The sequence below is a fragment of the Aureimonas pseudogalii genome, from assembly GCF_014196835.1.
Lineage (GTDB): Bacteria > Pseudomonadota > Alphaproteobacteria > Rhizobiales > Rhizobiaceae > Aureimonas > Aureimonas pseudogalii.
Window position 1 is genome coordinate 108,157 of the sequence record NZ_JACIEK010000001.1, and the last position, 55,835, is coordinate 163,991.

At 68.6% G+C, this 55,835-nt stretch carries 52 protein-coding genes and 2 tRNA genes (2 of these 54 only partly in view); 28 read left to right on the top strand and 26 right to left on the bottom strand.

All coding sequences use genetic code 11. The annotated features are described in order from the left end of the window. Positions 1–80, top strand: the final stretch of a protein-coding gene (locus GGR04_RS00575) for an HNH endonuclease (RefSeq protein ID WP_183196805.1). Its footprint begins 481 nt before the window's first position; only the last 80 of its 561 coding nucleotides appear in the window; its start codon lies off the left edge, out of view; the stop codon is at positions 78–80. Positions 81–164: 84 nt separating this feature from the next. On the opposite strand, the gene GGR04_RS00580 is transcribed toward GGR04_RS00575, so the two are convergent. After that, a complete protein-coding gene (locus GGR04_RS00580) occupies positions 165–680 on the bottom strand; it encodes a disulfide bond formation protein B (protein WP_183196807.1) in 516 nt (171 codons plus the stop codon). Positions 681–871: 191 nt separating this feature from the next. Here GGR04_RS00580 and GGR04_RS00585 point away from each other — a divergent pair. Then, positions 872–956 (top strand) — tRNA-Leu (locus tag GGR04_RS00585). 214 nt (positions 957–1,170) lie between these two features. On the opposite strand, the gene GGR04_RS00590 is transcribed toward GGR04_RS00585, so the two are convergent. Beyond that, positions 1,171–1,929: a helix-turn-helix transcriptional regulator gene (locus GGR04_RS00590; RefSeq protein WP_183196809.1), complete on the bottom strand. Its 759-nt coding sequence runs from the start codon at positions 1,927–1,929 to the stop codon at positions 1,171–1,173. A gap of 163 nt (positions 1,930–2,092) precedes the next feature. Here GGR04_RS00590 and GGR04_RS00595 point away from each other — a divergent pair, with 163 nt between their 5' ends. The 6 genes from GGR04_RS00595 to GGR04_RS00620 are packed head-to-tail and all read left to right on the top strand — an operon-like array spanning position 2,093 to position 8,412. Next, positions 2,093–2,986, top strand: coding sequence for a proline iminopeptidase-family hydrolase (locus GGR04_RS00595; RefSeq protein ID WP_246392571.1), 894 nt, complete (start codon positions 2,093–2,095; stop codon positions 2,984–2,986). Positions 2,987–3,046: 60 nt separating this feature from the next. Next, positions 3,047–3,985, top strand: coding sequence for an ABC transporter permease (locus GGR04_RS00600; protein WP_183196811.1), 939 nt, complete (start codon positions 3,047–3,049; stop codon positions 3,983–3,985). After that, positions 3,982–4,851: an ABC transporter permease gene (locus GGR04_RS00605; RefSeq protein WP_183196813.1), complete on the top strand. Its 870-nt coding sequence runs from the start codon at positions 3,982–3,984 to the stop codon at positions 4,849–4,851. The genes GGR04_RS00600 and GGR04_RS00605 overlap by 4 nt, the downstream gene beginning before the upstream one ends. Beyond that, complete coding sequence (locus GGR04_RS00610; protein ID WP_183196815.1) at positions 4,848–5,843, top strand: ABC transporter ATP-binding protein; 996 nt, start codon at positions 4,848–4,850, stop codon at positions 5,841–5,843. The genes GGR04_RS00605 and GGR04_RS00610 overlap by 4 nt, the downstream gene beginning before the upstream one ends. After that, positions 5,840–6,901, top strand: coding sequence for an ABC transporter ATP-binding protein (locus GGR04_RS00615; RefSeq protein ID WP_183196823.1), 1,062 nt, complete (start codon positions 5,840–5,842; stop codon positions 6,899–6,901). Before GGR04_RS00610 ends, GGR04_RS00615 begins: the two co-directional genes overlap by 4 nt. Then, positions 6,898–8,412: an ABC transporter substrate-binding protein gene (locus tag GGR04_RS00620; RefSeq protein WP_376769809.1), complete on the top strand. Its 1,515-nt coding sequence runs from the start codon at positions 6,898–6,900 to the stop codon at positions 8,410–8,412. The genes GGR04_RS00615 and GGR04_RS00620 overlap by 4 nt, the downstream gene beginning before the upstream one ends. Before the next feature lie 58 nt (positions 8,413–8,470). Here GGR04_RS00620 and GGR04_RS00625 read toward each other — a convergent pair whose 3' ends face one another. Further along, a complete protein-coding gene (locus GGR04_RS00625) occupies positions 8,471–9,664 on the bottom strand; it encodes a L,D-transpeptidase family protein (RefSeq protein WP_246392573.1) in 1,194 nt (397 codons plus the stop codon). 135 nt (positions 9,665–9,799) lie between these two features. Then, positions 9,800–10,750, bottom strand: coding sequence for an aldo/keto reductase (locus GGR04_RS00630; protein ID WP_183196825.1), 951 nt, complete (start codon positions 10,748–10,750; stop codon positions 9,800–9,802). Between the two features lie 165 nt (positions 10,751–10,915). Between GGR04_RS00630 and GGR04_RS00635 the strand changes: the two genes are divergently transcribed. The 3 genes from GGR04_RS00635 to GGR04_RS00645 all read left to right on the top strand — a co-directional run bounded on the left by GGR04_RS00635 (position 10,916) and on the right by GGR04_RS00645 (position 14,584). Continuing rightward, positions 10,916–11,677, top strand: a complete 762-nt coding sequence (locus GGR04_RS00635) for an ABC transporter substrate-binding protein (RefSeq protein WP_183196827.1) — start codon at positions 10,916–10,918, stop codon at positions 11,675–11,677. Between the two features lie 55 nt (positions 11,678–11,732). After that, positions 11,733–12,989, top strand: coding sequence for an NAD(P)/FAD-dependent oxidoreductase (locus tag GGR04_RS00640; RefSeq protein WP_183196829.1), 1,257 nt, complete (start codon positions 11,733–11,735; stop codon positions 12,987–12,989). A gap of 95 nt (positions 12,990–13,084) precedes the next feature. Then, the gene (locus GGR04_RS00645) at positions 13,085–14,584 is read left to right on the top strand and encodes a DUF2252 domain-containing protein (protein ID WP_246392575.1); all 1,500 of its coding nucleotides are present in this window, start codon (positions 13,085–13,087) and stop codon (positions 14,582–14,584) included. A gap of 9 nt (positions 14,585–14,593) precedes the next feature. On the opposite strand, the gene GGR04_RS00650 is transcribed toward GGR04_RS00645, so the two are convergent. The 5 genes from GGR04_RS00650 to GGR04_RS00670 form a co-directional block, all read right to left on the bottom strand. Continuing rightward, positions 14,594–15,064: a hypothetical protein gene (locus GGR04_RS00650; protein WP_183196831.1), complete on the bottom strand. Its 471-nt coding sequence runs from the start codon at positions 15,062–15,064 to the stop codon at positions 14,594–14,596. A 78-nt stretch (positions 15,065–15,142) separates the two neighbouring features. Further along, positions 15,143–17,479, bottom strand: coding sequence for a DUF3772 domain-containing protein (locus tag GGR04_RS00655; protein ID WP_183196832.1), 2,337 nt, complete (start codon positions 17,477–17,479; stop codon positions 15,143–15,145). A gap of 162 nt (positions 17,480–17,641) precedes the next feature. After that, positions 17,642–18,403, bottom strand: a complete 762-nt coding sequence (locus GGR04_RS00660) for an ABC transporter permease (RefSeq protein WP_183196834.1) — start codon at positions 18,401–18,403, stop codon at positions 17,642–17,644. After that, positions 18,400–19,326, bottom strand: coding sequence for an ABC transporter ATP-binding protein (locus GGR04_RS00665; protein WP_183196836.1), 927 nt, complete (start codon positions 19,324–19,326; stop codon positions 18,400–18,402). The genes GGR04_RS00660 and GGR04_RS00665 overlap by 4 nt, the downstream gene beginning before the upstream one ends. A 120-nt stretch (positions 19,327–19,446) precedes the next feature. Further along, the gene (locus GGR04_RS00670) at positions 19,447–20,082 is read right to left on the bottom strand and encodes a hypothetical protein (protein ID WP_183196838.1); all 636 of its coding nucleotides are present in this window, start codon (positions 20,080–20,082) and stop codon (positions 19,447–19,449) included. A 204-nt stretch (positions 20,083–20,286) separates the two neighbouring features. Between GGR04_RS00670 and GGR04_RS00675 the strand changes: the two genes are divergently transcribed. From GGR04_RS00675 to GGR04_RS00685, 3 genes are all read left to right on the top strand, one after another. Next, entirely contained in the window at positions 20,287–20,478 is a 192-nt protein-coding gene (locus GGR04_RS00675) for a helix-turn-helix domain-containing protein (protein WP_183196840.1), read from the top strand. Between the two features lie 87 nt (positions 20,479–20,565). Next, positions 20,566–20,641: transfer RNA gene (locus GGR04_RS00680), tRNA-Ile, on the top strand. Between the two features lie 308 nt (positions 20,642–20,949). Next, complete coding sequence (locus tag GGR04_RS00685) at positions 20,950–21,681, top strand: SIMPL domain-containing protein (RefSeq protein WP_183196842.1); 732 nt, start codon at positions 20,950–20,952, stop codon at positions 21,679–21,681. A gap of 78 nt (positions 21,682–21,759) precedes the next feature. Here the strand turns inward: GGR04_RS00685 and GGR04_RS00690 are convergent, their stop codons facing one another. The 3 genes from GGR04_RS00690 to dnaG form a co-directional block, all read right to left on the bottom strand. Then, positions 21,760–22,140: a hypothetical protein gene (locus tag GGR04_RS00690; protein WP_183196844.1), complete on the bottom strand. Its 381-nt coding sequence runs from the start codon at positions 22,138–22,140 to the stop codon at positions 21,760–21,762. 186 nt (positions 22,141–22,326) lie between these two features. Next, positions 22,327–24,318 (bottom strand): RNA polymerase sigma factor RpoD, encoded by a 1,992-nt coding sequence (rpoD, locus tag GGR04_RS00695; protein ID WP_183196846.1) that lies wholly within the window; start codon positions 24,316–24,318, stop codon positions 22,327–22,329. A gap of 308 nt (positions 24,319–24,626) precedes the next feature. Further along, entirely contained in the window at positions 24,627–26,642 is a 2,016-nt protein-coding gene (gene dnaG / locus GGR04_RS00700) for a DNA primase (RefSeq protein WP_183196848.1), read from the bottom strand. A 174-nt stretch (positions 26,643–26,816) separates the two neighbouring features. Here dnaG and GGR04_RS00705 point away from each other — a divergent pair, with 174 nt between their 5' ends. Beyond that, positions 26,817–27,260, top strand: coding sequence for a cupin domain-containing protein (locus GGR04_RS00705; protein WP_183198953.1), 444 nt, complete (start codon positions 26,817–26,819; stop codon positions 27,258–27,260). Between the two features lie 76 nt (positions 27,261–27,336). Next, the gene (locus GGR04_RS00710) at positions 27,337–27,651 is read left to right on the top strand and encodes a chorismate mutase (RefSeq protein ID WP_183196850.1); all 315 of its coding nucleotides are present in this window, start codon (positions 27,337–27,339) and stop codon (positions 27,649–27,651) included. 28 nt (positions 27,652–27,679) lie between these two features. On the opposite strand, the gene GGR04_RS00715 is transcribed toward GGR04_RS00710, so the two are convergent. Further along, a complete protein-coding gene (locus GGR04_RS00715; protein ID WP_246392577.1) occupies positions 27,680–28,129 on the bottom strand; it encodes a GatB/YqeY domain-containing protein in 450 nt (149 codons plus the stop codon). 442 nt (positions 28,130–28,571) lie between these two features. On the opposite strand from GGR04_RS00715, the gene carA reads away from it, so the two are divergent. After that, a complete protein-coding gene (carA, locus tag GGR04_RS00720; RefSeq protein WP_183196862.1) occupies positions 28,572–29,756 on the top strand; it encodes a glutamine-hydrolyzing carbamoyl-phosphate synthase small subunit in 1,185 nt (394 codons plus the stop codon). 99 nt (positions 29,757–29,855) lie between these two features. On the opposite strand, the gene GGR04_RS00725 is transcribed toward carA, so the two are convergent. Next, positions 29,856–29,993: a hypothetical protein gene (locus GGR04_RS00725; protein ID WP_183196864.1), complete on the bottom strand. Its 138-nt coding sequence runs from the start codon at positions 29,991–29,993 to the stop codon at positions 29,856–29,858. A 248-nt stretch (positions 29,994–30,241) separates the two neighbouring features. On the opposite strand from GGR04_RS00725, the gene GGR04_RS00730 reads away from it, so the two are divergent. From GGR04_RS00730 to GGR04_RS00750, 5 genes are all read left to right on the top strand, one after another. Continuing rightward, the gene (locus GGR04_RS00730) at positions 30,242–30,523 is read left to right on the top strand and encodes a helix-turn-helix domain-containing protein (protein ID WP_246392579.1); all 282 of its coding nucleotides are present in this window, start codon (positions 30,242–30,244) and stop codon (positions 30,521–30,523) included. Positions 30,524–30,673: 150 nt separating this feature from the next. After that, on the top strand, positions 30,674–34,105 hold the full coding sequence (gene carB, locus GGR04_RS00735) for a carbamoyl-phosphate synthase large subunit (RefSeq protein WP_183196872.1): 3,432 nt from the start codon (positions 30,674–30,676) through the stop codon (positions 34,103–34,105). A 151-nt stretch (positions 34,106–34,256) separates the two neighbouring features. After that, complete coding sequence (gene greA, locus GGR04_RS00740) at positions 34,257–34,730, top strand: transcription elongation factor GreA (RefSeq protein ID WP_183196875.1); 474 nt, start codon at positions 34,257–34,259, stop codon at positions 34,728–34,730. Between the two features lie 10 nt (positions 34,731–34,740). Next, complete coding sequence (locus GGR04_RS00745; RefSeq protein WP_183196877.1) at positions 34,741–35,325, top strand: Uma2 family endonuclease; 585 nt, start codon at positions 34,741–34,743, stop codon at positions 35,323–35,325. Between the two features lie 8 nt (positions 35,326–35,333). Then, a complete protein-coding gene (locus GGR04_RS00750) occupies positions 35,334–36,392 on the top strand; it encodes a glycosyltransferase family 4 protein (RefSeq protein WP_183196879.1) in 1,059 nt (352 codons plus the stop codon). A gap of 6 nt (positions 36,393–36,398) precedes the next feature. Here the strand turns inward: GGR04_RS00750 and GGR04_RS00755 are convergent, their stop codons facing one another. The 4 genes from GGR04_RS00755 to GGR04_RS00770 all read right to left on the bottom strand — a co-directional run bounded on the left by GGR04_RS00755 (position 36,399) and on the right by GGR04_RS00770 (position 41,008). Beyond that, a complete protein-coding gene (locus GGR04_RS00755; protein ID WP_183196882.1) occupies positions 36,399–37,181 on the bottom strand; it encodes a glycosyltransferase family 25 protein in 783 nt (260 codons plus the stop codon). Next, a complete protein-coding gene (locus GGR04_RS00760) occupies positions 37,181–38,566 on the bottom strand; it encodes a TrkH family potassium uptake protein (RefSeq protein WP_183198955.1) in 1,386 nt (461 codons plus the stop codon). The genes GGR04_RS00755 and GGR04_RS00760 overlap by 1 nt, the downstream gene beginning before the upstream one ends. A gap of 200 nt (positions 38,567–38,766) precedes the next feature. After that, the gene (locus tag GGR04_RS00765) at positions 38,767–40,584 is read right to left on the bottom strand and encodes an ABC transporter ATP-binding protein (RefSeq protein WP_183196884.1); all 1,818 of its coding nucleotides are present in this window, start codon (positions 40,582–40,584) and stop codon (positions 38,767–38,769) included. A 49-nt stretch (positions 40,585–40,633) separates the two neighbouring features. Continuing rightward, the gene (locus GGR04_RS00770; RefSeq protein WP_183196885.1) at positions 40,634–41,008 is read right to left on the bottom strand and encodes a hypothetical protein; all 375 of its coding nucleotides are present in this window, start codon (positions 41,006–41,008) and stop codon (positions 40,634–40,636) included. Positions 41,009–41,040: 32 nt separating this feature from the next. Between GGR04_RS00770 and trxB the strand changes: the two genes are divergently transcribed. Both trxB and GGR04_RS00780 read left to right on the top strand, forming a co-directional pair. Then, positions 41,041–42,018, top strand: coding sequence for a thioredoxin-disulfide reductase (gene trxB / locus GGR04_RS00775; protein WP_183196888.1), 978 nt, complete (start codon positions 41,041–41,043; stop codon positions 42,016–42,018). A 43-nt stretch (positions 42,019–42,061) separates the two neighbouring features. Beyond that, positions 42,062–42,958 (top strand): LysR family transcriptional regulator, encoded by an 897-nt coding sequence (locus GGR04_RS00780; RefSeq protein WP_183196890.1) that lies wholly within the window; start codon positions 42,062–42,064, stop codon positions 42,956–42,958. Positions 42,959–42,967: 9 nt separating this feature from the next. On the opposite strand, the gene chrA is transcribed toward GGR04_RS00780, so the two are convergent. After that, a complete protein-coding gene (chrA, locus tag GGR04_RS00785; RefSeq protein ID WP_376769810.1) occupies positions 42,968–44,347 on the bottom strand; it encodes a chromate efflux transporter in 1,380 nt (459 codons plus the stop codon). 133 nt (positions 44,348–44,480) lie between these two features. Between chrA and GGR04_RS00790 the strand changes: the two genes are divergently transcribed. After that, positions 44,481–45,683 carry a DUF3095 domain-containing protein gene (locus GGR04_RS00790; RefSeq protein WP_183196894.1) on the top strand — a complete coding sequence of 401 codons (1,203 nt, stop codon included), beginning with the start codon at positions 44,481–44,483 and terminating at the stop codon, positions 45,681–45,683. Positions 45,684–45,693: 10 nt separating this feature from the next. Here GGR04_RS00790 and GGR04_RS00795 read toward each other — a convergent pair whose 3' ends face one another. Continuing rightward, the gene (locus GGR04_RS00795; RefSeq protein ID WP_183196895.1) at positions 45,694–46,899 is read right to left on the bottom strand and encodes a pyridoxal phosphate-dependent aminotransferase; all 1,206 of its coding nucleotides are present in this window, start codon (positions 46,897–46,899) and stop codon (positions 45,694–45,696) included. Positions 46,900–47,124: 225 nt separating this feature from the next. On the opposite strand from GGR04_RS00795, the gene GGR04_RS00800 reads away from it, so the two are divergent. Further along, the gene (locus GGR04_RS00800; RefSeq protein WP_183198956.1) at positions 47,125–47,745 is read left to right on the top strand and encodes a glutathione S-transferase family protein; all 621 of its coding nucleotides are present in this window, start codon (positions 47,125–47,127) and stop codon (positions 47,743–47,745) included. 70 nt (positions 47,746–47,815) lie between these two features. On the opposite strand, the gene GGR04_RS00805 is transcribed toward GGR04_RS00800, so the two are convergent. Both GGR04_RS00805 and GGR04_RS00810 read right to left on the bottom strand, forming a co-directional pair. Next, positions 47,816–48,271 carry a PRC-barrel domain-containing protein gene (locus GGR04_RS00805; protein WP_210291596.1) on the bottom strand — a complete coding sequence of 152 codons (456 nt, stop codon included), beginning with the start codon at positions 48,269–48,271 and terminating at the stop codon, positions 47,816–47,818. A 126-nt stretch (positions 48,272–48,397) separates the two neighbouring features. After that, positions 48,398–48,913: a superoxide dismutase family protein gene (locus GGR04_RS00810; RefSeq protein WP_183196897.1), complete on the bottom strand. Its 516-nt coding sequence runs from the start codon at positions 48,911–48,913 to the stop codon at positions 48,398–48,400. A gap of 163 nt (positions 48,914–49,076) precedes the next feature. Between GGR04_RS00810 and GGR04_RS00815 the strand changes: the two genes are divergently transcribed. Further along, complete coding sequence (locus GGR04_RS00815; protein ID WP_183196899.1) at positions 49,077–49,478, top strand: acyl-CoA thioesterase; 402 nt, start codon at positions 49,077–49,079, stop codon at positions 49,476–49,478. 116 nt (positions 49,479–49,594) lie between these two features. Here GGR04_RS00815 and GGR04_RS00820 read toward each other — a convergent pair whose 3' ends face one another. From GGR04_RS00820 to GGR04_RS00830, 3 genes are all read right to left on the bottom strand, one after another. After that, positions 49,595–50,185 (bottom strand): hypothetical protein, encoded by a 591-nt coding sequence (locus tag GGR04_RS00820; RefSeq protein WP_183196901.1) that lies wholly within the window; start codon positions 50,183–50,185, stop codon positions 49,595–49,597. A 114-nt stretch (positions 50,186–50,299) separates the two neighbouring features. Continuing rightward, positions 50,300–51,712 (bottom strand): extensin family protein, encoded by a 1,413-nt coding sequence (locus tag GGR04_RS23800; protein ID WP_246392589.1) that lies wholly within the window; start codon positions 51,710–51,712, stop codon positions 50,300–50,302. A 113-nt stretch (positions 51,713–51,825) separates the two neighbouring features. Beyond that, a complete protein-coding gene (locus GGR04_RS00830) occupies positions 51,826–52,227 on the bottom strand; it encodes a DUF805 domain-containing protein (protein ID WP_183196904.1) in 402 nt (133 codons plus the stop codon). 164 nt (positions 52,228–52,391) lie between these two features. Here GGR04_RS00830 and uvrB point away from each other — a divergent pair, with 164 nt between their 5' ends. Next, on the top strand, positions 52,392–55,445 hold the full coding sequence (gene uvrB, locus GGR04_RS00835) for an excinuclease ABC subunit UvrB (RefSeq protein WP_446680271.1): 3,054 nt from the start codon (positions 52,392–52,394) through the stop codon (positions 55,443–55,445). Positions 55,446–55,557: 112 nt separating this feature from the next. Here uvrB and GGR04_RS00840 read toward each other — a convergent pair whose 3' ends face one another. Beyond that, positions 55,558–55,835, bottom strand: the 3' end of a protein-coding gene (locus tag GGR04_RS00840) for an anti-phage dCTP deaminase (RefSeq protein WP_183196909.1). 1,318 nt of this gene lie beyond the right edge of the window; 278 of the gene's 1,596 nt are visible here — the last part of the coding sequence; its start codon lies beyond the right edge, outside the window — the gene reads right to left on this strand; the stop codon is at positions 55,558–55,560.

The window sequence follows — 55,835 nt, forward strand, 5'->3', positions numbered from 1 at the left end:
GCCGGCTGTTTCCGCCCAACTTCCTGCACGAGAGCTGGCTCGACTATCTCTACTGGGATTCCGAACTCGATCCCGAATAGGCCCTGCAAGACGCTGAAGAGCGCTCGCGGGGTTTTTTGTCGGGAACTTCGCCGAACGCCGGTGTCGGGACGGAGCGCTTCCGCTCAGGCGAACCGGTCGCCGCGCGTCAGCGCCGCGCGCAACGCAACGGCCGCGAAGAGCGCGGCGAGGATGGCGTTCCAACCGGCGAGCGACAGCCCGAGAATGCGCAGCGCAGCCTCGGAACACGACGGCGCATGGACCGAATCGAGCGTCGAGAGGAGATCGCCCGTGAGATCGACCGGCGCCGCCATCGCGCAGTCGGTCGGGCCGGCCCACAACGCCCATTCGACGCCGGCATGGTAGATGCCGAGGCCCATACCCCAGAGCATCAGCCCGCCTACCACCAGCAGCAGCCCGCGCACCACCGGCGCGGGCGCGCGCAGAAGACGCGCCAGGAGCGCCGCCAGCGCCAGGGGGATGGCGAGATAGTAGGGCGTGCGCTGCTCCAGGCAGAGCGCGCAGGGAATGTAGCCGCCGACATGCTGGAACAGGAGCGCACCGCCGACCGTCGCCGACATGCCCGCCACCAGCAGGAGGGACGCCAGCGTCTGGCGGAAGCCGCAGGGCTTGCGCAGCATCGAATGCTCCATCGTCTCGTCCCGGTCTGACACCAGCCTGCGCCCAACCGCTCATCGCCGCGGTCTTGCCGCCGGGCTCTAGCACAGGCGTCGGCGGGATTCACCGGTGCGATCGGCGACGATGCCTCCGGCGCTGGACGGCTCCCCGCATTCATGGCATGAAACGGCGTCCCGACCCCTATGTCGGGCATGCGGGCGTGGTGGAATTGGTAGACGCGCCGGACTCAAAATCCGGTTCCGCAAGGAGTGTCGGTTCGACCCCGACCGCCCGCACCAGCCTCGAATTCGCTCCCGTCCGTCAGGACGAATGCCGTAGCCCTCCCATCGCCACTCGAATATCTCGGGCAATCGACCCTCGGCGGTTTTTCTAGCTTTCGCGGCTCGTTCGCGTCGCGGTGCTTGCGAGGCATGCCTCTGGCAGAGTGGCGGGACGGCCGGTCTCGGGCAAACATCTGCGTCGGGCATGGTGGCAGCCGCCATGCTTGACGCCTCAAAGAAAACGGTAATGCGCGGCGCGGGCGACGAGTTGCGCCCGGTTGCGGGCGCCGAGCTTCCGGGCGGCCGAGTTCAGATGCATGGTGACGGTGGGCGCGGAGCGGTCGATCTTCAGCGAGATCTCCTTGGCCGACAGGCCGTCGGCCGAGAAGCGGACGCATTCGCGCTCGCGCGGCGTCAGGCGCACGGCGCGCGACTGCCGTTCGCTCTCGCCGAACAGCGGCTCGATCGCAGCGTGGACGGCGTGGGCGAGCAGCGCGAAGTCGGCCAGATGCTCCTGCGCCTCGCGGTCGAAATCGGCCGCCGCGTCGTGCCGGATGCCGGTGACAGTGGCGCAGTCGCCGCGCAGGAGATGGATCGGCACGGTCATGCCGCAGGTGATGCGCGCGTCGTGGACGTAGTCGACCACCGGCGTGTGCACGTCGCTGAGCGCGCGGTTGAGCACCGTGCGTCCGTCGCTGCGATAGCTCCAGACGAAGGGCTGCGGGCTGCGCAGCGCCAGATGCTGTACGGGGTCGATCTGGTAGAAGCCGCTGGACGACCAGAGCTCGGCCATGTCGGGCGGCACGTCGCGCATGCCGAAGAAGGACGGGGTGATCAGGTTCCCGTCGTGGCTGAAGGCGACGGGCGTGTAGTCGTAGATGAGAGCGGTGAGACCGAGATGGCTCATCGCCACGTGGGCTCGGTCGAGCTTGCCGTCGATCCCGGCGACCCCCTGCAGGCTCTCCTCGAACTCCGAAACGTGCCAAGCCATCAAGAGTTTGCCCAAGACTGCCAATCGATGCAGCATGTTCACATTTTGTGCGCTGCGCTTCAAGATGCTCCAGATACGACCTATCGATTCTGATAGCTTTCGCACAGCCGCCACCCGACCCTATGGTTCGCGGCAACGAAGGCAGCCGGGATGGAACCGCCGCATGTGGCGCGAGATCGAACCAGACGAGACGAAGCGGGTCGCGGTCGAGGGCGGCGAGGTCGTCACCTACTCGTTCGGGTCGGGCGACGACGTGGTGCTGCTGCTCAATGGCGGTCCGGGCCTGCCCTGCGACTACCTGCGCGACAGCCATTCCTGCCTGATCGACCACAGCTACCGCGTGGTCGCCTTCGATCAGCTCGGCACCGGGCGCTCCGACCGGCCGACCGACCCCGCGCTCTGGACGATCACCCGCTATGTCGGCGAGGTAGAGGCCGTCCGGCAGGCGCTGGGTCTCGGTAAGGTCCATTTGATCGGCCAGTCCTGGGGCGGCTGGCTCTCGGTGGAATACGCGCTGACGCACCCCGAGGCGCTGCGCACGCTGGTGCTAGAGAACACCGCGGCCGACATCCCCCATCTCGTCGGCGAGCTCGACCGATTGCGCGAGGCGCTGGGTTCGGAGACGGTGGCGATGATGCAGCGCCACGAGGCCGAGGGCACGCTCGACCATCCCGAATATCAGGCCGCTATCACCGTCCTCAACTACCGCCACGTCTGCCGTCTCGCCGAGTGGCCGGCGCCGGTGAGGCGCTCGCTGGACGACTGGAACATGGGTCCCTACGAGACGATCCAGGGGCCGAACGAGTTCACCTACACCGGCAATCTCAAGGACTGGAACCGGGTGCCCGACATGCACCGGATCAAAGTGCCGACGCTCATCACCGTCGGCCAGCACGACGAACTGACGCCGGCCTGCGCCCTGCGCATGAAGCAGGCGCTTCCCGATGCCGAGCTGAAGGTCTTTCCCAACTCCAGCCACATGCCCTTCTTCGAGGAGCCGGCGGCGTTCTTTCCGGTGCTCGTCGATTTCCTGGCGCGGCGCGGCGGCCGCGCATGAACACGCCGGCTGGGCTCACCGACGGCGGCGCGACGCCTTCCGGCTACACGGACTGACGCGATGCATCGCTACCGTTTCGTCCTCGCCCGGCCGTTCCAGCTTATCCCGGTGCTCCTCGGCATCAGCATCGTCACATTCGTGCTGGTCCGCTCGATTCCCGGCGACCCCGCCCGCCTCATCCTCGGCACGCGCGCGACGCCCGAGGCGCTGGCACGCGTACGCGCCCAGTTCGGCCTCGATGCCCCGCTCTGGACCCAGTATTTCTACTTCCTGAAGAACCTCGGCGCCGGCGAGATGGGTCGCTCCATCCTCTACAAGGTGGACGTTCTCGGCCTCATCGCCGCCCGCATCGAGCCGACGCTGGTGCTGGTGGCCGGGGCCGTCGTGCTCTCGCTCCTCATCTGCGTGCCGATGGCGGCGCTCGCCGCGCGTCGGCGCGGCGGCGCGGTCGATCAGGGCGTGCGCTTCGTCTCGACGATGGGTCTCGGCCTGCCGAACTTCTGGCTGGCGATCATGCTCATCATCCTGTTCTCGGTGACCCTCGGCTGGTTTCCCGTCTCGGGCTACGGCCAGACGCTCGGCGACAAGCTGCACCACATGGTGCTGCCCTGGGCGACGATCGCGCTCTCGCTCTCGGCGGTGCTGACGCGCAGCCTGCGCGCCACGCTGGTGGCCGAGATGCAGTCGGACGTCGCGCTGGCCGCCCGCGCCCGCGGCCTGCCCGAGGGCGTCATCTTCCGCCGCCACGTGCTGCCGAACTCGATCCTGCCGACGCTCAACCTCCTCGCCGTCAACATCGGCTGGCTGATCGGCGGCACGGTGGTGGTGGAGCAGGTCTTCGCCATTCCCGGCATGGGACAGCTCCTGGTGCGGGCGATCTTCTCGCGCGACTACATGGTGGTGCAGGGCGTCGCCATGGTTTTTGCGGTGGCCACCGTTCTCGTCAACTTCCTCGCCGACATCCTCACCGTCACCGCCGACCCGCGGGTGAAGCTATGAGCGCCGCGCTTCCCGTGCCGACGCTCGCGCCGCTGCTGCCGGCCAGCCGCTCGCGGCGCATCGCCGGCCTGCCCGCACCGCTGCTAGCGGGCGCCGCGATGCTGGCGCTGTTCCTGGCGCTGGCGCTGCTGGCGCCGGTCGTCGCGCCCTACGATCCGATCTATCAGGATGCCACAGCGCGCCTCGCGCCGCCCTCGCTCGCCCATCCGTTCGGCACCGACAATTACGGCCGCGACATCCTCTCGCGCGTCCTCTTCGCCATCCGCATCGACCTGCAGCTCGCCGTCTTCGGCGTCGCCTTTCCCTTCGTCATCGGCACCATGGTCGGCACGGTCGCCGGCTATTTCGGCGGGATCGTCGACACCGTCTTCATGCGCATCGTCGACGTCGTGCTCGCCTTTCCCTTCCTCGTGCTGATGCTCGCGGTGATCACCATTCTCGGCCCCGGCCTGCAGAGCTTCTTCATCGCCATGGCGCTGGTCGGCTGGGTGTCCTACGCGCGGCTGGTGCGCGCGCAGATCCTCGTCCTCAAGGGCAGCGACTTCGCGGTTGCGGCCCGCTCGCTCGGCTTTTCCCACGCCCGCATCATGTTCCGCCATCTCCTGCCCAACGCGCTGACGGCCTCGATCGTCTTCGCCATGTCCGACTGCGTGCTCGTGCTCCTGTCGGGTGCGGCGATCTCCTATCTCGGCCTCGGCGTGCAGCCGCCCGCCGCCGAGTGGGGCATCATGGTGGCCGAGGGCCAGGGGTTCATTTCGCGGGCCTGGTGGATCTCGGCCTTTCCGGGCCTCGCCATCGTGACCCTCGCCTTCGCCTTCAGCCTCGTCGCCGACGGTCTCGGCGAGTGGCTGGGACGACGCGCATGAGCGCCGCGCTCGAGATCGAGGGCCTCACCGTCGCCAGCCGCGACGCCGCCGGCGAGCGGCGTATCGTCGACGACCTGTCGTTCCGGCTGGAAGCCGGCGAGATCCTCGGGCTCGTCGGCGAGAGCGGCTCGGGCAAGACGGTCGCCTGCCGCGCCCTCATGCGCCTGCTGCCGGCTTCGCTCGCGATCTCCGCGCGCCGGATCGTGATCGACGGGCGCGAGGTCTGCAACCTCCCTGAATCCGAGTTCGCCAGACTGCGCGGGCGCGAGATCGGCATGATCTTCCAGAACCCGGCGAGCCATCTCGATCCGGTGATGCGCATCGGCGAGCAGATCGCCGAGACCGTCCGCCACGTGCGCGGCGTCTCGCGGCGCGAGGCGGCGCGCGAGAGCGTCGATCTCCTGCGCCAGGTCGGCATTCCCGATCCCGAACGCCGCGCGGCGAGCTTCACGCACGAATTTTCCGGTGGCATGCGCCAGCGCGCGATGATCGCCGTGGCGCTCGCCTCGAACCCGAAAATCTTGATCGCCGACGAGCCGACCACCGCGCTCGACGTCACCGTGCAAGCTCAGATCCTGCGGCTCCTTCTCGACCTGCGCGACCGGCGCGGCCTGTCGATCGTCTTCATTACGCATGATCTCGGCGTCGTCTCGCAGCTCTGCGACCGCATCGCGGTGCTCTATGCCGGCCGGCTCTGCGAGATCGGCCCCAAGCGCGATGTGCTGCTGGCGCCGCGCCACCCCTATGCCGCCGGGCTCGTCGCGTGCCAGCCGGCGGCCAGCACCGGCGCACGGCGCCTGCGCACGATCGAAGGCCAGCCGCCGTCCGCCGGCGCCATGCCGGAAGGCTGCCGCTTCCATCCGCGCTGCCCGCGGGCCGCGGACGACTGCCGCACCCGCCAGCCGCCGCTGGAAAGCATGGGTGCCGACCACGCCATCGCCTGCTTCCACCCGCTCGCCGCGCCGGCGCCCCGTGGGGAGATCGCCGCATGAGCGCCGTCTCCCCCGCGCCCGACACGATCCTCGAAGTCGACGACGTCGAGGTGCGCTTCGCCGCGCCCGGCGGCGGGCCGCTCGGCCTGCAGCGGCGCGAGGTGCGGGCCGTCAACGGCGTGTCGCTCACCGTTCGCCGCGGCGAAACGGTCGGCATCGTCGGCGAGAGCGGATCGGGCAAGTCGACGCTCGGGCGCGCCATTCTCGGGCTCGACCGCGTGGCGCAGGGCCATGTCGTCTTCGACGGCATCAAGGTGTCCGACGGGCGTCGCGACGCGCTTCGCACCCTGCGCTCGCGCGCGGCCATGGTGTTTCAGGACCCCGCCAACTCCCTGAACCCGCGCCTGACGGTCGGCGAGACGCTGGCGGAGGTCCTGCGCGTCCACCACAAGACGAAGCGCGGCGGGGAAGCGGCGCGCGTCGCCGAGCTGCTGCGCCTCGTCGGGCTTGATCCCGCGCTGGCATCGCGGCGCCCGGCCGCGCTGTCGGGCGGCCAGTGCCAGCGCGTCGGCATCGCGCGGGCGTTCGCGGTGGAGCCCTCGCTCGTCATCGCCGACGAATGCGTCGCCGCGCTCGACGTGTCGATTCAGGGCCAGATCATCAATCTCTTCCTCGACCTGAAGGACGAGATTGGCCTGACGCTGATCTTCATCGCACACGACCTCGCCATCGTGCGCCGGCTCTGCGACCGGGTGGCCGTGATGTATCTCGGGCGCATCGTCGAGGAAGGCCCGACCGAGGCGATCTTCCGCGCGCCGCGCCACCCCTACACGGCCGCGCTGATCGCCGCGATCCCCGAGATCGACCCCGATCTTGCCCTGCCCGAGGCGCCGATGGGCGGCGAGCCGCCGAGCCCGCTCGCCCTGCCGCCGGGCTGCGCCTTCCATCCGCGCTGCGCCTTTGCCGAAGACCGCTGCCGCGAGGGCCCGCCTCCGAGCCTTCGGCGCGCCGACGACCATGGCTGGGCCTGCATTCTCGAGCCCGGCACGCTCGCCGCCCCCGCGCGAAACGTCTCTCCCCTCCCCGCCTCCCAGCCCGAACACGAGGTTCACGCATGACCCGATCCCGCATGACGCGCCTTCTCGCCGCCACCGCGCTGGCAGCCCTCTCCCTCACCGCCTCGATCGCCGAAGCCGCGGGCGTCCTCACCATCGGCCGGCGCGAAGATTCCACGACGTTCGATCCCATCGCCTCGGCGCAGAACGTCGACAACTGGGTCTATTCCAACGTCTTCGACGTGCTGGTGCGCGTCGACAAGACCGGCACGAAGCTGGAGCCGGGCCTCGCCGAGAGCTGGACCGTCTCGGACGACAAGCTGACCTATACGTTCAAGCTGCGCGACGCGAAGTTCTCCGACGGCTCGCCCGTCACCGCCGAGGACGCGGCCTTCTCGCTGCTGCGCATCCGCGACGAGCCGACCTCGCTCTGGTCTGCCACCTATTCGATCGTCGACACCGCCACGACGAGCGACCCGAAGACGCTCGTCGTCAAGCTGAAGGAGCCCTCGGTGCCCTTCCTCGCCTCGCTAGCGCTGCCCAACGTCTCGGTGCTGCCGAAGGCGGTGGTCGAGGCGAAGGGCGAGGAGTTCGCCTCCGCGCCGGTCGGCTCGGGCGCCTTCTCGGTGAAGGAGTGGATCCGCGGCGATCGGGTGATCCTCGAGAAGAACCCGAACTACTGGGAGGCCGACAAGGTCAGCCTCGACGGCGTCGAGTGGATCTCGGTGCCCGACGACAACACGCGCATGCTCAACGTGCAGGCGGGCGAGCTCGACGCCGCGATCTTCGTGCCCTTCTCGCGCGTCGAGCAGCTGAAGCAGGACAAGGATCTCAAGGTCTCGCTCGACCCCTCCACCCGCGAGGACGCGTTGCTCATCAACCATACAAAGGGCAAGCTCGGCGAGATCCCGGTGCGCCAAGCGCTCGACATGGCCATCGACAAGCAGGCGATCGTCGACGCCGTGACCTTCGGCATCGGCACGGTGGCCAATTCCTACGTGCCGAAGGGCGCGCTCTACTATTACGCAAATAACCTGCGCCGTCCCTACGACCCCGAGAAGGCCAAGGCGATGCTGGCGGAAGCCGGCGCGAGCGATCTCGCGCTCGACTACAACGTGAAGGCCGGCGACGAGGTGGACGAGCAGATCGCCGTCCTCATCCAGCAGCAGCTTTCCAAGGCCGGCGTCACCGTCAACATCAACAAGGTGGACGCCGCCTCGCAGTGGGACATGTTCATCGCCGGCGACTTCGACGTCGCGGTGGGCTACTGGACGAACGACGTGCTCGACCCCGACCAGAAGACCACCTTCGTGCTCGGCGACGATTCGAACATGAACTACATGACCCGCTACAAGAACGAGACGGTCAAGGCGCTCGTCGCGCAGGCCCGCACCGAGGCCGACCCGGCCAAGCGTGAGGCCATGTATGTCGAGCTGCAGAAGACCGCCAAGGCCGAGGCCAACTGGATCGACCTCTACTACAGCCCCTACATCAACGTGACCCGCGCCAACATCGACGGCTTCTACCAGAACCCGCTCGGCCGCTTCTGGCTGGAGGACGTGAAGAAGAACTGACGCCCGAGGGCCGGCCGGCGCGTCATCCGCCGACCGCCATCGTCAATTCTCGCCGCCGTCACTCCTGAAACGTGACGGTGGTCACCTTCTTCTCCACCAGCTTCGACAGGGCCTCGGCGTCCCAGTTCGTCAGCCGGACGCAGCCATGGCTTTGCGTCTTGTCGATATGCGAGGGATCGGGCGTTCCGTGGATACCGTAGGTGGGCTTGGAGAGGTCGATCCAGACTGAGCCGACCGGCCCGTTCGGCCCCGGCGGCAGCGTCAGCACCTTCGTGTTCTTGCCCTGCTGGAAGTTTTCCTTCGGGTTGTAGGTGTAGCTCGGGCGTGACGCGACGGCCTCCACGATCACCTCGCCCGAAGGCGACGGCGTGTCCGTCGAGCCGATCGAGGCGGGAACGGTGAGCACCAGCGCGCCGTCCTCGGCATAGGCCAGCAATTCTCCCTTCGACTTGTCGACGACGATGCGCGTCACCTTGGTGGTCGGTTCCTCGCCGGTGTCGGCCACCAGAATCGTCGTCCCGGCCTTCGTGAAGTCGGCGTTCGGATTGAGGCTCCTCAGCAGGTCCTCGTCCATGTGGAAGCGCTCGGCGAGCATCTCGCGCGGGCCGCGAAAGGCGATCGAGTTCAGCTCCGCGAGCTTGGCGTAGTCCGTCGGCAGCTTGGCGATATAGGGGCCCTTCGCGTCCTTGGCCGTAATTTCGTAGGTCTTCAAGACATCCCCGCCATCCACCGCTAGGATGTTCCAGAGATCGGCGTCCGGCTCGCCGTCCACCGGCAGCCCCCGCATCTCCTCGTAGGCACGCACCGCCTTCACCGTGTTGCCGCCAAGGAACCCGTCGATGACGCCGGGCGAGGCGTGCGCGCGGTCGAGCAGCACCTGCAGACGGATGAGGAAGGGGTCAGCCGATTCCTGCTTCGGCGCATCCACGGTGTCGGTGAGATCGACCTCGTCGGATGCCGATGCGCCCGCCGCAGCGGCGCCGGCCTCGTCAGGTGCCGGATCGTCGTCGGAGGGAAGCCCTTCCGGCGCCGGCGCGTCTTCGGTTTCGCCCGCTTCCGTCTCGCCGGGGGTGGCCTGCACTGCCGCCGCTGCCTCGGCCTCCTTCGCCGCGCGTTCGCTCTGGCGTTGCTGGAAGGCCTCCAGCGTCGCGCCGTCGATCGCCTCGCGAGAGAGTTCGGCGGAAAGCGCGGGAGCGGCCGTCGAGGCCAGAAGCGCCGTGAACAGGAGGGCGGCAGGTCGAAGGGTCGGCATGGGAAACTCCGCGAAGGCCGAGCGATCGAGACGAAGCCCTGGTGCCTGCTCGTCGCCCGCGCCCTCAACGATCCGCCGCCGCCCCGGTTGCCCCCGAGATGGCAAGGCGACGCTTCTTTTCGTTGCCGCGACGCGTCAGCCGCCGGCGGCGTCCAGCTTGGCCTTGTCGTCGGCGTCGAGCGTCAGCTCCGCAGCGCGTGCGAGGCTGGACAGCTGATCGAGACTGGTGGCGCTGGCGATCGGCGCAGTGACGCCCTCGGCCGCCATCACCCACGCGAGCGCCACCTCGGCGGGCTTGGCCGAGAGGCGAGCCGACACCGCGTCGAGCGCGGCGAGGATGCGCTCGCCCTTGGCGTCGAGATACTTGCCCACTGCGGTGCCGCGTCGACTTCCCTCCAGATCCGCCTTCGTGCGGTACTTGCCGGACAGGAAGCCGGAGGCGAGGCTGAAATAGGTGACGACGCCGATCTCTTCGTCGATGCACAAGTCTCGAAGCGGCCCCTCGAAGCTGCCGCGGTCGTAGAGATTGTACTCGGGCTGCAGCACGTCGTAGCGTGGCAGGTTCGCTGCGGCCGAAACCTTAAGCGCCTCGCCGAGCTGGGCAGCGTCGAGGTTGGAGGCGCCGACATGGCGGATCTTGCCGGCCTCGCGCAGCCGCTGATAGGCACCGAGCGTCTCCTCGTATGGCGTGTCCTTGTCGGGCCAGTGCGAGAAGTAGAGGTCGATCCGGTCGGTCTGCAGTCGGCGGAGCGAGTCCTCGGCGGCCTCGGCGATCCAGCGCGCCGACAAGCCCTTGCGCCCCTCGCCGAGATCGGAGCCCACCTTGGTGAAGAGCGTGACCTTCTCCCGCTTGCCCGGGTTGGCGGCGAGCCAGCGGCCGATGATCGTCTCGGACTCGCCGCCGGAATGGCCGGGCACCCAGGCCGAATAGACGTCGGCAGTGTCGATGGCGTCGAAGCCGTGATCGACGAAGGCGTCGAGCAGCCGGAAGCTCGTCGCCTCGTCGGCGGTCCAGCCGAAGACGTTGCCGCCGAAGACGAGGGGGGCGATGGAAAGGTCGGTGCGGCCGAGCCTGCGATGGTTCATGGGAGATGCTCCAATGGCGTTCGGCCGGCGTTTTCCGCACCGACCAAGCTTTCGCCTTCATATAAGGGAAGCCTACGATTTGCCGAGCCTCGCCTCGCCGGGCTTTCGCGCCGCAGCGACCGGGGATAAGCTCGCAGCTCCCGTTCCCTGGCGAAAGGCCTCCCCATGAAGACGATCCTCCTTCTCGCGACGACCGCGCTGCTGGCCTTCGCGCCGGCGGCTTCCGCCCAGGAAGGCCGCGAGATCCGGATCGCCACCGAGGGCGCCTATCCCCCCTTCAACGTCGCGCAGCCCGACGGCTCGATCACCGGCTTCGACGTCGACATCGCCAACGCACTCTGCGCGGCGATGAAGGCCAAGTGCACGATCGTGGCGCAGGACTGGGACGGCATGATCCCCGCCCTCCAGGCCAACAAGTTCGACGCCATCATCGCCTCGATGAGCATCACCGAGGAGCGCCAGAAGCAGATCGACTTCACCGACAAGTACTACACGACGCCGCTCGCCGTGGTGGTGCCGAAGGAGTCCGACGTCGCCGGCGTGACGCCCGCCGACATGAAGGGCCGGGCCGTGGGCGCGCAGGCCTCCACCACGCAAGGCAACTACGCCGACGAGGTCTATGCCAAGGCCGGCGCCGACGTGAAGCTCTACCCGACGCAGGACGAGGCCACCGCCGACCTGCAGAACGGACGCATCGACGCGCTGATCTCCGACAAGTTCGTGGTCACCGACTGGCTGACGGCGGAGGGCAAGGACTGCTGCCGCATGCTCGGCGACGTGCCGGGCACCGAGACCGACGCCGGCATCGGCCTGCGCAAGGGCGATGAGGCGCTGCGCACCGCCTTCAACAAGGCGATCGCCGACATCCGCACTGATGGCACCTACAAGACGATCGTCGCCAAGTACTTCCCCTTCGACATCTACTGACCGGGCGCGGCGCCGCGTCCCCTTCCGGGCCGGCGCCGCTCCCTCGGACCCTTCCATGACCCAGCCCGACATTCTCGTTCTCGGCGCCGGCATCGTCGGCGTCTCTGCCGCGCTGCATCTGCAGGCGCGCGGGCGAGATGTCGTGCTGGTCGATCGCCGGGCGCCCGGCGAGGGCACGAGCTTCGGCAATGCCGGGCTCATCGAGCGCTCCAGCATGGTGCCCTACGCCTTTCCCCGGCGCTGGCGCACGGTGCTGCGCTACGGGCTGAACCGCTCCACGGACCTGCGCTTCGACTGGCGCCATCTGCCGGCCGCGGCGCCGTTCCTATTGCGCTACTGGCACCACTCGGCGCCCCGCCGGCTGGCGCTCGCGGCCGAGGCGATGCGTCCGCTCGTCGAGGCGAGCGTCGCCGAGCATGACGCTCTCATCGCCGAGGCGGGCGCGGCCGATCTGGTGCGGGCCGAGGGCTGGATCGCGCTATGGCGGAGCCCCGAAGGCTTCCGCGACGGCGTCACGAACAGCGGTACGACGCCGTATCGGGGCCTTGGCGCAGACGTTCTCGATGCGGCCGCCTTCGCGGCCTGCGAGCCCGACTTCGCCCCCGGCGCGGTGGCGGGCGCCATTCACTGGCGCGACCCGAAGACGGTGAGCGACCCTTCCGAGCTGACGAAGCGCTACGCCCGCCTCTTCGAGCGGCGCGGTGGCCGGGTGGTGCAGGGCGACGCCTCGACGCTCGATACGTCGGGTTCGCGCTGGGCAGTGGAGACTGCGGACGGGCCGCTTCGCGCCGGCGCCGCGGTGGTCGCGCTCGGGCCCCAGTCCGGCATCCTCGCACGTCGCTTCGGCTCGCCGGTGCCGCTCGGCATCAAGCGCGGCTATCATCGGCACTACACGCCCCCGCCCGGCCGCACGCTCCGCCACGCGGTGGTGGACGAGGATTTCGGCTACGTGCTGGCGCCGATGCGGCGCGGTGTGAGGCTCACCACCGGCGTCGAGTTCGCTCATCCCGACGCGCCCGCGGACCCCACGCAGATCGTGCGGGCCGAGCGGCGGGCGCACGAGATCTTCGATCTCGGCACGCCGGTGGAGACGACGCCCTGGCTGGGCCTGCGCCCCTGCCTGCCCGACATGCGGCCGGTGATCGGCCCGGCCCCCGGCCATCCCGGTCTCTGGTTCGACTTCGGCCATGCCCATCACGGGCTGACGGTGGGGCCGGCGAGCGGCCGACTGCTGGCCGAGATGATGACCGGCGAAACCCCGTTCGCCGACCCTGCTCCCTTTGCCGCGACGCGATTTCTTCGGCACCCCTGACCTGCGGCATACCCGGCGCCAGTCCGAGCGAGCCTTGACGAAACCGTGATGGGCGTCAGTTCGATGGGACGGAATGCTGCGTGGAGTGCCGGGGAATGGATCTGAAAATGCCGGACGCGCCGAGCCCGATCGACCGGGCTTCCGAAGACGAGAGGTCGTTCGTGCAGCCGGCGTCCGACAGCGTGGTCCTCGCCCCTGCCGAAGCCTATCCCCGCATCGACCTGCGCGCGCCCGGCGAACCCTGGAGCAAGCGCCGCGCCGCCGGAAAGCGCCTGCGGCAGGCCGTGTCGCATGTCGAGCTCTGCCGCCCGGTATCGACCGGCGACCGGCCGGATCCCGTCTCGCTCATCGAGGCCTCCAACCGGGGCCGGCAGGCGCGTCTCGTACCATTGCGCACCGCGCGCATGGCGCAGTCGCCCTTCGCGTTCCTGCGCGGCGCGGCGCCGGTGATGGCGTCGGACCTGTCCCGCGCGCCCCGCAGCGGCATCGACGTGGTGATCGACGGCGACGCCCATATCAGCAATTTCGGCCTGTTCGGCACGCCGCAACGCGACGTGGTGCTCGACCTCAACGATTTCGACGAGGTGACGATCGGCCCGTGGGAATGGGACCTGAAGCGGCTCGTCGCCAGCCTCAACGTCGCCGCGCGCGACGAGGGCATCGGCAAGGGAGAGCGTCGCCGCGCCGCCACGGGCTGCGTCGCCGGCTACCGCCGGGCAATGACCGAGCTGGCGCCGCAGGGCCCGATCGACGTCTGGCACCGCGCCGCGCGGGCCGACAATCTCGACTTCGAGGGCATCGAGATCGATGCGGAATCGCAGGCCGTCTTGCGCAAGGCGGTGGAGAAGGCGCGCAAGCGCAACAACCAGTCGCTGCTGCAGAAGGTCGGCGAGCGGCAGGTCGACGGCGGCTGGCGCTTCCGCGAGGATCCGCCGATTCTTACCCCGGTCGACGACGAGACGCGCGAGGCCGTCATCACGGGGCTAGAGCACTATGCCGAATCGCTGTCGCGCGAGCGCCGCTTCATGCTCAGCCGCTACCATGTGGTGGACGTCGCGCACCGCGTGGTCGGCGTCGGCAGCGTCGGCACGCGCGCCTATGTGGCGCTGCTCTTCGGCAATTCCGACCAGGACGCGCTGTTCCTGCAGGTGAAGGAGGCGATCCGCCCCTCGCTCGCGCCCTTCGTCGCCGACCTGCCCGAGCCCTACGGCTCGCACGAGGGCGCGCGCGTCGTCTACGGCCAGCGTCTGCTGCAGGCGGTGGGCGACCCGCTGCTCGGCTGGACGACGATCGACGAACGGCCCTACTACGTGCGGCAGATGAAGAACATGAAGGGCGAAATCCCGCACTCGCTCCTCGCCGGGCGCTCGCTCGTGTTCTTCGCCTGGGGCTACGGCGCGCTGCTCGCCCGCGCCCACGCGCGCACCGGCGACGCCGCGGCGATCTCCGGCTATCTCGGCGGCCCCGAAACTCATTCGCTCGACGAAGCGCTGGCCGACTGGGCCGAGGACTATGCCGACGTCAACGCCGCCGACCATGCCGCCTTCGTGGCGGCGATCGCGGCAGGCCGGATCGAGGCCTCCCGCGAGACGTGAGGCTCTCGGCTATCGCGCTGGGCCGCGCAGGCTCTCGGTGATCGGCTTCAGCAGCCGGTCGTAGGGGTCGCGCAGGTCGGGCGGATAGCGCACGGACACCGAGTGGATCAACCCGCCGCGGAAGATGTAGCGCTCGTAGAAGATGCGTCCGTCCGGGCGGAAGCCCGAGACCACCGCCCAGTTGCTCCCCGTTCGCTGGTAGGTGACGCGGTCGAGGCTGCGGCGCCAGTCGACCAGCGTTCGCGGCGTGCGCCGCTCCACATTGTCGAGCGCATAGATCACGATCTCGGCGCCGTCGTCCGATCGCCAGCCCTGCCCCTCGCCGTCGGGCGACGCCGGCATGATGCGCGGGAAGGCCTTCGCCGGAAAGCTCGCCGACGTGCCGTAGGTCGGGTTGGTGTAGGTATAGGCTGCGGCCGGCAGCACGCCGGCGCCCAGCGCCAGCACCGTCGCAAAGACGATGGTTCGAAAGCCTCGCATCGATCGTATTCCCTCGTTCGTCGTCCCCACGAAGGCAACGCGGCGGATTCCGCCGGGTTGCGTCCTCGGTTGCATCGATCAGGCGGGCGCGACGATCGGCAGCCCTTCGGCACGAAATCGCTCCAGCACCTGGAAGAGGATCTCCGAGCGCGTCGCGTAGACGAGCCTCGGGCCGTTCACGAAGGCGAAGGACTTGAACTGCACCTGCCCGCTGTCGATGCCGTCGATGAAGACCGAGGGCTTGGGATCGGTCAGCACGTCGCGATGCGTGCCGTAGATCTCGAGCAGCGCCGCGCGCACCGCCGCCACGTCCACGTCGAGCGGCGCCGAGAAGGCGATCTGGATGCGGCCGAGCGGATTGGCGAGCGTCATGTTGCGGATCGTCTTGGTGATCAGCTCGGAATTCGGCACGATCAGCGTCGAGCGGTCGGCGATCTGGATCTCGGTGGAGCGCACGCTGATGCGGCGCACGTCCCCCTCGTCGGTGCCGATGCGCACGGTGTCGCCGATCTTCACCGGCCGCTCGGCGAGGAGAATCAGGCCGGAGACGAAGTTCTGCGTGATCGCCTGGAGGCCGAAGCCGATGCCGACCGACAGGGCAGAGACCACGAGCGCGATGCGCTCGACGCCGATGCCGAGCGCCGTCAGCGCCCAGAAGCCGGCGAGGATGATGCCGATATAGCTGACGATCGTGGAGACGGAGTTGCGCGCGCCGGGATCGAGATCGGTGGCCGGCAGGAAGCGCTCGTCCAGCCAGTGCCGGATGCCGCGAACGAGCGCCACGCCGACCGCCAGCACCACGATGGCCTTGAGGATCGAGCCCGGCACGATCGTGAACCCGCCGATGCGGATCTCGGCGGAATCGCCCAGCTGATAGAAGAGCGAGCTGGCGCCCGGCCCGAGCGGACCCGACAGAAGCAGTGCCGCGAGCACGAGAATGGCGATGCGCAGCACCGCCGAAAGCACGACGCCAAGCTGGCCGACCTGCGTCTTGCGAAGGCCGAGCCCGACATGGAGCGAGCGCCCGAGGCGGCTCTCGCCGGAGAGAAGCGTCGTGCAGAGATCGTCGGCGACGACGAGCAGCAGATAGGTGGACGCGCCCACCACCGCCGTCCAGATGGTCTGCCGGCTGAGGAAGAGCGCGAAGTTGACGTAGCCCTGCAGTGCCGCGATCAGCGAGACGACGACGCAGACCCAGGCGGCGATCGTCGCGAGCGTGACGAGCGTCGTCTGCGCGCTCGGCTCGCGGTTCGCCACCTCCGGGTTCGAGCGCCGGATGCGGCCGAAGCTGACGAGCACTGCGACGATGAGGGCGCAGTAGCCGAAGGCCACGACATAGTTCGACAGGATGGCGGCCGACTGGCTGACGCCGACCGCGCGCCCACCTTCGATGATGAGCACGCCAAGGAACGTCGCGGTGGCTGCCAGCGGGGGATAGGACCGCAAACGCTGCGCCGTGTCGTCGCCGAGCGGTAGCAGACGCCACGAGGGCTTGCCGACGAGCAGAAGACCGGCGCCGAGCGAAACCATGAAGGCGCCCAGCGAAGCGATCGTCGTCAGCGCGAAGGCGAGCGGCTGCGTGCCGCGCGTCAGCATGTCGGCCCAGTCGAGCGCGCCGTAGAGTGCGAAGAAGCCAAGCGCCGGCGCCAGCGTGCCGACAACCACGAACCAGAGCGTCAGCGCCGAGCGCCGCGCCCGCGTCGCCGGCACCTGGTTCAGGGCGAAGTCGCGCCCGGCCTGCCGCAGCCGCCGCCGCACCCTGGTCGCCAGAAGCAGTGCCAGACCGAGGCCCGCGGCCACGATGGCGAGGCGCGAGGCCATGTCGCGCTCGGGAATGCCGGCGATCGAGACGCGCGCATAGTCTCGCAGCCGCGCGCTGTCGTCGGGCAGGCTGCGGGCGACGCCGTTCCAGAGCGCGGGCGAGAGCGGCGACGGCACGAGCTTGAACGTGTCGCGGCTGAACGCCTCGTTGATCTCGAGGATCATCCGGTCGATCACCGCCTTGGCGTCGGCCGCGAGCAGCCGCCCGCGCTTGATCGCCGAGTCGAGGTCGCCGCGCTCGGTGTCGAGCTTGGCCCGCTGCTCCTTGATGTCCGGCGCCTCGGCATCGTTGGGCTCGCCGAGTTCGGCGATGCGCGCGTCGATGGCGACGAGTTGCGGCTCCAGCAGCGCGACCGCCGCGTTGGCGGCGCTGCCGACCGCCATGCCGCGATCGCGCAGATCCGCCTTCTGGCCGGCATCCGTCGAGGCGTCGGCCGCCTGCGTGATCGCGCCGAGTTCGGCGGTGAGCGTATCGAGTTGCGCCACCGGATCGGGCGCGGCGGCGTCCTGCGCGCTCGCCGGCAGGGCGAAGCAAGCCCAAAGCGAGAAGAGCGCCGCCGCCCAGAGGCGGACCCAGCGTGTCGTCGTCGTCATGAGATCCCGTCCGACGACGCGTCGCCGCGCCGTCCCCTCGTCGTCGCGCCCCGCGGACCGGCCGGGCGCGCTCCTCGTCGTATCGCGGCACCAACGGCCCCACCCCTCGACCCGGCAACAGCCGTGGCAGTGCGGCGATTTGGTGTCGCCGCGGGCAGCGCGTCAGTTGCGGATGCGCCAGCCCGAGCGGAAGATCCAGGCGATCACTAGGATACAAGCGACGAGGATCGCCAGCGTCATCGCCAGACTCACGACCACGCCGACGTCGGACTGTCCGAAGAAGCTCCAGCGGAAGCCGCTGACGAGATAGACCACCGGGTTGAACAGCGTCACCTTCTGCCAGAAGGGCGGCAGCATGGAGATCGAGTAGAAGGAGCCGCCGAGAAAGGTCAGCGGCGTCACCACGAGAAGCGGCACGATCTGCAGTTTCTCGAAGCCTTCCGCCCAGATGCCGATGATGAAGCCGAAGAGGCTGAACGTCACCGAGGTGAGCACCAGAAAGAGCATCATCACGAGCGGATGCTCGATGCGCAGCGGCACGAAGAGCGTCGCCGTCGCCAAGATGATGAGTCCGAGCAGCACCGACTTGGTGGCGGCCGCGCCGACATAGCCGATGACGATCTCCACCGCCGAGATCGGCGCCGAAAGGAGCTCGTAGATCGTGCCGGTGAACTTCGGGAAGTAGATGCCGAAGGCGGCGTTGGAGATGCTCTGCGTGAGCAGCGAGAGCATCACCAGGCCCGGCACGATGAAGGCGCCGTAGGCGACGCCGTCGACCTCCGTCATGCGCGAGCCGATGGCCGAACCGAAGACGATGAAGTAGAGCGCGGTCGAGATCACCGGCGCGACGATGCTCTGCAGGAGGGTGCGCCAGGTGCGCGCCATCTCGAACCCGTAGATAGCCCGAATGGCGTGGACGTTCATGCCCGTTCTCCCACGAGTTGGACGAAGATCTCCTCCAGCGAGCTTTGCCGCGTGGTGAGGTCGCGAAGGCGCAGTCCCGCCGCCGAGAGATCCTCCAGCAGGCGCGTGATGCCCGGCCGGTCGGCCTTGGTGTCGAAGGCGTAGGTGAGTTCCGAGCCGTCCGGCGAGAGCGCGAGGTCGTAGCCGGCAAGGCCGGGCGGCAGCGCTGGGATCGGCTCCTGCAGCGTCAGCGTCAGTTCCTTGCGGCCGAGCTTGCGCATGAGTGCGGCCTTCTCCTCCACCAGCACCAGCTTGCCGCCGCGGATGACGCCGACGCGGTCCGCCATCTCCTCGGCCTCCTCGATGTAGTGGGTGGTGAGGATCACCGTGACGCCGCTGTCGCGAAGGCCGCGCACCACCTGCCACATCTCCTGGCGTAGCTGCACGTCGACGCCGGCGGTGGGCTCGTCGAGGAAGAGGACGCGCGGCTCGTGCGACAACGCCTTGGCGATGAGGACGCGGCGCTTCATCCCGCCCGAAAGCGTCATGATCTTGGCGTCCCGCTTCTCCCAGAGCGAGAGCTCGCGCAGCACCTTCTCGATATGGGCGGGGTTCGCCGGCTTGCCGAAGAGGCCGCGGCTGAACGAGACCGTCGCCCACACGGTCTCGAAGGCATCCGTCGTGAGTTCCTGCGGCACGAGGCCGATGAGCGCGCGCGCCGCGCGGTAGTCGCGGACGATGTCGTGTCCGCCGACGAGGACGCGTCCCCCGCCCGGATTGACGATGCCGCAGACGATCGAGATCAGCGTCGTCTTGCCGGCGCCGTTCGGCCCGAGCAGCGCGAAGATCTCGCCCTCCGTGATCTCGAGGTTCACGTCGTCGAGGACTTTCGCCCCCGAGCGATAGGCCTTCGTCAGGCCCTGGATCGACAGAATGGCGCTCATCGGCAGGATCCTCGGAAGGCTACGGCGCGTACGCCCCAGCCCAGGCGTTCGAAACCGCGAGGCGCGGGTTCGGGCATCGGCGAAGGCTTTACACCAGTCGGGACCGCGACGGGCAGGAAATCAGGCGCGGCAGGCGAAGAGGCAGGAATGCCGCGCGGGAAGCCGGGCCGTCCAGACCGAGAACGCGAGGAGATGGAGGTAGGCGGCGAGTTCTAGAAGCTCTTCCATGTCCTGCGCCAACCGGTGCTCGGCGACCTCCGCCAGAAGCAGCATCGCCAGCGAAATGCCGGCTGGCCACGCCCAGAGGAGGTTCCGCGGGTTGAAGAAGGACCACAGGCGCGGACGCTTCACCGCCAGACAGATCAGTGCGCCGACGAAGAGCAGACCGACAAAGACGGCCTTGCCTGTCGCGGGCAGACACACCCCTTCGTCGTAGTAAGCGCTGGCGCAGTTGGGGATCTCACGCTGCATGGCCAGCCCCATCACCACGGCCATTCCGAGGCAGAAGATCGCCTTGGCGTCGCCCGAGCGGCGGAAGCCGAGGAGAAACACGAGGCCCGCCAGCCCCACGAGGCCTGCCTGCAGCGTCTCGACGGGCCCGTCCTCGGCAAAGAACGCGGCCGCCCCCGCAACGTCGGCGAGCTGGCGCGTCGCAAAATAGCAGGCGAAGGCGAGTACCAGCGCCAGCAGGATCCAGACGACGGCAACCGGGCGGGCGGTTTCAGACCACGAGGGCCGGGGCAAGCATGAAGCCATGGCGACGGTCGCCTTTCGCTGAAAGCGCCGACCCGGCAATCCTGCCGCGGATCACGAACGGATCGACCATTCGTGCGCCATAGGATTCCCGACCGCGTTTGTCCACTTCAAACGGCAGGTTGCCTGAGAAGCCGGGGGCCCTTGCAAAGCATCCCCCGCCTCGTCACATCGCGGGAGATTGCCGAGAGGAAGGGAGCGAGCGGATTGAGCCTCACCGACAATGTCGTGCGCCTGCGCATCGCCGACGGGCACAGCGTGGATCAGGTCGCGGCCTCCACCCGCCTGCCCGCCTCTCTCATCCAGGCGATCGAGAACGGCCGCGTGCAGGTGCCGCCGAAGGTGGTGCGGGCGCTGGCGCAGCACTTCCGCGTCAGCGAGGCCGAGCTGCTGGGCTGACACCGCCCGCCTGCGCCAAGCGCTATTGAAACGGCCGCGCCGTCTTGAGACCAGCCGGCGATTGAGCTAGGGCTACGGTTCCCACGGGGGCCTGTAGCTCAATGGTTAGAGCCGGCGGCTCATAACCGCTTGGTTGCAGGTTCGAGTCCTGCCGGGCCTACCACTCCCCCGGGAAGCGACGATGTCGATCGGTGCGGCGTCGGACGCGGCGGCTCGTTCACGAAGGGTTCGACGCAAGGGCCCTCGCCGCGATGGTCGTCCGCGGGCGGGTCCGGAGCCGATGGGCTGGTGCAGTCCGCGCTTCGTCCATGACGTGGCCGTGAGCGGCATTGACGCATGGAGCGATCGTCGGATCGAGACGGCGTTCATGTAAAGCCGTGCCGCTCGGGCGCGATCCTGGGCCGCGCTTTCGAGCTTCCGCCGCATTCGCGTGCGACGAGCTAACTCGCCGAATCATTTCGAAAGTTGCTCATGCGTCCCCGCCTGCTCGCCCTTCTCGTCTGCGCCGCCGCCAGCGTCGCGCCTCCCGCCCTCGCACAGCAGGCGCCTGCGCCCATGCCCGCGCGCATCAGCGTGACCGGCGAGGGCCAGGCCAGCCGGGCGCCGGATCTGGCGATCACGCGGCTCACCGTGCTGCGCAGCGCCGAGACCGCAGCCGAGGCGCTCAAGTCCGCCAACGAGGCGATGAACGCCGTCACGAACGCGATGCCCGCGCTCGGCGTCGAGGCGCGCGATCTGCAGACGAGCGGTTTCCAGATCGCGCCGCAATACCGTTACGACAACCGTCCCGACGGCACGCAGGCTCCGCCGACGCTGACGGGCTACGAGGTTCGCAACACGCTGACGGTGCGCATGCGCGATCTCGCGCGCATCGGCGAAGTGCTCGACAAGGCCGTGCAGCTCGGCGTCAACGAGGGCGGCTCCATCGATTTCCAGATCGAGAACGTGGCGGCCGCCAGCGACGAGGCGCGCCGCGAGGCCGTGCGCAAGGCGCGCGACAGCGCCGCCGCGCTGGCGGAGGCCGCCGGCGTGAAGCTCGGGCGGATCGTGACGATCGAGGACGGCGGCTCGTCCGCCCTCCCCCCGCCGCCGATGCCGATGGCCGAGTTGCGCATGGCCGCGCCCATGGACAAGGTGCCGGTGTCGGTCGGCGAGAACGCCGTGACCGCGCAGGTGCGGATTGTCTTCGAGATCACGCCGTAACAACCGGGCATCGATTAAAGCAAGAGACCCCGGAGGCGTCCGCCTCTGGGGTCTTATCGTTTCCGGGCGATGGCGGCGTCAGCGCACGCCGATGAAGGGGCATCCGCGCTCCTGTGCGAACCGCACGAGGATCGGATGGCCGCGTTTGAACCCGGCGACCACCACCGCGCGTCGGCCGTCGCGCACGATGTCGCCGCCGCGCACGCCGATGCGTGCCGCCTTGCGTAGGGCGTGACGAGGCGAACAGAGGTCACGGCCCACGAAGCCGTGGCGACGGTCTCCTCGGTCCCAGCGGCCCTCGCCACGCCCGCCCCAACGATCGCCGTGGTCGCGGTCACGATGGTGATCGACGAAGACGATGTCCGGGCCGGTCCTCGGACCCGCGGCCTCGGCGATGCCGACGCCTCCGGCAGCGAGCGATGCGGCGACGAGCAGGGTTCGAACGAAGGTGGTGAGCATGGCAGATCTCCTCGCGACGAGATGTCGATGGAGAGAGTTCTGCCTCCCGGCAGATGAACGGTGCCGGACCAATCCGTTCAGGAAACCGTCAGACGGCGGACAACGCGAAAGGGCGGCCCGATGGACCGCCCTTTCGTATGATCGTCGAACTCGGCCGCATCGACGCGACCGTGCGCTCCGTCGTCCTCAGCTGTCGAGGAAGCTGCGCAGCTTCCTCGAACGCGAGGGGTGCTTCAGCTTGCGCAGCGCCTTCGCCTCGATCTGCCGGATGCGCTCGCGCGTCACCGAGAACTGCTGGCCGACCTCTTCGAGCGTGTGGTCGGTGTTCATGCCGATACCGAAGCGCATGCGCAGCACGCGCTCCTCGCGCGGCGTCAGCGAGGCCAGCACCCGCGTCGTCGTCTCGCGCAGGTTCGCCTGGATCGCCGCGTCGATCGGCAGGATCGCGTTCTTGTCCTCGATGAAGTCGCCGAGATGCGAATCCTCCTCGTCGCCCACCGGGGTTTCGAGCGAGATCGGCTCCTTGGCGATCTTCAGGACCTTGCGCACCTTCTCCAGCGGCATGGCCAGTTTCTCGGCCAGCTCTTCCGGGGTCGGCTCGCGGCCGATCTCGTGCAGCATCTGGCGCGAGGTCCGCACGATCTTGTTGATCGTCTCGATCATGTGCACGGGAATGCGGATCGTGCGGGCCTGATCGGCGATCGAGCGGGTGATCGCCTGACGGATCCACCACGTGGCGTAGGTCGAGAACTTGTAGCCGCGGCGGTACTCGAACTTGTCCACGGCCTTCATCAGGCCGATGTTGCCCTCCTGGATGAGATCCAGGAACTGCAGGCCGCGGTTCGTGTACTTCTTGGCGATGGAGATGACGAGGCGCAGGTTCGCCTCGACCATTTCCTTCTTGGCCTGCCGGGCCTCGCGCTCGCCCTTCTGCACCATGTGGACGATGCGGCGGAACTCGGTAATCTCCAGCCCCGTCTCGGTCGCTAGGTTCTGGATCTCCTGCCGAAGGTTCTTGATCCCGTCCTTCTCGCTCTGGACGAACTTCAGCCAGCCCTTGCCGGCCAGATTGGCGATCGACTGCGTCCAGTTCGGGTCGAGCTCGGAGCCCTGGTAGCTGCGGAGGAACTCGTCGCGCTTCACGCCGTAGCTCTCGGCCAGGCGCAGCAGCTTGCCCTCGTTGCCGACGAGCCGCTTGTTGATGTCGTAGAGTTGCGCGACGAGCGCGTCGATGCGATTCTGGTTGAGCGACAGCCCCTTCACCGCGGTGATGAGGTCGTCCTTCAGCTTCTTGTAGGAGCGCTCCTGGCTCTGCGACAGGGTGCCGGTGGCCGCGAGCCGGTTCTCGACCTGCTGGTCCTGCAGCTTGCGCAGACGCTTGTAGTTGTCGGCGATCGTGTCGAAGATCTCCATGACCTTCGGCCGGATCTCGGCCTCCATCGCGGCGAGCGACAGGGAATTCTCCATGTCGTCCTCATCGTCGTCGTCGTCCTCACCGGGGCGCAACTCGCCGTCCGGCCGGCCGTTGACGCCGGGAACGCCCGGCGCACCCTCGCCGGGAACGACGGGCGCCGCGGGAAGCTTCGCTTCCGGTCCGGCATAGGTCGCCTCGAGGTCGACGACCTCGCGGAGCATGATGTTGCCCTCGTTCAGCTCCTCGCGCCAGATGATGATGGCCTGGAAGGTCAGCGGGCTCTCGCAGAGGCCCGCGATCATCGTCTCGCGGCCGGCCTCAATGCGCTTGGCGATGGCGATCTCGCCCTCGCGCGACAGCAGCTCGACCGAACCCATCTCGCGCAAATACATGCGGACGGGGTCGTCGGTGCGGTCTGCCGCTTCCTTCTTGGTGGTCGTGGCCACGGCACCCGTGGTCGCCTCGGCGACTTCGGTGGAGCCCGATTCCTCGGCCTCCTTCTCCTCGCCGTCCTCGGCCTCCTCGTCCTCGACGACGTTGATGCCCATGTCGTTCAACATGGCCATCAGATCCTCGATCTGCTCCGAGGTCACGTCCTCGGCCGAGAGAACCGAGTTGAGCTTGTCCATGCTGACGAAGCCGCGCTTCTTGGCGGCCTTGATCATCTTCTTGACGGCATCGTCCGACAGGTCCAGCAGAGGACTGTCAGGCGTCTCCTGACGCTCTTCGACGGCCGCCTCGCCTTCCTTGACCTTCGTCGCCATGCGCATTCGTCTCCAGTTCGCGCGGTCCGAGAACGGACAGGACCCGAATCGTCAGGCCGCACGCTCCGTCAATAGACCTCAGCCGTGAATGATCGCTTAACCATGAATCGAAAGGTCGAGCGCCGCTCCCGGCCTGATTTGATTTACACCCTCGACGCGGGCAACGGTTTCTGTACTTCCGACGCCGGACCACCTGAGGTCCGTGTTTCTCATTTCACGTCGGCAAGTCAAGGGTTTAAGCCCTCTTCTCGCCGCAATAGGCCTGCGAGGCGCACGTCGAAGTTGCGACCGGCAACTTTTGGCTGCCGTCAGATGCCCTTCGCCGGCCTGCCCGACAGGATGCCGAACCCGTCGATCAGGGCCTCGGTTCCCGCAATGTTTTCGATTTCGCGTTTGATCTCCAGCACCTGGAGATAAGCCAGTTCGTCGGCTTCCGTTCCCAAAGCCTCTTCGGCCATTCGGAGTTCTCTATGTAGGGAGCGCGCACGATGCTGCAAGTGCAGCGCTTGGCGCACCGCTTCGCGCGCGTCTTCGAGCGCGGCATCCGGCAGAACGGTCCATTGCCGCACGAGACGAAGCTGGGTCTCGAAGCCCTCGAAGGAAGCCAGCAGACCCCGACGGTCGAGCGCGCCGAGGATCTCGTCGCGGGTGTGGGGAAGCTGGTCGGCATAGACGTCCATCACCGTCGAGCGAAGCCGTTCCAGCTCGACGCTCTCCAGTTCGAGATCGGCGAGATAGTCGAAGGCTTCGCGCAGCAGCAGCGGGTGGTTGACGAAGCCGACGACGATCGTGACCTCGCGCAGCGGCGCCGCGCTCGAACCCGCCGCGCGCATCATCGAGGAGCGGACCAGCCGGTCGGAGACCGCCGAGCGACGGGCGCCGGCCTGCGCGCCGCGGCCTGCCTGCGGTCCGCGGCTCCCCGGCTCGAAGCGCCGGCCGCCCTCGCCGCCGCCGGGCCGCGAATAGCCATCGCCGCGCCCCGCCCCGCCACCGCCGCCCCCGCCATAGCCGCCTCGTCCGCGCGCGGAGGGGCCGGGGCCGGGGCCGAAGAAGGCCCGCAGGCGCTCGTCGACGTCCTGCTGGTAGTGGCGCCGAACGCTCTCGTCGCCGATGCCGCGCACCAGCGTCTTCAGCCGCTGCTCCAGTTCCGCGCGTCGCTCCGGCGTGTCGAAGCTGCCCGATGCCGTCTCGCGCATCCACAGGAGGTCGGCGAGCGGGCGAGCCTTCGACAGGACGCCGCGCATCACCTCGGCCCCTTGCGCGCGGATGAGATCGTCGGGATCGGCGCCGTCGGGCAGCAGCGCGAAGCGCAGCGAGCGGCCGGGCTTGAGCAGCGGCAGCGCGACGTCCGCCGCCCGGTTGGCGGCCTTCAGGCCGGCGGCGTCGCCGTCGAAGCAGAGGATCGGCTCGGGCACGGTGCGCCAGAGAAGCTCGAGCTGGCGGTCGGTGAGCGCGGTGCCGAGCGGCGCCACGGCATGCTCGAAGCCTGCCTGATGCAGGGCGACGACGTCCATGTAGCCTTCGGCGACCACGAGCGTGCCCGTGGCCTTCGCGGCGCGCCGGGCCGAGGCGATGTTGAAGAGGACGTTGCCCTTGTGGAAGACCTCGGTCTCCGGCGAGTTCAGATATTTCGCCGAGACGTCGGACGAGAGCGCCCGGCCGCCGAAGGCGATGGGCTGCTCGCGCCCATCGAGGATCGGGAACATCACGCGGTCGCGGAACCGGTCGTAGGAGACGGCGATCCCCTCGCCGTGCACCACCAGCCCGGCGGCTTCGACCTCGGCCTTGCCGACGCCCTTGGCGGCCAGGAACTCCTTCAGCCGGTTGCGGCTCTCGGGCGCGTAGCCGATCGCGAACTGCTTCTGGACGGCGGAGTTGAGCCCGCGATCGCGCAGGTAGGCGCGCGCCTTCGCGCCCTCCACCTCCTGCAACGACTGGCGGAAGAAGTCGGAGGCGATGCGCAGCGCGTCGAGAATGGTAGCTCTCGCCTCATCGCGCCTCTCGGCCTCGGCGTCCCGCGCGGGCATCGGCACGCCGGCCTCCGCCGCCATGCGCTCCACCGCCTCGGGAAAGCTCATGCCCTCGAGTTCGGTGAGGAACCGGAAATGGTCGCCCGAGACGCCGCAGCCGAAGCAGTGGTAGCGGCCCTTGGCGTCCTCGCAGTGGAAGGAGGGCGACTTTTCGCCGTGGAACGGGCAGCAGGCCCACCAGTCGCCGCGCGAGGCCTGCGTCTTGCGCCGGTCCCACGTGACGCGGCGCCCGATCACGTCGGAGATCGGGACGCGCGCGCGGATTTCGTCGAGGAAGGAGGGTGAAAACCGCATGAAACGGATATCGTCGCGCGGACGGGCGAATGCCAACCCTATTTGCGCGAGAGGCACCTGCGGGTGTCTTATCCACTCCTATCCACAGGCCCGCCATCACGCGTGCAGGGCGACACCGGAAGGGCCAGCGCCGTGATCCCCATCGTCCATCCAGCCGACCTGCCGCTCGAAGAGATGCAGCAGGGAACGCTGTACCGATCCCGGGACGTTTCCATCACCTCACGCCTCGGCATCACCAAGCTCGGCGTGTCCTACAGCGAGGTCCCGCCGGGCAAGAGCGGCTGCCCCTTTCACAACCACCTCGCCGAAGACGAGGTCTTCGTGATTCTGGAGGGCACGGGGATCTACAGGTTCGGCGCGAGCGAACATCCGATCAAAGCCGGCGACGTGCTGGGGGCGCCGGCCGGCGGGACGGAGACGGCGCACCAGATCCGCAACACCGGCGAGACGCCGCTGCGCTATCTCAGCCTGTCGAACAGCGCGGCCGCCGACATCGTCCAGTATCCCGACAGCGGCAAGTTCCAGGCCCATGCCCGGGATTCGACAGGGCGCAGCTTTCGTTTCGTCGGACGCCCGGCGAGCGAACTGGACTATTGGGACGGCGAACCCGGTGCCTGAGGCGCCATGCGGCTTTGACCCGCCGGGCGCGAACGCTTATCGAGACGTCATCCGAAGCAGCCTTCGAAGTCGCCCCATGGATCAGAGCCCCCCCGTCCTGCCCGAGTTGAAGAACCTTCGCGACTCGATCGACAATATCGACGCGGCGATCATCCACATGCTGGCGGAGCGCTTCCGTTGCACGCAGCGCGTCGGCGTGCTGAAGGCCGAGCACAAGCTGCCGCCGGCCGACCCCGCCCGCGAGACGCGGCAGGTGGCGCGCCTGCGCGAACTCGCCTCGACGGCGCAGCTCGACCCGGATTTCGCGGAGAAGTACCTGGCCTTCGTGGTGCGCGAGGTCATCCGCTATCACGAGGCGGCGGCGCGCGAGCTTTCCGAAAAGGCGGGCTGACCGGCCTCGACCGGCAGCGCTTTCGGCCCTAGCGGAGCAGGCCGCGCACGAGGCTGGAAGCCTGCGTCAGGTTGATCTGGTCGTGATAGCGCGCCTTCAGCGCGTTCATGCAGCGGCCGACGTCGCGCAGCCCCTTCGAGCCCGTCTCCGTCACGGCCTCGCGGCACACGCGCTCGAGTTCGCCGGGCGAGACCGACCGCGGCAGGAACTCGGCGATGACGGCGATCTCGGCTTTCTCGCCGTCCGCTTCCGCAAGGTCTCCCGCGGCCGCCAGACGCTGCGCCGCGCATTCGCGCTGCGCGATCATCCGAGCGAGCATGTCGGCGATCTCGGGGTCGCCGAGGCACGGCCGGCCGCTCGCACGCTGCGCCTCGTCGCGGTCGCGCAGCGTCGCCGTGATGAGCCGCAGGGTGCCGATGCGGCGCTTGTCGTCGCCCGCCTTGGCGGCCTGCAGAGCCGCTGCGATCTCGTCGCGCATGAGATGGGGTCCTGTTGGGTTTTCCCCCGCGCCTTCGGCTGCGAGGGTCGACATCGCGCTTCGCTGCCCTTGACGGGCATCGAAGAGCCTAGCCGACGAAACTTATGGGGAAGTGGATGGCCGGAACGCGGGAGGTCGCCGCCTCGCCCGTGCTCCCTCGACGCATGTCGCTGTTCGATCCTGTCCGAAACGCCGGAAAGCCTGAGGGTCTGGATCTTGGCAGGGTCACCCGCCGTCCCGGCCCAGGCGGCCGAATGTGACGAATTGATTAAGGATCCGGAAACCACATTGCAAGATCGCAGCCCAACGCGCCTGTGCATGGCTGTCATCGGCGAGGAGGGGTTGCGCGTCGGTTCGGTTGGGGCGATAGGAACGCTCCGGTAGGGCTCGGCCGCCTCATGGCCCGTGCGCGCCCCGATGGATCCCGAACGGAGTGACGAACATGAGCGAGAGCTGGACGCAGCGCAAACCGACTGCCCTCCTGGTGCTCGCGGACGGAACGGTGATCGAGGGCGACGGCATCGGCGCCGTGGGCGAGGCGCTCGGCGAGGTCTGCTTCAACACCTCGCTCACCGGCTACCAGGAAATCCTGACGGATCCCTCCTACGCTCGGCAGATCGTCACCTTCACCTTTCCCCATATCGGCAATGTCGGCGCCAACGACGAGGACATCGAAGACCTCGTTCCCGCCAACAGCATCGGCGCGGTCGGCGCGATCTTCCGGGCCGAAGTCTCGGCGCCTTCGAACTACCGCTCGGCCGGCGGCCTCGACGCCTGGCTGAAGGCGCGCGGCGTGGTGGCGCTCTCGGGGATCGACACGCGGGCCCTCACCGTCCTCATCCGCGAGAAGGGCATGCCGAACGCCGTGATCGCCCATGCGCCCGACGGCGTCTTCGACGTCGAGGCCCTGAAGGCGAAGGCGCGCGGCTGGTCGGGCCTCGAAGGCATGGATCTCGCCAAGGACGCGGTGTCCTCGCGCACCGAGGTCTGGACGGAAGGTCCGTGGGCCTGGAACGAAGGCTATGCCGCCGGCGCCGCGCCGCGCTATCGCATCGTCGCCATCGACTACGGCTCCAAGCGCAACATCCTGCGGCTGATGTCCGGCCAGGGCGCCGAGGTCGTGGTGGTGCCCGCGACGGCCGGGGCCGACGAGATCCTCAAGCATTCGCCCGACGGCATCTTCCTGTCGAACGGCCCCGGCGACCCGGCGGCGACCGGGCAATACGCGGTGCCGGTGATCCGAGAGCTGTCGAAGACGGGCATTCCGATGTTCGGCATCTGCCTCGGCCATCAGCTTCTGGCGCTGGCGCTGGGCGGCAAGACCGAGAAGATGCATCAGGGTCATCACGGCGCGAACCATCCGGTGAAGGACTTCACCACCGGCAAGGTCGAGATCGTCTCGATGAACCACGGCTTCGCGGTGGATGCGGCCTCGCTGCCCGAGACGGTGGAGCAGACCCACGTCTCGCTCTTCGACGGCACCAATTGCGGCCTTCGTCTGAAGAACCAGCCGGTCTTCTCGGTGCAGCACCACCCGGAGGCCTCGCCCGGCCCGCAGGACTCGCACTACCTCTTCGAGCGCTTCTTCCGCATGATCGACGATCACCGGACGCAGACCGCCGCCTGAGCCGGTCGATTTCGAAGGCTTGAAACGAATGAAGGCGCCGGGTGATCCGGCGCCTTCATTCGTTCGGGAACGGTACGTCCGCCCCGCCTGTTCGGGCTGTCATGCGAGACGCAGCATCCGGAACAGTCGGCGCATGCGATTGCGCAATCCGCAGCTGAAGGTGGCATGACGATGAAGGTCGTCCCGCCCGCGGTCGCCGCCATAGTTGGAGCGGGCGATGATGATGTCGGCCAGCATGTCGAAACTCTCCTGCTTGAATATGATCCCGGCCCGGATGACGATGGATCCCGCCGGGCGGAAGCCGATCGACGGCCGCTCATGAACTATGAAATGCGCACTTTGTGCACGTCTTCAAGGTCTCGAAGGCGCACTTCGTGCATTTATCGATTGCCTGCGACCCGACCGACGCTTACGAGCAACTCGTCGTCGCGCCTAGACGAGCGTGCGTGCGAAGGGTTTCGCGAAGCTGAAGAAAGGGCCTTCGGATGCGGGTCGAACTGCCGGGAATGGATTCGGAGCGCTTTCGCCAGTGGCGGCGGGCACTTGGCCTCAAGCAGAAGGACGCCGCCGACCGGCTGGGTCTGAAGAAGCGCGTCATCCAGTATTACGAGAAGGGGGACCGCGACGGAAAGCGCGTCGAGATCCCGAAGAGCGTCGAGCTCGCCTGCCTCGCGCTGTCGCTCGGCGTCGAGCACTATGACGGCCGCCCCCTGCCCCGCAGCTTCGCCGAGATCGACGCGCCACGCGCGCCGGGCGACGCCGATTAATTGGCCTCGGGCGGGCCGCGCCCATCGCTTCACCCTTTCGCTGCGGGCTGGCTTTGCCTATAAGCCGGCCTTAGCCTGAGATTTGCCTGACCGAACTCCGACCGCCCGCGCGGCCGGGGTGCCTGCGCGCACGAACGAACGGATGCCCCGATGCCGAAACGCGACGACCTGAAGACGATCCTCATCATCGGCGCGGGTCCGATCATCATCGGCCAGGCCTGCGAGTTCGACTATTCGGGAACGCAGGCCTGCAAGGCGCTGCGCGACGAGGGCTACCGGATCGTCCTCGTCAATTCCAATCCGGCGACGATCATGACCGATCCCGATCTGGCCGACGCCACCTATATCGAGCCGATCACGCCCGAGGTCGTCGCCAAAATTATCGCCAAGGAGCGCCCCGACGCGATCCTGCCGACGATGGGCGGCCAGACCGCGCTCAACACAGCCCTGTCGCTGAAGCGCATGGGCGTCCTCGACAAATACAATGTCGAGATGATCGGCGCCGACGCCGCTGCCATCGACATGGCCGAGGACCGCGCCCTCTTCCGCGAGGCGATGACCCGCATCGGGCTCGAGACGCCGAAATCCTATCTCGCCAACGCCACCGAGGCCAAGCACACCGACAAGGCCGCGCACGAAGAGAAGCGCGCGGGCGCGATTCGCGAGACGCAGGCCGGCGAGGAGCGCGACGCCGCGCTCGCCCGGCTGGAGCAGGAATGGAACCTCGGCGAGACCGACCGCAAGCAGCGCTACATGGCACGCGCCATGGGCGCGGCGGCCGAGGCGCTGGAGCATGTCGGTCTGCCCGCCATCATCCGCCCCTCCTTCACCATGGGCGGCACCGGCGGCGGCATCGCCTACAACCGCTCGGAATTCTTCGAGATCATCGAGGGCGGCCTCGACGCCTCGCCGACCACGGAGGTGCTCATCGAGGAATCCGTGCTCGGCTGGAAGGAGTACGAGATGGAGGTCGTGCGCGACCGCGCCGACAATTGCATCATCATCTGCTCGATCGAGAACATCGATCCGATGGGCGTCCACACCGGCGACAGCATCACCGTCGCGCCGGCGCTCACCCTGAGCGACAAGGAATACCAGGTGATGCGCAACGCCTCGATCGCGGTGCTGCGCGAGATCGGCGTCGAGACCGGCGGCTCCAACGTGCAGTTCGCCGTCAATCCCGAGAACGGCCGGCTCGTCGTCATCGAGATGAACCCGCGGGTGTCGCGCTCCTCGGCGCTGGCCTCGAAGGCCACCGGCTTCCCGATCGCCAAGATCGCCGCCAAGCTCGCCGTCGGCTACACGCTGGACGAACTGAAGAACGACATCACCGGCGGCGCGACGCCGGCCTCGTTCGAGCCCTCGATCGACTACGTCGTCACCAAGATCCCGCGTTTCGCCTTCGAGAAGTTCCCCGGCGCCGAGCCGACGCTGACCACCGCGATGAAGTCGGTCGGCGAGGTCATGGCGATCGGGCGCACCTTCGAGGAATCGTTGCAGAAGGCGCTGCGCGGCCTGGAGACCGGCCTCGACGGGCTCGACGAGATCGTCATCCCTGGCCTCGGCGAGGGCGACGACAAGAACGCCATCCGCGCCGCGCTCGGCGTGCCGACACCCGATCGCCTGCGCATGGTGGCGCAGGCGCTGCGAGAGGGCGCCACGAAGGAGCAGGTGCACCGCGCCTGCAAGATCGACCCGTGGTTCATCGACCGGTTCCAGGCGATCGTCGATCTCGAGACCCGCGTGAAGGAGCACGGGCTGCCGCAGGACGCCGAGAACCTGCGCTTCCTGAAGAGCGCCGGCTTCTCCGACGCGCGCCTCGCCAAGCTCGCGGGCCGGGAGGAGGCCGAGGTCGCGGCGCTGCGCGAATCGCTCGACGTCCATCCCGTGTTCAAGCGCATCGACACCTGCGCCGCCGAGTTCCGCTCGCCGACGCCCTACATGTACTCGACCTACGAGCGCCCCTTCGCCGGCGCCGTTCGCTCCGAGGCCGAGGTTTCCGATGCCAAGAAGGTCGTCATCCTCGGCGGCGGCCCCAACCGGATCGGCCAGGGCATCGAATTCGACTATTGCTGCTGCCATGCCGCCTTCGCGCTGAAGGATGCCGGGCTCGAGGCCATCATGGTCAACTGCAATCCCGAGACCGTCTCCACCGACTACGACACGTCCGACCGGCTCTATTTCGAGCCGCTGACCGGCGAGGACGTGCTCGAGATCCTGCGGGTCGAGAAGTCGCGCGGCACGCTGCACGGCGTCATCGTGCAGTTCGGCGGCCAGACGCCGCTGAAGCTCGCCAACGCGCTGGAGCAGGCGGGCATCCCGATCCTCGGCACGTCGCCCGACGCGATCGATCTCGCCGAGGACCGCGACCGGTTCCAGCAGCTCCTGCACGACCTCAACCTGCGCCAGCCCAACAACGGCATCGCCCGCTCGGTGGAGGAAGCGCGCGTCATCGTCGAACGCATCGGCTATCCCGTGGTGATCCGCCCCTCCTACGTGCTCGGCGGCCGAGCCATGGAGATCGTGCGCGGCGACGCCCAGTTCGCGCGCTACATGAAGGAGGCGGTCGTCGTCTCCGGCAAGTCGCCGGTGCTGATCGACAGCTACCTGTCGGACGCGATCGAGGTGGACGTCGACTGTCTCTGCGACGGCACCGACACGTTCGTCGCCGGCATCATGGAGCATATCGAGGAGGCCGGCATCCATTCGGGCGACTCGGCCTGCTCCCTGCCCGTCCATTCCCTCTCGCGGGCGATCACCGACGAGCTGGAGCGCCAGACCCGCGACATGGCGCTGGCCCTGAAGGTCGGCGGCCTGATGAACGTCCAGTTCGCCATCAAGGGCGAGGACATCTACGTGCTGGAGGTGAACCCGCGAGCTTCGCGCACCGTGCCCTTCGTCGCCAAGACGGTGGGCTCGCCCATCGCCAAGGTGGCGGCGCGCATCATGGCCGGCGAGACGCTGGAAGCCGCCTTCGCGGCCTATGGCGGCAAGCCGGACGTGAAGAACCTCAAGCACATCGCGGTGAAGGAGGCGGTCTTCCCCTTCGCGCGCTTCCCCGGCGTCGACACGCTGCTCGGGCCGGAGATGCGCTCCACCGGCGAGGTCATGGGTCTCGACACCGACTTCGCGCTGGCCTTCGCCAAGTCGCAGCTCGGCGCCTCGGTGGACCTGCCGCGCGAGGGCACGCTCTTCGTCTCGGTGCGCGACGCCGACAAGCAGGGCATGCTGGCCGCCGTGCGCCGCATGGTCGAGCTCGGCTTCCGCGTCAGCGCCACCGAGGGCACGCAGCGCTTCCTCGCCGAGAACGGCGTCCACGCCGACAAGGTGAACAAGGTTCTGGAAGGGCGCCCGCACATCGAGGACGCCATCCGCAACCGGCAGGTGCAGATCGTCTTGAACACGACGGAGGGCGCCAAGGCGCTGTCCGACTCGCGCTCGCTGCGCCGCGCGGCGCTGATGCACAAGGTGCCTTACTACACGACGCTCGCCGGAATGAAGGCCGCGGCCGAGGCGATCGGGGCGCTGAAGGCCGGCAGCCTTGAAGTGCGCTCGCTTCAGTCTTACTTTCTGACCGCCTGAGTCCGTCCCGGCTTGTCCGGGGTCGCGGTCTCTCTCGAATTGATCGGCCGGTTCCCCTCGGTGCGGAACCGGCCGCTTATGCGTCCGGCGGGGCCGGTCCGAAAAATCCGTGCCCGGCATCGGTCGGGCGCCAGCAGCAGGGGTTGTGGACATGGAAAAGGTCCCGATGACGGTCGGCGGGTTCGAAACCTTGAAGGAGGAGCTTCGTCGCCGCCAGCAGGAGGAGCGCCCCCGGATCATCACGGCGATCTCCGAAGCGCGCGCCCATGGCGACCTTTCGGAGAACGCCGAGTATCATTCGGCAAAGGAAGCTCAGAGCCTCAACGAGGGTCGCATCGGCGAGCTTGAGGATCTGACGGCGCGCGCCGAGGTGATCGACGTCTCCAAGCTGTCGGGCGAGAAGGTGAAGTTCGGGGCCACCGTCAAGCTGGTGGACGAGGACACCGAGGAAGAGCGGGTCTACCAGATCGTCGGCGACCAGGAAGCCGACCCCAAGAAGGGCCGCATCTCGATCTCCTCGCCCATCGCCCGCGCCCTCATCGGAAAAGGCGAGGGCGACACGGTGGAAGTGGCCGCCCCCGGCGGCGCGCGCTCCTACGAGATCCTGGAACTGCGCTGGATCTGAAAGGACGGCGATGAGCGAGGCACGCGCCGAGATCTGGAGCCTGCCCGACTTCCTGGCCTGGGAGAGCCATCAGGAGCGACGCTGGGAACTGGTTGAAGGGCGCGCGACGATGATGGCCGGCGGCACGCAGGCCCACGCGCTCATCGCCGCGAATCTGATCGTCGCACTGCGTCCTCTGTTGAGAGCGTCCTCATGTCGTCCTGTCGGCTCCGACCTTCGGATCCCCATTCCAGCGACTGGCAATGTCCGCTACCCCGACGTCACCATCGACTGCGGGCGCTTCGATCCTTCCGCCCACGATGCGAGTGAGCCTCGGATCGTGTTCGAAGTGCTATCCCAGTCGACAGGCTGGTACGATCAGACACGCAAGCTGCGGGATTACGAAGGCGTGCCGACCATCCGTCAATATGTGTGCATTTCTCAGTCCGAGCCGCGCGTCAGCGTCTGGCTGCGAAGCGAGGACGGTCGGTTCGCTCAACAGGATGACATACTCGCCGGCGAACTGTCTTTGAACATCGAGGGCGGCCCGATCTCGCTGGCCCTGACCGACGTCTATGAGGGAACGGATCTCCTTCCGGCCTCGCGGACGGCGTGACGGTTTCATTGTCCGAAAAACACCCTCTCCGCGACATCCTCGTCATCGCGCCGAACTTCAAGCGGCGCCTGTCCGGCGTCACCTCGACGATCGTGCAGCTCGTGCCCGAACAGGCCAAGTCGCTCGGCATCCTTGCCGCCGGCCCCGGCCTGCCCGCGCATCTGCCGAAGCTTCGGCTGCGCGACGTCCCGAAGCTGTGGCAAAGGCCGGCGAACAAGCCCTTCCGCATCTGGCACGCGCGCCGCAACGTCGAGATGCTGCCCGGCATCGTCCTGCGAGACGTGTTGCGCATGCCGCTGCGACTGGTCTTCACCTCCGCCTCGCAGCGGCGCCATACCGCGTACACGCGTTGGCTGATCGGGCGGATGGACGCGGTGATCGCCACGAGCACGCGGGGCGGCGCCTATCTCGACGTGCCGCACACGGTCGTCACCCACGGCATCGACCTCGGGCGGTTTCACCCCTCCGCCGACCGGGCGGCATCCCGACAGGCGCTCGATCTCGATCCCAACATGCGGGCGGTCGGCTGCTTCGGCCGCGTCCGGCATCAGAAGGGCACCGATCTCTTCGTCGATGCGATGATCGCGCTCCTCCCCCGCCACCCCGGCTGGCAGGCGCTGATCGCCGGCCGCGCCACGGCCGAGCATGCCGGGTTCGAGCGCGAGCTGCGCGGACGCATAACAGCGGCCGGCCTCGAGGATCGCATCCGGTTCGTCGGCGAGCACCGCGACATCGAGCGCTGGTACCGGGCTCTCGACCTCTTCGTCGCCCCGCAGCGCTGGGAGGGTTTCGGCCTCACCCCACTCGAAGCCATGGCGTCGGGCGTTCCGGCGGTGGCAGCCGATGTCGGCGTCTTCCCGGACGTGGTGACGGCGGAAACGGGAACGCTCGTTCCCCGCGGCGATCTCGACGCCCTCAAAGCCGCGATCGAGCCCTATCTCGGCGACGACGATCGGCGCGCCGCCATGGCTACCGCCGCCGCTCAAAAGGCGCGGCAGGACTTTCCGCTGGCGCGAGAAGCAGCCGAGATCAACGCGGTCTACGCGCGCCTGTGGGCGCGGGGATAACCAACGTCAGGGGAAGTCGCGCTCGTCGAGTTCGGTGCGCCGATAGACGGCCGGCCCGAGGCGGCGCAGGTGATGCCCGGCGAGCCTCAGCTGCGTCGCGATCCGGCGCCTATGAAAGTGCGCGTTCTCCGGCGTCAGCGGCAGGCGCTCGCGCGGCGCCTGGATCGACGTGCCCGGATCGATCGCGGTGCCATGACCCCGCCGTGCCCAGAGATGCGCCTGGATCGCCAGCGCCGGCTCCGCCTGCCACGCGTTCAGGCCGGCAAGCCCGTGCAGGAAGGCGTCCACCGGCGCCGCGCCGCGCTCGGCCCGGCGGAGCAGTTTGCGGGCGCCGGCCGGCCAGAGGAGGTAGGCGGCCGAGCCCGACTTATCGCGGAACACACGGCGCACCGAGAGGCCTTCGCCGAGCGGCCGCGCGGTGCGGGCGACGAAGCGGCGACGGTCGAAGCTTTCGAGGTTCAGGAACTCGGCTTCGGTGAAGGCGGCGAGCATCGGCAACGCCTCTGCGAGGCGCCGCGACAGCACGGCGTCGTCTTCGAGCACGCAGACCGGCGCGGTGCCCACCGCGATCTCGCGCCAGAGGCCGTGATGCGAGAGGAAGCAGCCGAGTTCAGCCGGCGAGAGCGACCGCTCCCAGCGCCCGTTCAGCCGTCGCGCGGTGGCCTCGGCGATCTCGCCGGCCTGGACGGCCCGCACCCGCTCGAAGGCGAGGCCGAGGCGCGCGCCTTGATCTGCCATGAAGGTCCAGCGCTCCGCGGCGCGGTCGAGATTGATCACCCCGATGCGCATCAGTCCCTCCAGAAGCCGGGCGAGAAGAGGACGAGCACGGTCACGATCTCGAGCCGCCCCATCAGCATGAGGAAGGACAGGATGGCGAGCGCCGGTGCCGGCAGGCTCGAGAAGTTTCCGGCGGGGCCGACCACCGGCCCGAAGCCCGGCCCGACATTGCCGATCGCGGTGAGCGAGGCGGAAAAGGCGGTGAGAAGATCGACGCCGCAGATCGAAAGGGCGGTGGTGCCGAGAAGCAGCGAGAGGAAGAACAGGAAGATGAAGATGGTGACGCCCTGCAGCACCTCCTGCGAAATGTACTCGTGGCCGTATTTCAGCCGTCGCACCGAGTGCGGGCGGATGACCCGTTCGAAATCGGCCCGCACGAGCTGGTAGAGGATGAGGATGCGGTTGACCTTCACGCCGCCCGACGTCGATCCCGCGCAGCCGCCGATGAACATGGCGAGGAAGAAGACCCCGATCGCGGCATTCGACCAGAGCGTATAGTCGCCCGCGGCAAAGCCCGTGGTGGTGATCACCGAGACGAGATTGAAGGTCGAGGACAGCAACGCCTCGCCCGCCGGCACGCCGTTCAGCCCCATGCGCAGCGCCGCCAGCACGAGGATGAGGACGGAGGTGATACCGAGAAACAGGGGTACCTGCGGATCGCGCCAGCGCTGGAACCGGCGCGGCAGGAAAAGCCGGACGTAGAGCACGAAGGGCAGCGCACCCAGGAGCATGAAGATGGTCGCGACCATGAGGATCGGTCCGCTGCGAAAGAAGCCGAGACTCGCGTCATGAGTGGAGAAGCCGCCGGTCGCCAGCGTCGACATCGCGTGGTTCACCGCGTCGAAGAGCGACATGCCGAGCGCGTAGTAGAGGATGGCGCAGACGAAGGTCATGCCGGCATAGATGGCGGTGATCCCGGCGGCGAGCTGGTTGACGCGGGGCAGAAGCTTGCCGGAGCGGTCGGAGCTTTCGAGCTGGAACAACGCGAGACCACCGACGCGCAGCGAGGGCAGGATGAGGAGCGCCATGCCGACGATGCCGATGCCGCCGAGAAAGCTGAGGAGCGAGCGCCACATCAGTAGCCCGCGCGGCAGGGCGTCCAGCCCGGTGATGACGGTGGCGCCGGTGGTGGTCAGCCCCGACATCGATTCGAACCACGCGGCGGCGAAGCCGAGGTCGATCGAGGCGAAGTAGAAGGGCAAGGCGCCGATGAACGAGGCGCTCGTCCAGATGCTGGTGACGAGCAGGAAGCCGAGACGCGGCGTCGGCCGAAACCGCTCGCCGCTCGTGGCCGCCGCGATGAGCGAGCAGATCGCGGCCGTCACCGTGCCCGATCCCACGAAGACCACCCAGTCGCGGTTGGCGTCGGCGATGTCCACAAGCGCGGGCACGAGCATCGCGCCGGAGAGGATCAGGCCGAAGATCGCGGTGATATGGGCAATGATTCGGAAGATGGCGTGCCCCCGCGGCTCGGGTTGTCGTGCGGCGCCCTCTCCCGCGAGGCGCCGGAGCGGGCGAGCCGCCCTCCTCGGCGCCCGCATCGCCCCGTGCTTCTAGAAGATTTCCCCGCCGTCGCAAACCGGCGCAACGGCGGGGGTCAGTGCGTACCGGCTTGCGACCCGTCGGCGAGAAGCGCGGTGCCGCCCTGCTCCTCCGTCATCCCCCGGTAGAGCCCGCCCCACCGACGCATCAGCGCGTCCGGCGCGCCGTCTTCGGCGATGCGGCCGCGGTCGAAGACGAGGATGCGGTCGAGCGCGCGCACCGTGGACAGTCGATGCGCAATCACCAGCGCCGTGCGGCCCTGCATCAGCGTCTCCATCGCGGCCTGGATCAGGCGTTCGGAATGTGAATCGAGCGCCGAGGTCGCCTCGTCCAGCACCAGAATCGGCGCGTCGGCAAGGAAGGCCCGCGCCAGGGCGATGCGCTGCCGCTCGCCGCCCGACAGCTTCACGCCGCGCTCGCCGACCGTGGTCTCGTAGCCCATCGGCAGGCGCTCGATGAACTCCGCGGCGCTGGCGAGTTCCGCCGCCCGTTCGATCTCCGCCCGGCTGGCCTCGGGCCGCGCATAGGCGATGTTGTCGCGCAGCGAGCGGTGGAAGAGGATCGATTCCTGCGGCACGATGGCGATCGAGCGCCGCAGCGAGCGTTGCGTCACCGCGTCGATCCGCTGGCCGTCGATGCGGATCGCGCCGTCGGTGACGTCGTGGAGCCGCTGGATCAGCTTCACGAAGGTGGTCTTGCCCGAGCCGGAATGCCCCACCAGACCGACGCGCTGGCCGGCGGGAACGTGCACGTCGAGCCCGTCGTAGAGCGGACGCTCGTGGCCGGCATAGTGGAAGCGCACCGCCTCGAACCGGATTTCGCCGCGGTCCACCTGCAAGGCGGGGGCGTTTGGCACATCGACGATGTCCGGCCGCTCGTCGTGGAGATCGACGAGTTCCTCCATCTCGTTCACCGAGCGCTGGAAGTTGTTCACGTGCATGCCGATGTCGCGCAGATACCCGTGCACCACGAAATAGGTGGTGAGGAGATAGGCGACGTCGCCTGGGCTCGCCTGACCGCGATGCCAGAGCCAGAGCGCGGCGATCGCCATCGAGATGCGCATGAACCAGAGGATCGCAGTCTGGATCGTGCCGGCATAGGTGTGGCGCATCCAGGTGCGGCGCGTCTCGCCGCTCCATTCGGCCAGCGCCTCGCCGAGCCGCGCCTCCTCGCGGGCCTCGGCACCGAAGGCCTTGACGACGCCGTTGCAGGCCAGCGCATCGGCCAGCACGCCGCCGACGCGCGTGTCCATCTGGTTCGAGACGCGCGAGGCCGGCGCCACGTAGGCGACCGAGAGCCAGACGGTCGCGGCGACATAGAGCGCCGCGCCCACCGCCATCACCAGACCCATGAGCGGCCATTGCACGGCGAGCAGCAACACCGTGCCGACGAGCACAACGGCGGAGGGCCAGAGCGCCAGCAGCAGGATGTCGTGCAGGAGATCGAGCGACCACATGCCCCGCGTGATCTGACGCACCACAGAGCCGGAGAAGCTGTTGGCGTGCCAGTCGGCGGAGAAATGCTGGACGCGCGCGAAGCCCCCGGCCGCCGTGCGCTGCATGATGCGCAGCGTCATCGGCACCACCGAGGCCCACGCCCAGTGGCGAAAGCCAAGAAAGGCGAGGCCGAGCGCGCCCATGGCAAGGAGCGCCGTGAGCGCCGCCCGCAGCGCGCCGGGCTCGCCGGTGCCGGCAGTCACCGCGTCCACCAGTCGTCCCGCGAAGAAGGGAATGAAGATGTCGGCGAGCGTCGCCAGGGTGATCGCGCCGGCGACGGTGGCGACGAGGCGCTTCTCCGAGCGCCAGTTGCGAACGGTGAAACGCAGGACGTTCCGAATCGCCTGTCCGCGATCGGTTTCAAGGGAAGCACTCATGGGGGTCGCGACGACGGCCTTCGGGCGCGTCGTCTCCTCTCCTGTCGGCTCAGCGAGCCGGATGTATCGCGGGAGAGAACCGGATCATCGATGCCGGATTCTCGGGACGTGCGCGGCCGTCGGTGGTCAGATCAGGGCTGACGCCGAAACGGTAATGGCCTTTGCCATGCAGACTGCGGGACGCAGCATCGAGGCGTGACGACGGGCGCCGGCGGGGGAGTTCAGTGCGGATCTGTGCATGCGCCTCCCCTTTCTCGTCCGAGAGTTCGATGGAGGCGAACCTAGACGGGCGGTCGGTGGCGCGTCCACCCCGGCGCTCCGGTCGCGGCATCGAAAACCCGTGCATGTGTTGCCGATCGGCAACGGACGCGGTTGTCAGGGCGCCACCGCCTCCTCTATTGAAGAAAGAGGCGATCGGCGCCATCTGCGGAGCCGATCCAGCAGCGAGTCCGATCCATGACCCAGCGCCACGCGGAAATCCTCGTCATCGGCTCCGGCCCGGCCGGTTACACGGCTGCGATCTATGCCGCGCGCGCCATGATGAAGCCGTTGCTCGTCGCCGGCCTGCAGGAGGGCGGCCAGCTCACCATCACCTCCGACGTCGAGAACTATCCGGGCTACCGCGATCCGATCGGCGGGCCGTTCCTGATGGAAGAGATGAAGCAGCAGGCGCTGAACGTCGGCGCCGAGATGGCGTCCGACCTGATCGTCGAGGCCGACCTGTCGCGCCGTCCCTTCCGCTTCGTGGGCGACAGCGGCACGGTCTATACGGCGGACGCCGTGATCGTCGCCACAGGCGCGCAGGCGCGCTGGCTCGGGCTCGAGTCGGAGGCGGCGTTCCAGGGCTTCGGCGTCTCGGCCTGCGCCACCTGCGACGGCTTCTTCTACCGCGGAAAGGACGTGGTCGTGGTCGGCGGCGGCAACACGGCGGTGGAGGAGGCGCTCTACCTTTCCAACATCGCCAAATCGGTGACGGTGGTTCACCGCCGATCCGAGTTCCGCGCCGAGCGCATCATGCAGAACCGCCTCTTCGCGCGCCACAACGTCCGCGTGATCTGGAACGCCGAGGTCGCGGAGATCACTGGCACGACGAAGCCGATGAAGTCGGTCACGGGCGTGCGCCTGCGCGACCGCACCAGCGGCGAGATCACCGAGCACGCCACGCATGGCGTGTTCGTCGCCATCGGCCATGCGCCGGCGACTGAGGTCTTCGGCGACCAGCTGCGCCAGAAGGACGGCGGCTATCTCTGGGTCGAGCCGGGCACCACGAAGACCTCGGTCGAGGGCGTGTTCGCGGCCGGCGACGTCGCCGACGACGTCTACCGTCAGGCGGTGACGGCGGCGGGGCTGGGTTGCATGGCGGCGCTGGAGGCCGAGCGCTGGCTCACCGCGATGGCCGTGCAGACCGATCAGCAGCAGCAGGCGGCGGAATAAGCGTCGGCTCAAGACGCATCGAGGGGGAGGCATAGCGAAACTGATGGCGCTCGACTGGGACAAGCTGCGAATTTTCCACGCAGCCGCCGAAGCCGGGTCCTTCACCCACGCGGCCAACGCCCTGAACCTCAGCCAGTCCGCAATCTCGCGGCAGGTGGCCGCGCTGGAACAGGAGATCGGCGCGCCGCTCTTCCACCGGCATGCGCGCGGCCTTGTTCTGTCGGAGCCCGGCGAGCTTCTCTATCAAACCGCGTCGGACGTTCTGAAGCGCCTCGAAAACGTGCGCATGCAGCTGACGGAGACGCGCGAGAAGCCGACCGGCAAGCTGCGCGTCACCACCACGGTCGGCCTCGGCTCGGGCTGGCTGACGCAGCGCGCGCAGGAGTTTCTCGAGCTCTATCCCGAGCTGGAGCTGCAGCTCGTCTTCGACAACGAGGAGATCGACCTCACCATGCGCAAGGCGGACGCGGCCATCCGCCTGCGCCAGCCCCAGCAGCCCGATCTCATCCAGCGCCGCCTCTTCACGGTCCATCTCCACGTCTACGCCGCGCCCGCCTATCTCGCGCGCTACGGCACGCCCGAGACGACCGACGACCTGGAGCGCCACCGCATCATCACCTTCGGCGAGCCCGCGCCGAACTATCTGAAGAACCTCAACGCGCTGGAGACCGCCGGCCTGCCCGACGGCCAGAGCCGGCCGTCGATCCTGCAGATCAACAACCTGATGGCGATGAAGTCGGCCATCGAGCGCGGCATCGGGTTGGCGCTGCTGCCGGACTACATGATCGACAAGGACACCAAGCTCGTCCAGGTGCTGCCCGACCTCGATCTCGCGTCCTTCGACACGTATCTCTGCTATCCCGAGCAGCTGCGAGACGCCGCCAAGCTCAAGGTGTTCCGCGACTTCCTCATCGGCAAGGCGCGCACCTGGTCTTATTGAGGCCAGCGCTCAAACGAGCGTCCACGCCGCGCCCGCCGCGCCCGCGAGCGCGATCAGCAGGGGCACGCCGACCCGGCCGACGAAGAGCAGCAGCACGGCGAGAACCGTCAGCCCCGCGGCTGCCGGATCGAAGCTCGCGAGCACCGGCATGTCGAAGCGCACCCATCCCACGTCGACGGGCGCCGTCTGCCGGAAGAGCGCATGGAGCGCGAACCAGAGGCCGAGATTGGCGATGACGCCGACCACGGCCGCGGAGATCGCCGCCAGGGCGAAGCCGAGCGAGCGGTTGCCGCGCAGCCGCTCCACGAAGGGCGCACCGGCGAAGATCCAGAGGAAGCAGGGCGCGAAGGTGACGAACGTGGTCAGCACCGCGCCGAGCGTGCCCGCGAGATAGGGGTCGAGCCCTCCCGGCTGGCGGAAGGCGCCGAGAAAGCCGACGAACTGCGTGACCATGATCAGCGGCCCCGGCGTCGTCTCGGCCAGACCCAGCCCGTCCAGCATCTCGCCCGGGCGAAGCCAACCATGCACTTCCACAGCCTGCTGGGCGACATAGGCGAGCACCGCGTAGGCGCCGCCGAAGGTGACCACGGCCATCTGTGAGAAGAACAGCGCGATCTCGGCGAAGACGTCGGCGCGCCCGAGCCAGAGCACGAGGAGCACGACGGGCACGAGCCAGATCGCGGCCACGGCGGCGCAGACCCGCAGGGTCGCACGCCGCTCAGTCGGACCGGCCCGGTGCAATCCGGCGCCGAGGGCGGAAGCGGCGTCGCCGAAGCCATCGGCACCGGCAGGACCGGGCGGCACTGCGAAGAGAGACCACCCCATGCGCGAGGCGAGGAAGCCGAGGAGGCCGGCCCCCAGCACGATCGCCGGAAACGGGACGGCGAGAACGAAGATGGCGAGGAACGCCGCGGTGGCGACGGCCCGGGCCGCGGGCGTGCGCAGGGCGCGGCGCCCGACGCGCAGCACCGCCTGCAGCACGATGGCGATCACCGCCGCCTTCAGGCCAAACAGCAATCCGGTGACGAGCGGCACGTGGCCGAAGGCGACGTAGACGAAGCTGAGGCCGAGCATGGCCAGAAAGCCGGGCAGCACGAACAGCCCGCCCGCGATCAGCCCGCCGCGCGTGCCGTGCAGCAGCCAGCCGACATAGGTCGCCAACTGCTGCGCCTCGGGGCCGGGCAGCAGCATGCAGAAATTCAGCGCATGGAGAAACCGGCCCTCCCCGATCCAGCGCTTCTCCTCCACGAGGATGCGGTGCATCACCGCGATCTGCCCGGCCGGACCGCCGAAGGACAGCGCAGCGATACGCGCGAAGACACGCGTCGCCTCGCGCTGCGAGATGCCGTGCTCGTGACGTGAGAGGTCTGAAACCGGCGAGAGCGTCACGGCGTACCTGCGGATGGTGGCCGTGTCGGCGGCGAGAGGATGACAGCGACTACCAAACCGATATGACAAGAGGGTCACACCGCGCGGGCGACGGCTCGAACGAGCCGAGCATCGAAAAGATCGGAGGGACGGCATGCCGGACGAGACCCACGACGCCCTAGACTTCTATATGAATCTGCCGACCGAGCACACCATCGCGCGCCTGGCGGGAGACGCAGCGTATGCCCCGCTCCCCGAGGGCTGGTTCGTCGGCACCACGGATCTCGTGGATTCCACCGGCGAGATCGCGCGCGGACGTTACAAGATCGTCAACACGGCAGCCGCCTCGGTCATCGCGGCCCTCTCCAACGCCCTGAAGGGCCGCGAGTTTCCGTTCGTCTTCGCCGGCGACGGCGCGAGCTTCGTGCTCCCCGGAGCGCTCGCGCCCCTCGCGGCCCGCGTCCTCGGCTCGCTCGTGCGCTTCGTGGCCGACAGCTTCGACATGCGCCTTCGCACCGCGCTGGTGCCGGTCGAGACGATCCGCGCGGCGGGACACGAGGTCCGCGTGGCGCGATACGGTCCCTCGCCCGACGTCGCCTACGCGATGTTCACGGGAGGCGGACTGGCGTTCGCGGAAGCGCGGATGAAGGCCGGCGAGTTCGCGCTTCCGCCCGGCGAGGCGGGCGAGCGACCGGACCTCTCCGGCCTCACCTGCCGCTTCGACGAGATCCCGGCGACGCGCGGCGTCGTCCTCTCGCTCATCGTGCTGCCGGAGGGTCCGGCCGATTCCGCCTTCGCAGGGCTGACGCAGGAGATCCTCGCGCTCGCCGACGAGAACCCGGCCGGCGGCAACCCGCTGCCGAAGGGCGGGCCGCCAAGTCCGTGGCGCAGCGCATCCAGCGAGATCGAACGGCGTCTGCGATCCGCCGCCAGGCCCAACTCCATGCTGGACGGCCGGGTCGCCACGACGGCGCGCACATTCGCCAGCACGGCGATGCTGCGAAGCGGCCGGCGGTTCGGCCGCTTCGACGCGGCGCGCTACCGACGCGAGCTCGTGGCCAATTCCGACTTCCGCAAGTTCGACGACGGCCTGCGCATGACGATCGACTGCACGCCCGCCCTCGCCGATCGCATCGAGGCGCGGCTGGTACGGGCGGAGGCCGACGGCATCGCGCGCTCCGGCGCCTTCCGGCAGGGCGCCTCGCTGATGACCTGCTTCGTGCCCTCGCCGACGCGCAGCGACCACGTCCATTTTCTCGACGGCGCCGGCGGTGGCTATGCGCGCGCGGCCGGCGTGCTCAAGGCCCGCGACGCCGCGCGAAACGGGGCGCCGGATCGCTCCGACGCCCAGCACTGATCGCCCGGTCTCAGCGGTCGAGCGAGCCGCAGAAGCGCTGGATGCGCGAGCAGGCTTCCTCGAGCAGCGCGTCGGAGGTGGCGTAGGAGGCGCGGAAGTTGGGGCCGAGGCCGAAGGCCGAGCCGTGCACCACGGCGACGCCCTCCTCCTCCAGCAGCGCGGTGACGAAGTCCTCGTCGTTGCCGATCACCTTGCCGGTCTTGGTCTTCAGGCCGATCGTGCCCTTCACCGAGGGGTAGACGTAGAAGGCACCTTCCGGCGAGGGGCACTCGATGCCGCGCGCCTGATTGAGCATCGAGACCACGAGGTCGCGGCGCTTCTCGAACATGGCGCGGTTGGCGGGGATGAAGTCCTGCGTGCCGTTCAGCGCCTCGACTGCCGCCCACTGCGCGATCGAGCAGGCGCCGGAGGTCTGCTGGCCCTGGATCATGTCCATCGCCTTGATCAGCTTCAGCGGCCCGCCGGCATAGCCGATGCGCCAGCCCGTCATCGCGTAGGCCTTGGAAACCCCATTGATGGTGATCGTGCGCTCATAGAGCGCTGGCTCGACCTGCGCCGGGGTCGCGAACTCGAAGTCGCCGTAGACGAGATGCTCGTACATGTCGTCGGTCATCACCCAGACATGCTCGTGCCGCATCAGCACGTCGGTCAGCGCCTTCAGCTCGGCATGGGTGTAGGCCGCGCCCGAGGGGTTGGAGGGCGAATTGAACAGGAACCACTTGGTGCGCGGCGTGATCGCGCGCTCCAGCGCCTCCGGCGTCAGCTTGAAGCTGTCCTCCTGCCGCGTCTCCACCACCACGGGCGTGCCGCCGCAGAGCGACACCATCTCGGGATAGCTCACCCAGTAGGGCGCAGGGATCACCACCTCGTCGCCGGGATTCAGCGTCGCCATGAAGGCGTTGAAGAGCACGTGCTTGCCGCCGGTGGAAACGATCGTCTGCTCCGGCTTGTAGTCGAGCCCGTTCTCGCGCTTGAACTTTCTTGAGATGGCCTCGCGCAGCTGCGGGATGCCCGAGACCGGAGTGTACTTCGTCTCGCCGCGGCGGATGGCGTCGATCGCCGCTTCCTTGATGTTGTCGGGCGTGTCGAAGTCGGGCTCGCCGGCGCCGAGGCCGATGACGTCCATCCCCTGCGCCTTCAGCTCGCGCGCCTTCTGCGACACGGCGATGGTGGCGGACGGCTTGATGCGGTCGAGGGAAGCGGCAAGGAAGGCCATGGTTCGGCTCCGGATGGCGGGATCGGGCGGGCTCGGGGCGATCTCGCGGGGGCGTCTGCCCTCGAAAATCGGCGGACCCTAGTCTCGCCGTCGCTGCGGTGCAAGACGAAAGCACGACGGGCTCATGACGATGGCTGATGGACGCCATCACGCATCGGAATTGGCCGTCTGGCGCGCGTTGCGGCATGGAACGTCTGCCATCGCAACGAGGAGACGCTCGCCATGATTCCGACCATCCACGGAATGCTCGACAGCGGCAACTGCTACAAGCCGCGCCTTCTGATGGCGCTGACCGGTCGCGCGTTCCGGCACAGCGAGGTTTCCACCCGCGACGGCTCCACCCGGACGGCCGCGTTCCTCGCGCGCAACCCCGCGGGACAGTGCCCCCTCCTTGAACTCGAGGACGGCCGCATGCTCGCCGAGTCCGATGCCATTCTGGTCTATCTCGGCGAAGGCACCGCCTTCGCACGCGACGAGCCGTTCGAGCGGGCGCAGATGCTGCGCTGGATGTTCTTCGAGCAGAACGCACACGAGGGCACCGTGGCCGTGCGCCGTTCGCTCACCGTCTATCCCGAGCGTGCGGCAGCCGCGACGCCCGAGCGCATGGCGCAGACGCTGGCGGGCGGAACCGCGGCGCTCGCCGTCATGGAGCGGCATCTGGCGCAGGCCGAGTATTTCGGCGGCGACCGGCCGAGCCTCGCCGACATCGCGCTCTATCCCTACACGGCGTCGGCGCCGGAAGGCGGCTTCGACCTCGGGCCCCTTCCCGCCGTGCGCCGCTGGCTGGCCCGGATCGAAGCCCTGCCCGGCTACCGACCGCGAGAATGGACGCCGGAGGCGGCCTGAACCGCCCAACGAAAAAGGCCCGCGATCTCTCGCGGGCCTCCTTCAGAATGGTCTCGCGGGACCAGATGGATCAATCGTGGTCGGGGAACAGCGTGTCGAGATCGACGTCCTGTGCCGAGGTCAGCGAGTCCTTGGTCAGCTCCGGCACGGTGATGCGCATCCGGTTGCCGTCCATCGTCATCTGCAGTGCGTTGAAGCCGATGAGCACGTCCTTCTCGCCGACGCCGAGGAAGCCGCCGACTTCCACCACGGCCGCGGCGACCGTGCCGTCCGAGTTCACGACGAGATCCTCGATCTCACCGATCTTCTCGTTGTTGGCGCCATAGACGTCCTTGTCGTCGAGATCGCTCGCGAGATGGCTCATGGGCATCGAGCCCGCGGCGCCGGCGGCCGGCATCGTGTAGAACGCGCCGCCCGTGTTGGCGGTGACGGCGGACGGCGTGGTCGTCGTGGTCGTGGCGGTCTGGGCGATGGCGGCTCCGCCGAGGAGCGTCGCGAAACCAGCAGCGAGAACGAGTGACTTCATGATGGGGTAGGCCTTTCAGTAGGGATGCCGCTCTGGTGCGGCACCATGTCCTTCGGGGGACGAGACGCGTTGGCCGGGGGTCCGGTTCCGCGCCTCACGCGAAGAAAAATTCGGGAACCTTTCCGTTCAGGACGCCGGAAAGACGACGCCGCACGCCATCCGGCTGCCGGCATTGCCGCTCGGCTGCGAGGCATAGTCGTCCATGCCGCCGTGAACCATCAGCGCGGTGCCGTCGGCATCGGCGAGCGGCGCGTCGCCGCCCTCGAAGCGAACCATCGGGTTGAACTGCTGAAAGCGCGCCTTGCCTCCGACGACGTAGACATTGGCCATGTCGCCGGGGTGGGGACCGTTGGCGGCCTCGAAGCCGTGCTCCTTGGCCGTAGGGTTGTGATGGCCTTTGGCGCTGTCGAAATTGCCGTCGCAGAGGCCGGCCTCGTGGAAGTGGAAGCCGTATTCGCCGTCCGCCATGCCGGTGAGATCGCCGTCGAGGAGCACGCCGTTCGGCGTCTGGGTCAACGTGACCGTGCCGTGGGCGGCACCGTCGGCGCTCTTCAATTCGACCCGGCGCGGCTCCGGCGTGGACTGCGCCATCGCCGGTGCGGCGAAGGCGACGAGGGCGGCGACGGCGAGCAGACGTGTCATGGTGGTTCTCCAGGATGGCGGTCCCGTCGGACCGGATCTGGACCGAACGCCCCGCCGCCCACCCCGTTCCGGCCGGCTGCCTGACGAGGGCGTGAGCTCTCACCGGAGCGGCACGATCTGCTTTATGCTCGGGCGACGATCTACCGAAACGGAGCCCAAGCCCATGCAGGACGACGACACCCAGCCCCAGGGCGAACTGACGGTGCGCATTCTCGCCATGCCCGCCGACGCGAATGCGGCGGGCGACATCTTCGGCGGCTGGGTCATGTCGCAGATGGACCTCGCCGCCGGCATTCGCGGCGCGGAGCGGGCGCGCGGGCGGGTGGCCACCGTGGCGGTGAACGCCCTCGCCTTCCGCCGGCCGGTGCATGTCGGCGACACGCTCTGCGTCTACACGCGGCTGGAACGCGTCGGCCGAACCTCGATCACACTCGCGATCGAAGCCTGGGCGCGGCGCTATCTGGCTTCGACGCGGGAGAAGGTGACCGAGGGTGTCTTCGTCATGGTGGCGCTCGATGAAGCGGGCCAGCCGACGCCCGTTCCCGTCGACCCGCTTGCCGGATAGGCCAGCCGGACGACGGGGTCGGACACGAGCCATGCCGCCAGAACCGAAGTGCGGCGCCGTCTCAATACGACGAAGGCCCCGCCGGATGACGGGGCCTTCGCTTCAGGGTGTGGAGATCAGTTGGCGGGCGCCGGCGTCACCGGAGGGGTCGGCGGCGTGGTGCCACCTGCGGGCGGCGTGGTCTCACCGGCCGGCGGCGGGGGCGGGGTGTCGCCGTCCACGAGCGAACGCGGCGGCGGGGGCACGCGGTCGCCCGGCTCCATTCCCGGCAGCTTGGCCATCGCGTCGAGCACCGGCTGGGCGGCATCCACGCAGTCGGCGATGCGCTCGTCGCCGCAATCGACCCGGATCGCCCGGCCCTCGCCGAGGCGGATCTCGAAGCCGGCCTTCGGCGGCGGCGGCGGCGGTCCGCGACGGCCGTCCGGTCCATGCGGCCCGGGCCGGTCGCCGCGATCCATGTCGGGACGGCGCGGTCCGTCGCGGTCCTCGTCGGAATTGCGCGCCCAGCGGTCGCCGTGGCGCATGTCGCGCATGCGGTTGTCGTCGTCGCGGTCGGCGCGACGCTCGGGACGCGGCGGCGGGCCGTCTTCGCGGTCGGCGGGACGCTCGTATCGATCGGTGTCGTAGTCGCCGGAATCCTGCGCGTGAGCCGCCATCGGTGCCGCCGATGCCAGCAGAATGGCCGCGAGGGAAAGGTGCTTCAGCATACCCGTTTCCTGTCGTTGAGGTCGGATCCATGTCCGTGGCTCACCAACGCGCGATCCCGGCAAGTGTTGCCATGTCCATCATGTGAACTTCTCGTAACGGTCCGCCGACGATCCTCACTTGCAGACGGGGCGCAGCCGCGTCTTCACGTCGAGATGCAGATGGTCGGCATGGGCCCGATTGTAGCCGGGACCGAGCACCGTGCCGAAGTGTCGGCAGCTCGCAGTGCGGATGGCCGTCTGGAAGGCGCGCTCGCGAAACGAGAAGGCGCCCTTCGGCTCCACCCGCACCGTCGAGCCGTCGGCAAAGCGGAAGCCGCCGACATCGAGCGCGTTGCCGCCGGCGTGCTCGGAAATGGTGCGCGATCCCGCGATGCGCGAGCATCGGTAGGACGAGGCGTTGATCAGTGCCGTCGGGCGCTTCCAGAGCTTCCAGCGCGCCGCCGGCTTCACGTCGTCGCGCAGCCAGCGGGCCACGCGCAGCGCGGCCGCGCAGTTCATCGTCGCGGGGGGCGACATGGCGATGCCCGCGACGGCCTGCGAGACGCGCACGGGATGGTCGATCCCGCAGGCGCCGCCCGTGGCGACGCGCGACACGTCGCGGTAGACGACGCCCAGCCGCTTCAGCTCGCGACGACACATCGCCTCCGACGCCGCCAGCGGCCGGTAGCCCTCGGGCACCTCGCGCTCGAAGACGCCGAGCCCCGGCCGGTCCATGCCGCCCGTGCGCGGCGAACCGGACGGCGCATAGGCCGGCAGCGATGCGAGCACGCGCGCATCGTTTGCCGGCTCGGCGTCGGTCAGGCCCTCCCAGGGATCGAAGCGCGCGTCGGGTTCGGCACCGTGGCCGGCCCCGCCGTCGTCCACGATTTCGGGCGGGCGTGACGGCGCGAGCGAGGCCTCCCGGACGGGCGGCTCGTCCACCGGCTCGGCGTCGGACCGGCGCTGCGGGCTGAGATCGCGCACGGGATAGGTACGGCCGTAATTGCCGGGGCCGGGATCCTCGCGCGTTCCAGGCGCGGCCTCCTGTTCCGGTGCAGCATCCACCGGCTCGGCTCTCTCCGGCGGCTCGGCCCACTCGGGCGGCGGGGCGGCGGGACGGCGTGCGGCCTTGCGAGGGGCAGCGCGACGGGCCGGTGCAACGTCCTCGTCCGCGCCCGGCTGCTCGTAGGCGGGGCTCGGCACATAGCCGGAATCTGCCTCCGGCAACGCCCCGCCCCAGACGAGGCGGCCGGCCGCACGGCTTTCCACGGGGGGGCTGGACCAGGTTTGCGCAGGCGGCAACGGCTCGGCCTCCACCGGCGCGTCCATGGGTTCGAACTCGGCGGGCGCCGGGCTGCGCACGGGCGCCGAGCGTCGCGCAGGCTTGCGTCGTTCGCTCGAGGGCGCGGCGGAAACGTTGGGAATGTCCGCCGGCGGGATCGGCGGGGCGCGGTCCATCGCCCGCGTCGAGGGCCCGTCGGCGCTCGCCGCCGCGTACAGAGCGGCGGCGAGCGTGACGATGCGCCAGCCCGTCTTACGAGATACCATCGGGGCGGCCTCTCATCCTCCGCGATACTCGAGCGGATCACGGTGACGATAGCGCTCGTTCGGTCAACGAAGGATGAACGGATCGGCTCGAATGCGATGCCGTTCGCGTGAGATCAGATCCCGTCGAGCGCGGCGCGCGGATCGACCCGCGGGTCCGGCCCGTAGCGGTTGGGTCCGTCGGTGCCGGGAAGAAAGCCGATCTCGCCGAGAGCCCACCCGACACCGACGACGGGAACGAACAGCAGGAGGATCCACCATCCAGACTTGCCGCGGTCGTGCCAACGCTTGGTCTGCACCGACAGGCACGCGACGCAGACGAGAACGGGAAACAGAATCTGGGAGACGACGAAGAGCCCGGCGAGCACGCCCGCGAGCATTCCAGAGGCGAACTTGACCAAGAGGACCGTCGCCAACCCCCAACCGGCCGTCGTTCCCGAAAGGATCATCGTCGCGATCCAGAACCACTTGCGGCTGATGCGCCCATGAAAGTCGAACAGGAGCAACTGGTAGCTCATCGGCAGTTGTCCTCGGTCGCAGATGCTCGGTCGCGCATCGCGATCGGCCGTCAGGCACCGTCCGCCCTACACGCCGGGCGCGTGGAAGGCAGCAGACGCCCCGCCACACATGCGACGAAACCCGCCGCCCGTTCCCCCTTTATTCCGCCGCCCCTGCGGCCCATATTGCCGCCATGTCCGAGCCCAAGACGCCCAAGCCCCGCCGTTCGCCGATCCTCGATTTTGCCGACGCCTCAGAGCGCTTGACGCCCGGTTTCGCCGAGGCGCCGCAGGCCTCGTTCGAGGGCGCGCCCCTCACCGGCCCGCTGTCAGGTTGGGCCGACGAGATCGCCCAGTCGCTGGAGGTGGAGGCCGAGCGCGCCGCCGATGCGCCGAAGGCCGCGAAGAAGGCGCCCACTGCGAAGAAGCCCGCCAAGGGCGAGGCCGCGCCGGCCGCCAAGACCGGCAAGACCGCGCGCGGCACCTCGATGGGCATCGCCGCCACGCCCACCGAGCGCGCGCGCGCCGGGCTCAATCCCGTGTCGGGCATGGACGTCTCGCTGGAGGATGCCGGGATGCTGCCCGAGGGCGGCGTCACCGCCACGGTGGAGGCGCTGACGCGGCTGATCTCCGAGGGCAACCCGCTTCTGAAGAACGGCGAGATCTGGGTGCCGCACCGCCCGGCGCGGCCCTCGAAGTCGGAAGGCGGCCACCGCTTCCGCCTCTCGTCCGACTACGAGCCGAAGGGCGACCAGCCCACCGCCATCCGCGATCTCGTGGCCGGCATCAGCGAGGACCAGGACCAGACGCAGGTGCTGCTCGGCGTCACCGGCTCCGGCAAGACCTTCACGGTGGCCAACGTCATCGAGCGCACGCAGCGCCCGGCGCTGGTGCTGGCGCCCAACAAGACGCTGGCAGCGCAGCTCTACGGCGAGTTCAAGAACTTCTTCCCCGACAACGCGGTGGAGTATTTCGTCTCCTACTACGACTACTATCAGCCCGAGGCCTACGTGCCGCGCTCCGACACGTTCATCGAGAAGGAATCCTCGATCAACGAGCAGATCGACCGGATGCGCCACGCCGCCACGCGCGCGCTGCTCGAGCGCGACGACGTCATCATCGTCGCCTCCGTATCCTGCATCTACGGCATCGGCTCGGTCGAGACCTACACGGCGATGACCTTCCAGATGGCGGTGGGCGACCGGCTCGATCAGCGCCAGTTGCTCGCCGATCTCGTGGCCCAGCAATACAAACGCCGCGACATGGACTTCACCCGCGGCTCGTTCCGCGTGCGCGGCGACACGATCGAGATCTTCCCGGCCCACCTCGAAGATCGCGCCTGGCGCATTTCGCTCTTCGGCGACGAGATCGAGGCGATCCACGAGTTCGACCCGCTCACCGGCAGCAAGTCCGACGACCTCAAGTCGGTGAAGATCTACGCCAACTCGCACTACGTGACGCCGCGCCCGACGCTGCAGCAGGCGGTGAAGTCGATCAAGGAGGAGCTGCGGCTGCGGCTCGTCGAGCTGACCAAGGCGGGGCGCCTTCTCGAAGCGCAGCGGCTGGAGCAGCGCGTCGGCTTCGACATCGAGATGATCGAGGCCACCGGCTCCTGCCAGGGCATCGAGAACTATTCGCGCTACCTCACCGGGCGCCAGCCCGGCCACCCGCCGCCGACGCTCTTCGAATACCTGCCCGACAACGCCCTCGTCTTCATCGACGAGAGCCACGTCACCATTCCGCAGATCGGCGCGATGTACCGGGGCGACTTCCGCCGCAAGGCGACGCTGGCCGAATACGGCTTCCGCCTGCCCTCCTGCATGGACAACCGGCCACTGCGCTTCGAGGAGTGGAACGCCATGCGCCCACCCACCGTCGCGGTGTCGGCGACGCCGGGCTCGTGGGAGCTGGAGGAGGCCGGCGGCGTCTTCGCCGAGCAGGTGATCCGCCCCACCGGGCTCACCGATCCGCCGATCGACATCCGCCCCGCCAAAAGCCAGGTCGACGACCTCCTCGGCGAGATCCGCGAGAAGGCGGCCGTCGGCTACCGCTCGCTCGTCACCGTGCTGACCAAGCGCATGGCGGAGGATCTCACCGAATACCTGCACGAGCAGGGCATCCGCGTGCGCTACATGCACTCCGACATCGACACGCTGGAGCGCATCGAGATCATCCGCGACCTGCGGCTCGGCACGTTCGACTGTCTCGTCGGCATCAACCTGCTGCGCGAGGGCCTCGACATTCCCGAATGCGGCCTCGTCGCCATTCTCGATGCCGATAAGGAGGGCTTCCTGCGCTCCGAGACCTCGCTGATCCAGACGATCGGGCGCGCCGCGCGCAACGTCGACGGGCAGGTGATCCTCTATGCCGACCGCGTCACCGGCTCGATGGAGCGCGCCATCGCCGAGACCAACCGGCGCCGCGAGAAGCAGGAGGCCTACAACGCCGCCAACGGCATCACGCCGGAATCGGTGAAGGCCAAGATCGCCGACATTCTCGACAGCTACTACGAGAAGGATCACGTGCGCGTGCCCACCGGCGCGCATGCCGCCTCGGGCGCCATGGTCGGCAACAACCTGAAGAGCCATCTGGAGCATCTGGAGAAGGAGATGCGCCACGCGGCCGCCGATCTCGACTTCGAGACGGCCGCGCGCCTGCGCGACGAGATCAAGCGCCTGCAGGCGACCGAGCTCGCCATCGCCGACGATCCCCTCGCCCGCACGCCCGAAATCGACATGTTTGCCGACGGCCCCACCGCCAAGCCGCGCGCCACGCCGCGCCCGCGCGGCAAACCCACTGCCAACCGCGAGAACCCGCGCTTCGGCCCCAACGGCGAACCCCTCGCCGCCCGCATCAAGCCTGCCGATCATTCGGGCGTGCGCGCCCTCAACCGCGCCGACGCGTCCTCCTCTCCGCGAGGGGGAGACGATGCGGACGGGGGCACGAGGGGCGACGGCGCGTCGACGTCAGGCTACTTCGCCAAACCCTCGCTCGACGACATGGGCCCGGGCACCGACACGGCGACGCCGAACCGCCCGCTCTTCCGCAAGAACTCGCTGGACGAGATGACGGTCGGCCGCACCGAAAAGCCCCTCCACGCCGGCCCCCTCCCCCCGAAGCCCGGCGACGACCTCAAGCCGGTGCGGCGCGAGAAGATCGGTGCGGGGAGTTACGAGGACCCGGCGGACGAGAAGCGGCGGAAGCGCCGGCCGGGGAAGACGGGACGGCCGGGGCGTTGAAACGGCAGAGGATTATTTTTTTACAAGACCCTTTGATCTTAGAGCGTGAGCAACAGAAGCTTTTCTTTCGAGAAATACATTAGCCACTGACTTCGAAACATCCCCCTCCAACTTAGAAGAGATCCTTGGATCCTTCTTTGTTGCTATTGGAAGGAGAAGAGACATTTGGAATGGTGCGGCTGGCTTCCCGTCGCGCGTCATCGTTAACAACCTCCGATTCTGATATAGCGTTCGCGAGGACTATTTGTTCCCGACTGACAAGGGAATCCAGAGCCGGGGCAGCAACAGGTCGTGCTTCTTTTCGGTTTTTTGCGATAGCGCTACCGTTCGCTTTGCGGTCCCCAAACATTCCAAAAACCCGGTTAAAGCTGCCCGGAGCCACGCCTTCAT

Bases quoted from the DNA above. Each gene is read 5' to 3' on its own strand.
- GGR04_RS00580 (WP_183196807.1), bottom strand. From the start codon at position 680: ATGCTGCGCAAGCCCTGCGGCTTCCGCCAGACGCTGGCGTCCCTCCTG.
- GGR04_RS00590 (WP_183196809.1), bottom strand. From the start codon at position 1,929: ATGGCTTGGCACGTTTCGGAGTTCGAGGAGAGCCTGCAGGGGGTCGCC.
- GGR04_RS00595 (WP_246392571.1), top strand. From the start codon at position 2,093: ATGTGGCGCGAGATCGAACCAGACGAGACGAAGCGGGTCGCGGTCGAG.
- GGR04_RS00600 (WP_183196811.1), top strand. From the start codon at position 3,047: ATGCATCGCTACCGTTTCGTCCTCGCCCGGCCGTTCCAGCTTATCCCG.
- GGR04_RS00605 (WP_183196813.1), top strand. From the start codon at position 3,982: ATGAGCGCCGCGCTTCCCGTGCCGACGCTCGCGCCGCTGCTGCCGGCC.
- GGR04_RS00610 (WP_183196815.1), top strand. From the start codon at position 4,848: ATGAGCGCCGCGCTCGAGATCGAGGGCCTCACCGTCGCCAGCCGCGAC.
- GGR04_RS00615 (WP_183196823.1), top strand. From the start codon at position 5,840: ATGAGCGCCGTCTCCCCCGCGCCCGACACGATCCTCGAAGTCGACGAC.
- GGR04_RS00620 (WP_376769809.1), top strand. From the start codon at position 6,898: ATGACCCGATCCCGCATGACGCGCCTTCTCGCCGCCACCGCGCTGGCA.
- GGR04_RS00625 (WP_246392573.1), bottom strand. From the start codon at position 9,664: ATGCCGACCCTTCGACCTGCCGCCCTCCTGTTCACGGCGCTTCTGGCC.
- GGR04_RS00630 (WP_183196825.1), bottom strand. From the start codon at position 10,750: ATGAACCATCGCAGGCTCGGCCGCACCGACCTTTCCATCGCCCCCCTC.
- GGR04_RS00635 (WP_183196827.1), top strand. From the start codon at position 10,916: ATGAAGACGATCCTCCTTCTCGCGACGACCGCGCTGCTGGCCTTCGCG.
- GGR04_RS00640 (WP_183196829.1), top strand. From the start codon at position 11,733: ATGACCCAGCCCGACATTCTCGTTCTCGGCGCCGGCATCGTCGGCGTC.
- GGR04_RS00645 (WP_246392575.1), top strand. From the start codon at position 13,085: ATGGATCTGAAAATGCCGGACGCGCCGAGCCCGATCGACCGGGCTTCC.
- GGR04_RS00650 (WP_183196831.1), bottom strand. From the start codon at position 15,064: ATGCGAGGCTTTCGAACCATCGTCTTTGCGACGGTGCTGGCGCTGGGC.
- GGR04_RS00655 (WP_183196832.1), bottom strand. From the start codon at position 17,479: ATGACGACGACGACACGCTGGGTCCGCCTCTGGGCGGCGGCGCTCTTC.
- GGR04_RS00660 (WP_183196834.1), bottom strand. From the start codon at position 18,403: ATGAACGTCCACGCCATTCGGGCTATCTACGGGTTCGAGATGGCGCGC.
- GGR04_RS00665 (WP_183196836.1), bottom strand. From the start codon at position 19,326: ATGAGCGCCATTCTGTCGATCCAGGGCCTGACGAAGGCCTATCGCTCG.
- GGR04_RS00670 (WP_183196838.1), bottom strand. From the start codon at position 20,082: ATGGCTTCATGCTTGCCCCGGCCCTCGTGGTCTGAAACCGCCCGCCCG.
- GGR04_RS00685 (WP_183196842.1), top strand. From the start codon at position 20,950: ATGCGTCCCCGCCTGCTCGCCCTTCTCGTCTGCGCCGCCGCCAGCGTC.
- GGR04_RS00690 (WP_183196844.1), bottom strand. From the start codon at position 22,140: ATGCTCACCACCTTCGTTCGAACCCTGCTCGTCGCCGCATCGCTCGCT.
- rpoD (WP_183196846.1), bottom strand. From the start codon at position 24,318: ATGGCGACGAAGGTCAAGGAAGGCGAGGCGGCCGTCGAAGAGCGTCAG.
- dnaG (WP_183196848.1), bottom strand. From the start codon at position 26,642: ATGCGGTTTTCACCCTCCTTCCTCGACGAAATCCGCGCGCGCGTCCCG.
- GGR04_RS00705 (WP_183198953.1), top strand. From the start codon at position 26,817: ATGCAGCAGGGAACGCTGTACCGATCCCGGGACGTTTCCATCACCTCA.
- GGR04_RS00710 (WP_183196850.1), top strand. From the start codon at position 27,337: ATGGATCAGAGCCCCCCCGTCCTGCCCGAGTTGAAGAACCTTCGCGAC.
- GGR04_RS00715 (WP_246392577.1), bottom strand. From the start codon at position 28,129: ATGCGCGACGAGATCGCAGCGGCTCTGCAGGCCGCCAAGGCGGGCGAC.
- carA (WP_183196862.1), top strand. From the start codon at position 28,572: ATGAGCGAGAGCTGGACGCAGCGCAAACCGACTGCCCTCCTGGTGCTC.
- GGR04_RS00725 (WP_183196864.1), bottom strand. From the start codon at position 29,993: ATGCTGGCCGACATCATCATCGCCCGCTCCAACTATGGCGGCGACCGC.
- GGR04_RS00730 (WP_246392579.1), top strand. From the start codon at position 30,242: ATGCGGGTCGAACTGCCGGGAATGGATTCGGAGCGCTTTCGCCAGTGG.
- carB (WP_183196872.1), top strand. From the start codon at position 30,674: ATGCCGAAACGCGACGACCTGAAGACGATCCTCATCATCGGCGCGGGT.
- greA (WP_183196875.1), top strand. From the start codon at position 34,257: ATGGAAAAGGTCCCGATGACGGTCGGCGGGTTCGAAACCTTGAAGGAG.
- GGR04_RS00745 (WP_183196877.1), top strand. From the start codon at position 34,741: ATGAGCGAGGCACGCGCCGAGATCTGGAGCCTGCCCGACTTCCTGGCC.
- GGR04_RS00755 (WP_183196882.1), bottom strand. From the start codon at position 37,181: ATGCGCATCGGGGTGATCAATCTCGACCGCGCCGCGGAGCGCTGGACC.
- GGR04_RS00760 (WP_183198955.1), bottom strand. From the start codon at position 38,566: ATGCTCGTGCCCGCGCTTGTGGACATCGCCGACGCCAACCGCGACTGG.
- GGR04_RS00765 (WP_183196884.1), bottom strand. From the start codon at position 40,584: ATGAGTGCTTCCCTTGAAACCGATCGCGGACAGGCGATTCGGAACGTC.
- GGR04_RS00770 (WP_183196885.1), bottom strand. From the start codon at position 41,008: ATGGCGCCGATCGCCTCTTTCTTCAATAGAGGAGGCGGTGGCGCCCTG.
- trxB (WP_183196888.1), top strand. From the start codon at position 41,041: ATGACCCAGCGCCACGCGGAAATCCTCGTCATCGGCTCCGGCCCGGCC.
- GGR04_RS00780 (WP_183196890.1), top strand. From the start codon at position 42,062: ATGGCGCTCGACTGGGACAAGCTGCGAATTTTCCACGCAGCCGCCGAA.
- GGR04_RS00790 (WP_183196894.1), top strand. From the start codon at position 44,481: ATGCCGGACGAGACCCACGACGCCCTAGACTTCTATATGAATCTGCCG.
- GGR04_RS00795 (WP_183196895.1), bottom strand. From the start codon at position 46,899: ATGGCCTTCCTTGCCGCTTCCCTCGACCGCATCAAGCCGTCCGCCACC.
- GGR04_RS00805 (WP_210291596.1), bottom strand. From the start codon at position 48,271: ATGAAGTCACTCGTTCTCGCTGCTGGTTTCGCGACGCTCCTCGGCGGA.
- GGR04_RS00810 (WP_183196897.1), bottom strand. From the start codon at position 48,913: ATGACACGTCTGCTCGCCGTCGCCGCCCTCGTCGCCTTCGCCGCACCG.
- GGR04_RS00815 (WP_183196899.1), top strand. From the start codon at position 49,077: ATGCAGGACGACGACACCCAGCCCCAGGGCGAACTGACGGTGCGCATT.
- GGR04_RS00820 (WP_183196901.1), bottom strand. From the start codon at position 50,185: ATGCTGAAGCACCTTTCCCTCGCGGCCATTCTGCTGGCATCGGCGGCA.
- GGR04_RS23800 (WP_246392589.1), bottom strand. From the start codon at position 51,712: ATGGTATCTCGTAAGACGGGCTGGCGCATCGTCACGCTCGCCGCCGCT.
- GGR04_RS00830 (WP_183196904.1), bottom strand. From the start codon at position 52,227: ATGAGCTACCAGTTGCTCCTGTTCGACTTTCATGGGCGCATCAGCCGC.